Source organism: Pseudomonas sp. C11, assembly GCF_034683865.1.
Classification (GTDB): Bacteria; Pseudomonadota; Gammaproteobacteria; order Pseudomonadales; family Pseudomonadaceae; genus Aquipseudomonas.
The window spans coordinates 179,129-236,109 of the sequence record NZ_JAWIIP010000004.1; the positions used below are offsets into that span (position 1 = coordinate 179,129).

The 56,981-nt window shown below is 62.6% G+C and carries 50 protein-coding genes, 1 tRNA gene and 3 pseudogenes (1 of these 54 cut by a window edge); 19 read left to right on the forward strand and 35 right to left on the reverse strand.

The genetic code is table 11. The features are described 5' to 3' along the window. The first annotated feature begins 208 nt into the window (after positions 1-208). The 6 genes from VC352_RS08775 to VC352_RS08800 all read left to right on the forward strand — a co-directional run bounded on the left by VC352_RS08775 (position 209) and on the right by VC352_RS08800 (position 5,093). Positions 209-757 (forward strand): cytochrome b, encoded by a 549-nt coding sequence (locus VC352_RS08775; protein WP_106733877.1) that lies wholly within the window; start codon positions 209-211, stop codon positions 755-757. A gap of 97 nt (positions 758-854) precedes the next feature. Then, complete coding sequence (rimO, locus tag VC352_RS08780; protein ID WP_322979194.1) at positions 855-2,177, forward strand: 30S ribosomal protein S12 methylthiotransferase RimO; 1,323 nt, start codon at positions 855-857, stop codon at positions 2,175-2,177. Between the two features lie 247 nt (positions 2,178-2,424). Next, positions 2,425-3,135 carry an RNA pseudouridine synthase gene (locus tag VC352_RS08785; RefSeq protein ID WP_322979195.1) on the forward strand — a complete coding sequence of 237 codons (711 nt, stop codon included), beginning with the start codon at positions 2,425-2,427 and terminating at the stop codon, positions 3,133-3,135. 116 nt (positions 3,136-3,251) lie between these two features. After that, on the forward strand, positions 3,252-3,458 hold the full coding sequence (locus VC352_RS08790; protein WP_322979196.1) for a hypothetical protein: 207 nt from the start codon (positions 3,252-3,254) through the stop codon (positions 3,456-3,458). 10 nt (positions 3,459-3,468) lie between these two features. Then, complete coding sequence (gene tsaA, locus VC352_RS08795) at positions 3,469-4,170, forward strand: tRNA (N6-threonylcarbamoyladenosine(37)-N6)-methyltransferase TrmO (RefSeq protein ID WP_322979197.1); 702 nt, start codon at positions 3,469-3,471, stop codon at positions 4,168-4,170. 149 nt (positions 4,171-4,319) lie between these two features. Continuing rightward, positions 4,320-5,093, forward strand: a complete 774-nt coding sequence (locus tag VC352_RS08800; RefSeq protein WP_322979198.1) for an SDR family oxidoreductase — start codon at positions 4,320-4,322, stop codon at positions 5,091-5,093. Positions 5,094-5,096: 3 nt separating this feature from the next. Here the strand turns inward: VC352_RS08800 and VC352_RS25370 are convergent, their stop codons facing one another. The 9 genes and pseudogenes from VC352_RS25370 to VC352_RS08840 all read right to left on the reverse strand — a co-directional run bounded on the left by VC352_RS25370 (position 5,097) and on the right by VC352_RS08840 (position 14,273). Further along, a complete protein-coding gene (locus VC352_RS25370; protein WP_416340128.1) occupies positions 5,097-5,969 on the reverse strand; it encodes a methyl-accepting chemotaxis protein in 873 nt (290 codons plus the stop codon). Continuing rightward, a pseudogene (locus VC352_RS25375) lies at positions 5,955-7,052 on the reverse strand (HAMP domain-containing protein); the annotation flags it as partial. The pseudogene VC352_RS25375 and the gene VC352_RS25370, both read right to left, overlap by 15 nt. A 354-nt stretch (positions 7,053-7,406) precedes the next feature. Beyond that, the gene (locus VC352_RS08810) at positions 7,407-8,867 is read right to left on the reverse strand and encodes a sodium-dependent transporter (protein ID WP_322979200.1); all 1,461 of its coding nucleotides are present in this window, start codon (positions 8,865-8,867) and stop codon (positions 7,407-7,409) included. A 90-nt stretch (positions 8,868-8,957) separates the two neighbouring features. Beyond that, entirely contained in the window at positions 8,958-9,608 is a 651-nt protein-coding gene (maiA, locus tag VC352_RS08815; protein WP_322979201.1) for a maleylacetoacetate isomerase, read from the reverse strand. A gap of 66 nt (positions 9,609-9,674) precedes the next feature. Then, a complete protein-coding gene (locus VC352_RS08820; protein WP_322979202.1) occupies positions 9,675-10,655 on the reverse strand; it encodes a fumarylacetoacetate hydrolase family protein in 981 nt (326 codons plus the stop codon). Positions 10,656-10,751: 96 nt separating this feature from the next. Further along, positions 10,752-11,891, reverse strand: coding sequence for a homogentisate 1,2-dioxygenase (locus tag VC352_RS08825; protein ID WP_322979203.1), 1,140 nt, complete (start codon positions 11,889-11,891; stop codon positions 10,752-10,754). A 4-nt stretch (positions 11,892-11,895) separates the two neighbouring features. Continuing rightward, positions 11,896-12,978, reverse strand: coding sequence for a 4-hydroxyphenylpyruvate dioxygenase (hppD, locus tag VC352_RS08830; RefSeq protein ID WP_322979204.1), 1,083 nt, complete (start codon positions 12,976-12,978; stop codon positions 11,896-11,898). A 234-nt stretch (positions 12,979-13,212) separates the two neighbouring features. Beyond that, positions 13,213-13,539 (reverse strand): antibiotic biosynthesis monooxygenase, encoded by a 327-nt coding sequence (locus VC352_RS08835; protein ID WP_322979205.1) that lies wholly within the window; start codon positions 13,537-13,539, stop codon positions 13,213-13,215. Continuing rightward, positions 13,536-14,273 carry a CTP synthase gene (locus VC352_RS08840; RefSeq protein ID WP_322979206.1) on the reverse strand — a complete coding sequence of 246 codons (738 nt, stop codon included), beginning with the start codon at positions 14,271-14,273 and terminating at the stop codon, positions 13,536-13,538. The genes VC352_RS08835 and VC352_RS08840 overlap by 4 nt, the downstream gene beginning before the upstream one ends. A gap of 93 nt (positions 14,274-14,366) precedes the next feature. Here VC352_RS08840 and VC352_RS08845 point away from each other — a divergent pair, with 93 nt between their 5' ends. After that, entirely contained in the window at positions 14,367-15,230 is an 864-nt protein-coding gene (locus VC352_RS08845) for a LysR family transcriptional regulator (RefSeq protein ID WP_322979207.1), read from the forward strand. A 321-nt stretch (positions 15,231-15,551) separates the two neighbouring features. Here the strand turns inward: VC352_RS08845 and VC352_RS08850 are convergent, their stop codons facing one another. The 5 genes from VC352_RS08850 to VC352_RS08870 all read right to left on the reverse strand — a co-directional run bounded on the left by VC352_RS08850 (position 15,552) and on the right by VC352_RS08870 (position 19,842). Then, on the reverse strand, positions 15,552-17,333 hold the full coding sequence (locus VC352_RS08850; protein WP_322979208.1) for an ABC transporter ATP-binding protein: 1,782 nt from the start codon (positions 17,331-17,333) through the stop codon (positions 15,552-15,554). Continuing rightward, a complete protein-coding gene (locus VC352_RS08855; RefSeq protein ID WP_322979209.1) occupies positions 17,326-17,958 on the reverse strand; it encodes a DsbA family protein in 633 nt (210 codons plus the stop codon). The genes VC352_RS08850 and VC352_RS08855 overlap by 8 nt, the downstream gene beginning before the upstream one ends. A gap of 2 nt (positions 17,959-17,960) precedes the next feature. Next, positions 17,961-18,899, reverse strand: a complete 939-nt coding sequence (locus VC352_RS08860; RefSeq protein ID WP_322979210.1) for a rhodanese-related sulfurtransferase — start codon at positions 18,897-18,899, stop codon at positions 17,961-17,963. A gap of 205 nt (positions 18,900-19,104) precedes the next feature. Further along, on the reverse strand, positions 19,105-19,398 hold the full coding sequence (locus VC352_RS08865; RefSeq protein ID WP_322979211.1) for a BolA family protein: 294 nt from the start codon (positions 19,396-19,398) through the stop codon (positions 19,105-19,107). Between the two features lie 3 nt (positions 19,399-19,401). Then, the gene (locus tag VC352_RS08870) at positions 19,402-19,842 is read right to left on the reverse strand and encodes a DUF2059 domain-containing protein (RefSeq protein WP_416340129.1); all 441 of its coding nucleotides are present in this window, start codon (positions 19,840-19,842) and stop codon (positions 19,402-19,404) included. Positions 19,843-20,162: 320 nt separating this feature from the next. On the opposite strand from VC352_RS08870, the gene VC352_RS08875 reads away from it, so the two are divergent. The 3 genes from VC352_RS08875 to VC352_RS08885 all read left to right on the forward strand — a co-directional run bounded on the left by VC352_RS08875 (position 20,163) and on the right by VC352_RS08885 (position 23,262). Beyond that, positions 20,163-21,173, forward strand: a complete 1,011-nt coding sequence (locus VC352_RS08875) for a DUF2804 domain-containing protein (protein WP_322979213.1) — start codon at positions 20,163-20,165, stop codon at positions 21,171-21,173. A gap of 84 nt (positions 21,174-21,257) precedes the next feature. Then, the gene (locus VC352_RS08880; RefSeq protein ID WP_322979214.1) at positions 21,258-22,652 is read left to right on the forward strand and encodes a class II fumarate hydratase; all 1,395 of its coding nucleotides are present in this window, start codon (positions 21,258-21,260) and stop codon (positions 22,650-22,652) included. Then, entirely contained in the window at positions 22,645-23,262 is a 618-nt protein-coding gene (locus VC352_RS08885; protein ID WP_322979215.1) for an NAD(P)H-dependent oxidoreductase, read from the forward strand. The genes VC352_RS08880 and VC352_RS08885 overlap by 8 nt, the downstream gene beginning before the upstream one ends. A 173-nt stretch (positions 23,263-23,435) precedes the next feature. Here the strand turns inward: VC352_RS08885 and VC352_RS08890 are convergent, their stop codons facing one another. Further along, positions 23,436-24,404: a DMT family transporter gene (locus tag VC352_RS08890; RefSeq protein ID WP_322979216.1), complete on the reverse strand. Its 969-nt coding sequence runs from the start codon at positions 24,402-24,404 to the stop codon at positions 23,436-23,438. 279 nt (positions 24,405-24,683) lie between these two features. Here VC352_RS08890 and VC352_RS08895 point away from each other — a divergent pair. Next, a pseudogene (locus tag VC352_RS08895) lies at positions 24,684-24,872 on the forward strand (DUF6316 family protein); the annotation flags it as partial. An 82-nt stretch (positions 24,873-24,954) separates the two neighbouring features. On the opposite strand, the gene VC352_RS08900 reads toward VC352_RS08895, so the two are convergent. Both VC352_RS08900 and metE read right to left on the reverse strand, forming a co-directional pair. Beyond that, positions 24,955-25,947, reverse strand: a complete 993-nt coding sequence (locus VC352_RS08900) for an alpha/beta hydrolase (protein WP_322979217.1) — start codon at positions 25,945-25,947, stop codon at positions 24,955-24,957. Positions 25,948-26,114: 167 nt separating this feature from the next. Then, the gene (gene metE / locus VC352_RS08905) at positions 26,115-28,427 is read right to left on the reverse strand and encodes a 5-methyltetrahydropteroyltriglutamate--homocysteine S-methyltransferase (protein WP_322979218.1); all 2,313 of its coding nucleotides are present in this window, start codon (positions 28,425-28,427) and stop codon (positions 26,115-26,117) included. Positions 28,428-28,594: 167 nt separating this feature from the next. Between metE and metR the strand changes: the two genes are divergently transcribed. The 4 genes and pseudogenes from metR (at position 28,595) to VC352_RS25385 (ending at position 33,202) form a co-directional block, all read left to right on the forward strand. Continuing rightward, a complete protein-coding gene (metR, locus tag VC352_RS08910; RefSeq protein WP_322979219.1) occupies positions 28,595-29,512 on the forward strand; it encodes a transcriptional regulator MetR in 918 nt (305 codons plus the stop codon). Between the two features lie 455 nt (positions 29,513-29,967). Further along, the gene (locus VC352_RS08915) at positions 29,968-30,825 is read left to right on the forward strand and encodes a hypothetical protein (RefSeq protein ID WP_322979220.1); all 858 of its coding nucleotides are present in this window, start codon (positions 29,968-29,970) and stop codon (positions 30,823-30,825) included. 538 nt (positions 30,826-31,363) lie between these two features. Next, a pseudogene (locus VC352_RS25380) lies at positions 31,364-32,347 on the forward strand (cache domain-containing protein); the annotation flags it as partial. Positions 32,348-32,434: 87 nt separating this feature from the next. After that, on the forward strand, positions 32,435-33,202 hold the full coding sequence (locus VC352_RS25385; protein WP_416340130.1) for a methyl-accepting chemotaxis protein: 768 nt from the start codon (positions 32,435-32,437) through the stop codon (positions 33,200-33,202). 376 nt (positions 33,203-33,578) lie between these two features. Here the strand turns inward: VC352_RS25385 and VC352_RS08925 are convergent, their stop codons facing one another. The 5 genes from VC352_RS08925 to dapA form a co-directional block, all read right to left on the reverse strand. Next, on the reverse strand, positions 33,579-33,947 hold the full coding sequence (locus tag VC352_RS08925; protein WP_322979222.1) for a hypothetical protein: 369 nt from the start codon (positions 33,945-33,947) through the stop codon (positions 33,579-33,581). A 107-nt stretch (positions 33,948-34,054) separates the two neighbouring features. Then, positions 34,055-34,144 (reverse strand) — tRNA-Ser (locus tag VC352_RS08930). Positions 34,145-34,271: 127 nt separating this feature from the next. Then, positions 34,272-35,141, reverse strand: a complete 870-nt coding sequence (locus VC352_RS08935; RefSeq protein WP_322979223.1) for a phosphoribosylaminoimidazolesuccinocarboxamide synthase — start codon at positions 35,139-35,141, stop codon at positions 34,272-34,274. 83 nt (positions 35,142-35,224) lie between these two features. Then, positions 35,225-36,343, reverse strand: coding sequence for an outer membrane protein assembly factor BamC (bamC, locus tag VC352_RS08940; RefSeq protein WP_322979224.1), 1,119 nt, complete (start codon positions 36,341-36,343; stop codon positions 35,225-35,227). A 16-nt stretch (positions 36,344-36,359) separates the two neighbouring features. Continuing rightward, the gene (dapA, locus tag VC352_RS08945; RefSeq protein WP_322979225.1) at positions 36,360-37,238 is read right to left on the reverse strand and encodes a 4-hydroxy-tetrahydrodipicolinate synthase; all 879 of its coding nucleotides are present in this window, start codon (positions 37,236-37,238) and stop codon (positions 36,360-36,362) included. A gap of 203 nt (positions 37,239-37,441) precedes the next feature. On the opposite strand from dapA, the gene VC352_RS08950 reads away from it, so the two are divergent. Next, on the forward strand, positions 37,442-37,999 hold the full coding sequence (locus VC352_RS08950; RefSeq protein ID WP_322979226.1) for a glycine cleavage system protein R: 558 nt from the start codon (positions 37,442-37,444) through the stop codon (positions 37,997-37,999). Positions 38,000-38,021: 22 nt separating this feature from the next. Further along, positions 38,022-38,495 carry a peroxiredoxin gene (locus VC352_RS08955; protein ID WP_322979227.1) on the forward strand — a complete coding sequence of 158 codons (474 nt, stop codon included), beginning with the start codon at positions 38,022-38,024 and terminating at the stop codon, positions 38,493-38,495. A 99-nt stretch (positions 38,496-38,594) separates the two neighbouring features. Here VC352_RS08955 and VC352_RS08960 read toward each other — a convergent pair whose 3' ends face one another. Together VC352_RS08960 and VC352_RS08965 are read right to left on the reverse strand one after the other, a co-directional pair. Next, on the reverse strand, positions 38,595-39,659 hold the full coding sequence (locus VC352_RS08960; RefSeq protein WP_322979228.1) for an AI-2E family transporter: 1,065 nt from the start codon (positions 39,657-39,659) through the stop codon (positions 38,595-38,597). A gap of 47 nt (positions 39,660-39,706) precedes the next feature. Beyond that, positions 39,707-39,946, reverse strand: coding sequence for a sulfurtransferase TusA family protein (locus VC352_RS08965; protein WP_322979229.1), 240 nt, complete (start codon positions 39,944-39,946; stop codon positions 39,707-39,709). 108 nt (positions 39,947-40,054) lie between these two features. Here VC352_RS08965 and VC352_RS08970 point away from each other — a divergent pair, with 108 nt between their 5' ends. Then, entirely contained in the window at positions 40,055-41,488 is a 1,434-nt protein-coding gene (locus VC352_RS08970) for a M48 family metalloprotease (RefSeq protein WP_322979230.1), read from the forward strand. Positions 41,489-41,670: 182 nt separating this feature from the next. On the opposite strand, the gene VC352_RS08975 is transcribed toward VC352_RS08970, so the two are convergent. From VC352_RS08975 to VC352_RS09020, 10 genes are all read right to left on the reverse strand, one after another. Next, on the reverse strand, positions 41,671-44,049 hold the full coding sequence (locus VC352_RS08975) for an RND family transporter (protein ID WP_322979231.1): 2,379 nt from the start codon (positions 44,047-44,049) through the stop codon (positions 41,671-41,673). 16 nt (positions 44,050-44,065) lie between these two features. Continuing rightward, complete coding sequence (locus VC352_RS08980) at positions 44,066-45,157, reverse strand: WD40/YVTN/BNR-like repeat-containing protein (protein ID WP_322979232.1); 1,092 nt, start codon at positions 45,155-45,157, stop codon at positions 44,066-44,068. Between the two features lie 195 nt (positions 45,158-45,352). Next, on the reverse strand, positions 45,353-46,723 hold the full coding sequence (locus tag VC352_RS08985; protein WP_322979233.1) for a DUF1329 domain-containing protein: 1,371 nt from the start codon (positions 46,721-46,723) through the stop codon (positions 45,353-45,355). A gap of 66 nt (positions 46,724-46,789) precedes the next feature. Next, the gene (locus VC352_RS08990; RefSeq protein ID WP_322979234.1) at positions 46,790-48,760 is read right to left on the reverse strand and encodes a DUF1302 domain-containing protein; all 1,971 of its coding nucleotides are present in this window, start codon (positions 48,758-48,760) and stop codon (positions 46,790-46,792) included. Between the two features lie 491 nt (positions 48,761-49,251). Next, positions 49,252-51,924: an aminopeptidase N gene (gene pepN / locus VC352_RS08995; RefSeq protein ID WP_322979235.1), complete on the reverse strand. Its 2,673-nt coding sequence runs from the start codon at positions 51,922-51,924 to the stop codon at positions 49,252-49,254. 55 nt (positions 51,925-51,979) lie between these two features. Continuing rightward, positions 51,980-52,816, reverse strand: a complete 837-nt coding sequence (locus VC352_RS09000; RefSeq protein ID WP_322979236.1) for a DUF2797 domain-containing protein — start codon at positions 52,814-52,816, stop codon at positions 51,980-51,982. Next, a complete protein-coding gene (locus VC352_RS09005; RefSeq protein ID WP_125880259.1) occupies positions 52,816-53,079 on the reverse strand; it encodes a YeaC family protein in 264 nt (87 codons plus the stop codon). The genes VC352_RS09000 and VC352_RS09005 overlap by 1 nt, the downstream gene beginning before the upstream one ends. 89 nt (positions 53,080-53,168) lie before the next feature. Next, a complete protein-coding gene (locus VC352_RS09010; RefSeq protein WP_322979237.1) occupies positions 53,169-54,029 on the reverse strand; it encodes a rhomboid family intramembrane serine protease in 861 nt (286 codons plus the stop codon). Further along, on the reverse strand, positions 54,026-55,000 hold the full coding sequence (locus tag VC352_RS09015; RefSeq protein ID WP_322979238.1) for a metallophosphoesterase: 975 nt from the start codon (positions 54,998-55,000) through the stop codon (positions 54,026-54,028). The genes VC352_RS09010 and VC352_RS09015 overlap by 4 nt, the downstream gene beginning before the upstream one ends. Beyond that, positions 55,001-55,888 carry an NAD(+) kinase gene (locus VC352_RS09020; RefSeq protein ID WP_106735531.1) on the reverse strand — a complete coding sequence of 296 codons (888 nt, stop codon included), beginning with the start codon at positions 55,886-55,888 and terminating at the stop codon, positions 55,001-55,003. Between the two features lie 85 nt (positions 55,889-55,973). Between VC352_RS09020 and VC352_RS09025 the strand changes: the two genes are divergently transcribed. Next, positions 55,974-56,900, forward strand: coding sequence for a DUF1853 family protein (locus VC352_RS09025; RefSeq protein WP_322979239.1), 927 nt, complete (start codon positions 55,974-55,976; stop codon positions 56,898-56,900). Between the two features lie 6 nt (positions 56,901-56,906). On the opposite strand, the gene VC352_RS09030 is transcribed toward VC352_RS09025, so the two are convergent. Continuing rightward, positions 56,907-56,981, reverse strand: the 3' portion of a protein-coding gene (locus VC352_RS09030) for a cyclic nucleotide-binding domain-containing protein (protein WP_322979240.1). The gene runs 1,032 nt beyond the window's last position; 75 of the gene's 1,107 nt are visible here — the last part of the coding sequence; its start codon lies off the right edge, out of view — the gene reads right to left on this strand; the stop codon is at positions 56,907-56,909.

Consider the following 56,981-nt stretch of genomic DNA (forward strand, 5'->3'; position numbering starts at 1 on the left):
GATGGAGCAGTCTGGTAGCTCGTCGGGCTCATAACCCGAAGGTCGTAGGTTCAAATCCTGCTCCCGCAACCACCTTCAGATAAAGGCCACTCAATCGAGTGGCCTTTTTCGTTTCCGGCTATTGATCTTCCTCAGCTTCGCTTAAGCCAGACCGGCCTATCCTTGGAGTACCTGCCGCAGATGCAGGACATTGACCGAGGAAGCCTGTATGAACTGGAAGAACACCCCACCACGCTATGGAAGCCTGTCCATTGGCCTGCACTGGCTGATGCTGATCCTGATCGCCGCCGTTTACGCCTGCATCGAACTCAAGGGCAATTTCCCCAAGGGCAGCGACACCCGTGAGCTGCTCAAGCAATGGCACTTCATGCTTGGCCTGAGCGTATTCGCTCTGGTCTGGCTGCGTTTGCTGGCACGCGCCCTCAGCCCTACTCCGGCCATCGAGCCCGCACCACCGAGCTGGCAGCACCTGATCGCCAAGCTGATGCACCTGGCGCTGTACGCCCTGATGATTGGCGCGCCACTGGCCGGCTGGCTGATCCTCAGCGCCGCCGGCAAGCCCATCCCCTTCTTCGGCCTGGAGCTGCCGGCGCTGATCGGCCCGGACAAGGCACTGGCCGGACAAATCAAGGAACTGCACGAGCTGGCGGGCAGCGCCGGCTACTGGCTGATCGGCCTGCACGCGGTCGCCGGGCTGTATCACCATTACGTCGTACGCGATAACACCCTGACGCGCATGCTGCCCGGGCGTAATTGAGGTGAAAGCGCCTCTGGTCAAGTGCCCGATCCGCCGCTAGAATTGCGCACTTTTTGATCAGAGGCGCCCACAAGGCGCCCGTTAGAGGTTAGCCCGCATGTCCACCGCCACCCCGAAAGTCGGCTTCGTCTCGCTCGGATGCCCGAAAGCGACCGTCGACTCCGAACGCATCCTGACCCAACTGCGCATGGAAGGTTACGAGATCGTACCGACCTACCAGGATGCCGACGTGGTGGTGGTCAACACCTGTGGCTTCATCGACAGCGCCAAGGCCGAGTCGCTGGACGCCATCGGCGAAGCCCTGGCGGAAAACGGCAAGGTGATCGTCACCGGCTGCATGGGCGTGGCCGAAGACAGCATCCGCGACGTGCACCCGAGCGTGCTGGCCGTCACCGGCCCGCAGCAGTACGAGCAAGTGGTCAATGCGGTGCACGAGGTCATCCCGCCTAAGACCGAGCACAACCCGCTGATCGATCTGGTGCCGCCGCAGGGCATCAAGCTCACGCCGCGTCACTACGCTTATTTGAAGATTTCCGAAGGCTGCAACCATACCTGCAGCTTCTGCATCATCCCGTCCATGCGCGGCAAGCTGGTCAGCCGCCCGGTGGGCGATGTGCTCAGCGAAGCCGAGCGTCTGGTCAAGGCCGGCGTGAAAGAACTGCTGGTGATTAGCCAGGACACCAGCGCCTATGGCGTCGATCTCAAGTACAAGCTGGACTTCTGGAACGGCCAGCCGGTGAAGACGCGCATGCTCGAACTGTGCGAAGCGCTGTCCTCCATGGGCGTGTGGGTGCGCCTGCACTACGTCTACCCGTACCCCAACGTCGACGACGTGATCCCGCTGATGGCGGCTGGCAAGCTGCTGCCGTATCTGGACATTCCCTTCCAGCACGCCAGCCCGAAAGTGCTCAAGTCGATGAAGCGCCCAGCCTTCGAAGATAAGACCCTGGCACGCATCAAGAAGTGGCGCGAGATCTGCCCGGAGCTGACCATTCGCTCCACCTTCATCGTCGGCTTCCCCGGCGAGACCGAAGAAGACTTCCAGTACCTGCTGGACTGGCTGACCGAAGCGCAGCTCGACCGCGTTGGCTGCTTCCAGTACTCGCCAGTAGAAGGCGCCCCCGCCAATGACCTGGGCCTGGACGTGGTGCCTGACGACGTCAAGCAGGAGCGTTGGGAGCGCTTCATGGCGCACCAGCAGGCGATCAGCTCCGCGCGCCTGCAGGCCAAGATCGGCCTGGAGATGGACGTGCTGATCGACGAAGTGGACGGCGAAGGCGCCGTGGCTCGCTCCTGGGCCGACGCCCCGGAGATTGACGGCAGCGTGTTCATCGACTCCACCAACGTCAAGCCGGGCGACAAGGTGCGCGTGCGCATCGTCGATGCCGACGAGTACGATATGTGGGGCGAGCTGGTCTGATCCAACGCCCGCCTGAAGAGCCCCGCCGCACCAGACTGTGTGAAAACTACTGCGCTCGGCCATGCTGCGTTAAAAAACGGCTCAAAATGCTCATTTACAGCTCGTAAACTGCGCTTTTTCGCCGCTTTTTGCCTTGCCTGACCTTCGCTCGCTACGTTTTCACACGGTCTGTGTACGCGGGGCTTTTTCTTTCCGGCCACCCCGGCGCCTTGCCGGTACAATGCCCTTCTTTTTATCGAGCACCACCATGAGCGAACCCACCCGCCTGTCCAAACGCGTCATCGAACTCTTCGGCTGCTCGCGCCGCGAGGCCGATCTGTACATCACTGGCGGCTGGGTGACGGTGGACGGCCAGGTAGTCGAGGCGCCGCAGTTCAAGGTCGAGGATCAGCGTGTCGAGCTGCACCCCGATGCCACGCTTGAAGCGGTAGAGCCCGTGACGCTGCTGGTGCACTGCCCGGCGGGCACCAGCGCCGCACAGTTGCAGCATCTGCTGATGCGCGAGCACCACTGGGAAGAAGACCCGCACGCGCAGCGCATCCTGCATGGCCATTTCCTGCGCCAGGAGCAGAGCCTGCCGCTGCAGAACGGCGCCAGCGGCCTGGTGATCCTCAGCCAGGACTGGCGCGCCCAGCGCAAGCTGCGCGAGGACGGCACCAAGCTGGAGCAGGAGTATCTGGTCGATGTCACCGGCGAGCTGCCGGCCAGCATCTTCGAACGGCTGAAGAAGGGCCTGATCCACAAGGGCACGCAGTTTCCGCCGTGCAAGGCCAGTTGGCAGAGCGAGCAGCGCCTGCGCTTCGCCCTGAAGAACCCCGCTCCCGATCTGCTGCAACAGCTCTGCAAGGCGCTGGGCCTGCACATCAAGGCGATGAGGCGCATCCGTGTCGGCGGCGTGCCGATGGCCAAACTGCCAGCCGGACAGTGGCGCTACCTGGGCGAGAAGGAACGCTTCTGAAGCAGGGCTGTAGTAGGCTAAGCCTCTAAATGCCTTAGCCGTAGGGCGGGTGCAACCCGCCATAGCCTATCCGCCGGGTTGTACCCGCCCTACACGCTATCCGCACAGGAGCCCCCATGCGTACGCTGTTACTCACTGCCCTGCTCGCGCTCAGCCTGCCCGGCTTCGCTGCGCCTGCGCCCTTCTTTCTCTGGCAGAGCAAGATCGATGGCCACCTGACCTGCGCCCAGACCAGCCCAGGCGACGGCTGGGAGCGTTTTACCGGTCCCTTCCGCGACGCCGGCTGCCGGGAAGCGTACGACGCTCCGGTCAACCGTCGCTAAGCAGGTCAGCATGCAGCATCAGGTTTCCCCAGTCGGTATCGTCCGTTCCTGCTTCAAGGAAAAATTCGCCATCCCCCGTCAGCCACACCTGGCTCCCGCCGCACGCGGCGTGCTGGAACTGCTGCCGCCGTTCGATCAGGGCGAAGCCGTGCAGGGCCTGGAACAGGTCAGCCACGTCTGGTTGCTGTTCCTTTTCCACCAGGCACTGGAAGACAAGCCACGCCTGAAGGTGCGCCCGCCGCGTCTGGGCGGTAACCAATCCGTCGGCGTATTCAGCACCCGTGCCACCCATCGTCCCAACGGCATCGGCCAGTCGGTGGTACGCCTGGAACGCGTGGAACCAGGCCGTCTGCATCTGTCGGGCATCGACCTGCTCGATGGCACCCCGGTGCTCGACATCAAGCCCTACGTGCCTTACGCCGACAGCGTGGCGGATGCGCACAACGGCATGGCTGACGCACCGCCGCCGCTTATTCCGGTGGACTGGCAGGACGACGCCCTGGCAGCCGCTCGACGCCACGGACAGCGTCTGGGTGAACCCCTGGTGGCGCTGATCGAACAGTGTCTGGCGCAGGATCCGCGCCCGGCTTATCAGCAACCACAACCCGAACGGCGCTATGGCGCGCGCTTCTGGGATCTCGACGTGCACTGGCATTACCCGGAGCCGGGGTGTATTCGCGTGCTGGATGTGCAGATGGCGGGTCGCGGCTGAAGCCCCTCCCACAGAGTTCTGATTGCGTGGGAGGGGCTTCAGCCGCGACCAGAAAAACGCATGAGGTGTCATTTCGGCCGGCAATGATGCCTGCTTTCCCGACAGCCAGCCTCTAGGGTGAAGGCCTCATCACTCAACGAGGCCATTGCATGCATCCCTACTTTTCCCTTGCCGGGCGCATCGCCCTGGTCACCGGTGGCACCCGTGGCATCGGCCTGATGATCGCCAAGGCCTTCGTCGAAGCCGGCGCCCACGTCTATGTCTGCGCCCGTGATGGCGAAGCCTGCGCGCAGACTGCCGCCGAACTATCAGCCCTGGGCCAGTGCACCGGGATGGCCGCCAACCTCTCCAGCGAGGAAGGCGTACAGGCACTGGCTGCCGAACTGAACAGACGCATCGACAAGCTGGATATTCTGGTCAACAACGCCGGCACCACCTGGGGTGCGCCGCTGGAAAGTTACCCGGCCAAGGGCTTCGAAAAAGTCATGCAGCTCAACGTCACCTCGGTGTTCGGTTGCATCCAGCAACTGCTGCCGCTGCTGCGCAAGGCTGGTTCGGCGGACTGCCCGGCGCGAGTGATCAACATCGGTTCGGTGGCCGGCATCAGCGCCATGGGCGAACAGGCCTACGCCTATGGCCCGAGCAAAGCCGCGCTGCACCAGCTGTCACGCATGCTGGCCAAGGAGCTGGTGGGTGAGCACATCAACGTCAACGTGATCGCGCCAGGGCGCTTCCCGAGCAAGATGACCCGCTTCATCGCCGAGGATGAAGCCGCGCTGGCCGCCGATACGGCGGTGATCCCGATGAAGCGCTGGGGCCGTGAAGAGGAAATGGCCGCACTGGCGCTGAGCCTGGCGGGCAGCGCCGGTGCCTACATGACCGGCGCCATCATCCCCATCGACGGGGGCTTCCACCTGGGCTGAGGATCAGGTGCGGAACTGCCGCACCAGGCCCTGCAACTCGCCACCCAGACGGGCCAGTTCGGCGCTGGACGCCGCCGTCTGCTGGCTGGCCGCTGCGCTCTGCTCACCGATGTCGCGCACGCGTGTCACGCTCTCGTTGATCGCCTCGGCCACCGCACTCTGCTCCTCGGCAGCCGCAGCGATCTGCTGGTTCATCTGCTCGATGGTGCTGACGGCCTGGGTGATACGGCCCAGCGCATCCCCCGCCTGCCCGGCCAGCTCGACGGTACGCCGGGTCAGCTCGCGGCTGCTGTCCATCTGCTGCACCGCGCCTTTGGCCATGCGCTGCAAGCCCGCGATCAGGCCCTCGATTTCTTCGGTGCTGTCCTGGGCACGCTTGGCCAGTGCCCGCACCTCATCGGCGACGACGGCGAAACCACGCCCCTGCTCGCCGGCTCGCGCCGCTTCGATGGCGGCATTGAGGGCGAGCAGGTTGGTCTGTTCGGCGACGCCGCGAATCACCTCCAACACACTGCTGATGCGACCACTCTCGCGATCCAGCGCGGCAATGGCTTCGGCTGACTGCTCCACCTCGGCCGCCAGACTGTCGACCTGATCCACCGCCTGCTGCACGACGCGATTGCCCTGCTGCGCCTCACGGTCGGCATCCTGCGCGGCGTGCGAGGCCATCTCGGCGTTCTGCGCCACCTCCTGCACGGTGGCGGCCATCTGGTGCATGGCGGTGGCGGTCTGCTCGGTTTCCAGTTTCTGCGTCTGCACCCCGGCACTGGTCTGCGCAGTGATGGTGGACAGCTGCTCGGCGGCGGCGGCGATCTGCCCAACACCACCGCCGATACGCCCGACCAGCGTACGCAGGCTGCTGGTCATGCCCTGCATGGCAGCGAGCAATTGCCCCAGCTCATCGCGGCGGTTCTGCGGAATGTCCTGGCTGAGGTCGCCGGCGGCGATGCGCTCGGCAAAACCCACGGTCTGGCGCAAGGGCACGACGATCAGGCGGGTGATCAGCAGCGCCGCGCAGAGGCCGAGCACGATAGCCGCCGCGCCCATTACCCCGAGCATCAGTTGCGCGCGGTGACTATCGGCGATCATGGCCTCATCGGCGCTGGTCTGAGCGGCCTTGGCCAGGCTGATGACCGAACGCGCACGCTCGATCATGGCGCTTTCCGTCGATTTGTTCTGCTCACGCAACTGCTGGTAGTACTGGAAGGAGCGCTGATAGACCGTCAGTGCCTGCAAGGCTTTTTCGATCGAGGCTTTCTGTTCGTCGTTCAGCCAGACCATCAGGCTGCGCGCCACGGTCTGCAGGTCTTCGCTGATGTAGTTCCACTCTTCCAGGGCCTCGGCCGAGCCATCGATGATGTACAGGTTCTCCTGGCTGCGCAGGTCGAGCATGCGCTTGCTCAGGCCGGATGCGGTCTCGGCCAGGGTGAGCGGATCGCTGCCACGCAGTCGGTCGCCCTGCAGGCGCAGCTCGCGGACGGCGTCGTACATGTCCAGTTCGATCACCTCGAATTGATCGCGCGTTTCCCCCGCTGCGGTGCTCATGTCCTGACGGGCCGAACGCGCCTTGTCCTGCAGGTCGACATAGCTGTCGAACTGCTTCATGTACTCAGCAACGGCCTGCTGCATGGTACGGATGCGCTCGCCATCGGCCAGGCCGGCGGCCTGCCCGAATTGCTCCAGGGAGGCCAGCACCTTGTTCAGGCTTTCGCGCACTCGCGCCGCGCTCTCAGGGGTCTGCTCGATGGCGAAGTTGCGCTCCAGACGGCGAGCCTGAAGCACCTCCATATTGATCTCGGCCAACTCCCCTACCTGTTTATGACCGAGGAGGACGGCTTGCACGGCGAGAAAACCGATACCCGTCATCGCCGCTGTCAGCAGCAACACCAGGCCAAAGCCACAGATCAGTTTCTTGCCAACGGAAAGGTTGGCCAACAGGCGTCCGGCAGATTCGAACATAAGGCACTCCAGGATTCTTCTTATTCGAACGCGCTCTTGGGCGCGACTTGACCGGTAAACAAGGCAACCCCTGTGCCAGGCCCAGGCTGGCCAGAACAGGTGCTCCTCGCAGCTGCGCTGGCCTTGCCAGCGATAGCCTGGCTACGTGAAGGCTATCGGCAGCGAAGCCCCAGTGCTTGATGCAGGCATTTGGCCAGAGAGGTTCAGGAACTATAGACCGTATCGGGCGCTCGCCCAGAAGCAACGGCAATAATCCGCTCAAACCGGGCGCCGCACTGGCGGTTTGCCGCCAGCTCCTCATCAAACGCAAAAGGCGCAGCCGAAGCTGCGCCTTGAGCGGACATGCATTACGGCTCAGCGACTGACCAGAACGCTCACCACGCGTGGCCGCGCCAGCTCACCGACAATTGCCAGCAGGCCCATGGCGCCGGCTATCCAGTACCACTGCGCCACCGGGTCGAACATCAGCCAGCCCAGCGCATGGAGGAACACCACCAGGATCAGCACCGGGCTGACATAACGCACCATGAACAGCCACAGGGCATAGCCGGCCGGCGGCAGGTTCAGTTCTTCGCGCAGGATGTCGCAGCGCAGTGCATACCCAGCCAGCACCACCATGAAGATGCCCCCGAGCGGCATCATCCAGCGCGAGGTCAGGTAATCGAGCCAGTCGAAGAAGTTCTTGCCCAGCGGCGTCCAGCCCGCCAGCAGGTTGAACGACAGCATGGCCAGCAGGCTGATCACCAGCAGCACCGCGCCAGCACCGATTGCCGCGCGCAAACGGCTGATGCCGTGCTTCTCGTTCAGGTAGGCCACGGTGGCTTCGATCATGGAGATCGCCGAGGTCAGCGCGGCGATGGATACCATGGCGAAGAACAGCACGCCGAACACCGTGCCGAACGGCATCTGCTGGAAGGCCAATGGCAGGCTCATGAAGATCAGCCCCGGCCCGGCACTCGGGCTCATGCCGTTGGCGAAGATGATCGGGAAGATCGCCAGGCCGGCGAGCAGCGCCACCAGGGTGTCGCAGATGGCGACCATGAAGGTGGTGCGGGCGATGGACTGGCCATCCGGCAGGTAGGAGCCGTAGGTGAGAATGGCGCCCGAGGCCAGGCTCAGGGTGAAGAAGGCGTGACCCAGTGCCGCCAACAGTGCTTCGCCGGTGATCTTCGAGGCATCGAAGTGGAAGAGGAAACCGAAGCCTGCACTGAAACTACCGCTGGTGAAGGCATAGCCGACCAGCGCGACAAGCATCAGGGCCAGGCCCGGCATCATCCAGCGCACTGCGTTCTCGATGCCCTGCTGCACACCCTTGGCCACGATCCACAAGGTCAGCAACGCCACCAGCACGCTCCAGCCGCCCAGTTGCCAGGGGTTGGCGTTGTGCGCCTCGAACACTCCACCGAGCGCTTCGACGCTGGTGGCGGCCAGCGAGCCGTCGAGCATCTTCCACGTATAGGCGAAGGCCCAACCGGCAACGACCACGTAGAAGCACAGGATCATGAAACCGGCGAGCATGGCCATCCCGCCGACCGCCTTCCACAGCGGGTTGCCGCCATTCTCGCGCACCACCCGGCCGATGGCATCGATGGGACTGCCACGGCCACGGCGGCCGATGGCGATCTCGGTCATCATCACCGGAATACCGATGGCCAGGATGCACGCCAGGTACATCAGCACGAAGGCGCCGCCGCCGTACTCGCCGGTGATGTAGGGGAATTTCCAGATATTGCCCAGGCCGACGGCCGAGCCGGTTGCAGCGAGGATGAAACCCCAGCGCGAGAGCCAGAGGTTCTTGGGTTTTTCACGGGTCATGCGTCACCTGTTTGTTTTTATCTGTGACGGAATCGAACCCGCCGCACTTGTGGCGCAGCGGAATGCAAGGCTTGGATGAAGCCGAAGGTGTCACTGAGCGTCGGCTTGTACCTCCGGTGCGGCCAGTCGGAAGGCCTCCAGGGGTTCACAGCGCGCCGCCATGGCGACAATGCGTGGGTACGCGGCAAGGTCACAGTTAAAACGGCGCGCATTATACAGCTGCGGGATCAGGCAGGCCTCCAGATATCCAGGCCGCTCGCCAAGAGAGAGACGCCCGTCGAATACGGCCAAGCCCTCCTCCACGGCGGTCAGACCGAGCGCGACCCAGTGCCGGTACCAGGCGTTCTTCGCCTCGTCGGAGACGCCCAGTTCAGAGGACAGGTACTGCAGCACGCGCAGGTTGTTCAACGGGTGCACGTCGCAGGCGATATGCAGCGCCAGCGCCCGCACCTGCGCACGCTCGGCCGGATCACCCGGCAACAGCGCCGGCACCGGGAAGATTTCTTCGAGGTATTCGATGATCGCCAGTGACTGGGCGATGCGTACGCCGCCGTTTTCCTCGTCCACCAGCAGCGGCAGCAGGCCCTGCGGGTTCAGCGAGCGGTAGTCGGCGCCGTACTGCTGGCCGCCATCCTTGACCAGATGCACCGGCACCTGCTGGTAAGCCAGGCCCTTGAGGTTGAGGGCGATACGCACACGATAGGCGGCGCTGGAGCGCCAGTATCCGTAGAGCTTCAGCATCGATCATCCCCCGTAGCCCGGATGCAATCCGGGGCTGGCCTGGAAATTTCCCGGATTTCATCCGGGCTACTCATATTTCTCCACCACCTGGTCGATGGCACCGAAGATGCTCTGGCCAGACGCATCGAACATCTCGATGCGCACCCGGTCGCCGAACTTGAGGAACGGCGTCTTCGCCTCGCCCGACTCGACGATCTCCAGCATGCGTTTCTCTGCCAGGCAGCTGGAGCCGGCGCTACGGTCGTAGTTGGAGACCGTGCCCGAACCGATGATGGTGCCGGCGCCCAGCAGCCGGGTCTTGGCCGCGTGGGCCACCAGGGTCGGGAAGTTGAAAGTCATGTCCACACCGGCATCCGGCTGGCCGAATAGCGCGCCGTTGATCTGCGACACCAGCGGCCGGTGCACCTTGCCGTCCTTCCAGCTCTCGCCCAGTTCGTCCGGGGTGATGGCCACCGGGGAGAAGCTCGACGACGGCTTGCTCTGGTAGAAACCAAAGCCCTTGGCCAACTCGCCAGGGATCAGGTTGCGCAGCGACACGTCGTTGACCAGCATCAGCAGGCGGATATGCCCGGCCGCTTCGGCTGACGTGGCGCCCATCGGCACGTCGTCGGTGATCACCGCCAGCTCGGCTTCCAGATCGATGCCCCAGGCTTCGTCTGCCAGGCGGATCGGACTGTGCGGCGGGATGAAGGCATCGGCGCCGCCCTGGTACATCAGCGGGTCATGCCAGAAGCTTTCCGGCATCTCGGCGCCGCGCGCCTTGCGCACCAGTTCGACGTGGTTGACGTAGGCGCTGCCGTCGGCCCAGTGATAGGCACGTGGTAAGGGGCTGTGACAGGCCGCCTCGTCAAAGACGAAGGCGCCCTCCTCTAGGCCGTCGTTGAGGCGCTGGTAGACCGCCTCCAGTTTCGGCCGTGCGACGGCCCAGTCGTCCAGCGCGGACTGCAGGGTGGCGGCGATTTTCGGCACGCGCACGGCGCGGCTCAGGTCGCGGGAAACGACGATCAGCACGCCATCGCGGCCTTGATTCAGTGATGCGAGTTTCATGGTTCCTACCTATTCGTCTGTTCGCGTGCGGGCTGTTCTCCCCTCTCCCACTTGTGGGAGAGGGGCCGGGGGAGAGGGAACGATTGGTGCCCACCCTTAAGCTTGTGTACCCGGCGCACGCCAGGAATTGACGTACTCGGCAACGTCCACCGCAGCAGCAGCATCGCCCACTTCCAGGGCGCGGCGGGTATCGATCATCACCGCCACCTCGTCAATGAAGGTGGCCGGATCTTCCTGGCTCTTCTTCAGCGCCTTGGGGTGCGGCCCATGGGGGAAACCGCACGGGTGCAGGGTGACCATGCCCTGCTCGATGTTGTCGCGGCTGAAGAAGTTGCCACGGTGGTAGAACAGCACTTCGTCGTAGTCGTCGTTGTTATGGAAGAACGGCACCTTGAGCGCGCCGGGGTCGGACTCCACCGGGCGCGGGGTGAAGGTGCAGATCACGAATCCGTTGGCTACGAAGGTGGTGTGTACCGACGGCGGCAGGTGGTAGCGATGGCTGACCAACGGACGAATGTCACGCCAGTTCAGGCGCACCACGGTGTTGTCGCCATGCCAGCCGACCACATCCAGCGGGTTGTAGGGGTAGGTCACGGTGCTGATCTGGCCGCGCCGCTTGATGCGGATCTGCCAGGTGTTCTCGTCCTGCTGCGCCTTGAAGGCGTCATCGATATGCGGGTGTTCCAGCACCGCCAGGTCGAAGATCGCCTGCGGGCCGAGCAGGCCCCTGTCCGGCAACTGATAAGCGCCGTCGGTGTTCTCGATCAGCAGGAAGTAGCTCGGCGTACTGGCCTCGATACGCCAGGCGGTGCCGCGGGGGATCAGCAGGTAGTCGCCGTCGCGGTATTCCAGATGGCCGAAGTCGCAATAGAAATGCCCGCTGCCTTCATGCACGAACAGCAGCTCGTCGCCATCGGCATTGCGCATCAGATGGCGCATGGCGCCGTGAGTGCGCCATACGCGCAGCTTGACGTCGGCGTTGTGCAGGGTCAGCGGCGCCGCCAGCGGGCAGTCGCGCTCGCTGGGGATGTCGTTGAAGTTGAAGGCATGCGGGCGCAGCGGGCCTTCCCAGTCGATCCAGCCGGTGGGCGGATGCTTGTGGTGAAGATGCGCGGTGGGGCCGAAGAAGCCCTCACGGCCCATCTCGCGCTCGTAGGTGCCCTGCGGCAGATCGCAGTGCGCCTGACGCGAGCACTCGCCTTCACGTAGGGGAAAGCGGATCCATTGACGGCTCATGGCATCACTCCTCGGAGATCACACCGCGACGCAGTTGGTCTTCTTCGATCGACTCGAACAGGGCCTTGAAGTTGCCCTCGCCAAAACCCTGATTGCCCTTGCGCTGGATGATCTCGAAGAAGATCGGGCCAATTACCGTGTTGGTGAAGATCTGCAGCAGGATGCCGTCATCGCCAGGCGCGCCATCGATCAGGATGTTCAGTTCGCGCAGCACATCGGTCGGCTCGCCATGCCCAGCGACGCGGCTATCGACCTTCTCGTAGTAGGTGTCCGGGGTGGTCATGAAGTCCACGCCGTTGGCGCGCAACTGGCGCACGGTGGCGTAGATGTCGTCGGTGGACAAGGCAATATGCTGGATGCCTTCACCGTGGTACTCGCGGATGAATTCCTCGATCTGCGACTTGTCATCGGCCGACTCGTTGATCGGAATGCGGATCTTGCCGCACGGCGCGGTCATTGCGCGGGAGAACAGCCCGGTGAGCTTGCCTTCGATATCGAAGTAGCGAATCTCGCGGAAGTTGGCGATGCGCTCGTAGAAGCCTGACCAGACGTCCATCTGCCCACGGCGCACGTTGTGGGTCAGGTGGTCGATGCATTGCAGGCCGACGGAGTTGTCATTAGCGCTGCGGCCTGCGATGTACTCGAAGTCGACGTCATAGATGCTCTTGTCACCATAGCGGTCGACCAGATACAGCAGCGAGCCGCCGATGCCCTCGACGCAGGGAATGTTCAGCTCGCCAAAGTTGGCATGGCTGCCCACCAGCGTGGCGCCCTGCTGCTCGACGTAGGCGGCTGCCTGGGCGGCATTCTTGACCCGGAAGGCCATGGCGCAGGCGCTGGGCCCATGCTTCTCGCCGAAGGCGCGCACATGGCCGGTAGGGCTGCCGTTGAGCACGATGTTGATGTCGTTCTGCTGGAACAGCCACACCTCTTTGGAGCGGTGCTTGGCGGTTTCGGTGAAGCCCATGGCGGTGAACAACTGGCGCAGTTGCTCGATACCTTCGGCACTCGGTGCGGTGAATTCGACGAACTCGAAACCGTCGGTTCCGATGGGGTTGTGCTGCTCGATCTTGGCCACGGCGGTCATCTCGCCTCCTGATTGTCATTGTTATGGCAGCCGCACGAATGCGTTGCGGACAACCTCATGACAACCGAGCGCAGAAGCACACTCAAGATGGCTTGCGACACCCTGCCACAGCCGCCGAGGCCAGCAGTGGCAATTTTTATTTACACCCACCGGTAAGCTACTGGTTGGTGATGACTAATCCGACCAACCGTAAAATTTTCCTTACATCATGGTTGATCGACTTACCACACTCCCTCACGCCGGGCGTTCGAAACCGTAAGCCCGCTCGACCTTGGCAACCCGGGTGGTGAAAGCGGCATACCAGTCGGCGCGCCCCTGTTCGCGAACGGCACTGTGCACGGCATGCTCGCGCCAGGCGCGAATGGCCTCCTCGCTCTGCCAATAGGACAGGGTGATGCCCAGGCCATCACTGCGCGCCGACTCCACGCCGAGAAAGCCCGGCTGCCGCGCGGCCAGCTCCAGCATGCGCTGCGCCGCCTCGGCGTAGCCGGCATCGACCTCGGTGCGTACCGAGGTGAACATCACCACGTAATAAGGTGGCTTGGGCGTTGCGGCAATCACGCCACCGCTTCCTGCTGCGCTTCATGCACCGATTGCACCGCGCAGGCACCGACCAGGCCGGCGACCACCGGCGGCAGGCGCCCTTCCAGCGCAGCGCGCTCGGGCTGGAACAGAGTGGCGATGAAGAAGGGATGGTCGTCCAGCTCGATGGCACGCACGGCACCCGCCTCGTCATGCCCGGAAGCCTTCAGCGCCTGGGCCATCAGCGGCTCGACGAAGGCATCGTCGAGGCCATAGCGGCACAGGTACTGCTCGCTGATCTCGCGTACCCCGTACAGCTCGGCGATACGCGAGCCCGATACCAGGTGCACGCGCTCGCTGACATCCTGCAGGGCACAGGCCAGCGGCGCGATCAGCGGCGTTTGCGCCTGAGGCGACAGCTCGGCATGTTCGGCATCCGTCCACCCCAGCTGATTGCGGGCGTATTCCAGCAGCGCATGCTGGAAGCCACCACAGGTGCCCAGAAAGGGAACGCCCTGCTCGCGGGCAAAACGGATCGCGCGCAGCGCACCCTCGGTGGCGACGTAGGGGCTGCCCGGCACGCACCAGATACCGTCATAGGCCAGCAAGGTCGCGTCATCGAGAATGCGCTCCGTGGCCAGCCAGTCGTATTCGACCGCGACCCCCAGCGCTTCCCCAGCCAGGCGCAGCGCCTCGGGAATGGCACGGTGTGCGGTGATGGCTGCACTGTAGTCGCCCACCAGGGCGACCTTGACTCGACACTTGCTGTACATGATTTTGCCCCTCTTGCATGGCGGTCTGCCTGGCACTATAAGATGGCGCTCGCGCAATAATAATTGGCGTACTGACAAGCAGAGATTGCAGCCGTGCAATATCAGATCGATCACACCGACCTTTCCCTGGTACTCGCCCTGGTGCGCGGCCGCTCACTGGCACGGGCGGCCGAGCTGCTCCAGGTAGACGTTTCCACGGTATTTCGCGCCGTGCGCCGCCTCGAAGCCGCCCTGGGCGTGGCGCTGTTCGAGAAAAGCCGGCGCGGCTACGAGCCGAGTGAAACGGCGCGGGCCCTGGCCGAACAGGCCGAACGCGCCGAACAGGCGCTGGATGCCGCACGCGTGGCGCTGGAACAAGGCAAGCAGGTGGTCAGCGGCACGGTGCGCCTGACCTGCACCGACGCGGTGCTGAGCAGCCTGCTGCTGCCGGCGCTGGCGCGCTTCATGCCCAACTATCCGGCGTTGTCGCTGGAAGTGGTCACCTCCAACGACTTCGCCAACCTCAGCCGGCGTGACGCCGACCTGGCCCTGCGCCTGACCAACCAGCCGCCGGAGCATCTGGTCGGCCGCCGCCTGGCCAAGGTGTCCTACGTGGTGTGCGCGCGTGACGATGGCCAGGATCGCAGCGACCTGGCGCGACAGAGCTGGATCGCCCCGGATGAGTCAATGCCGGATCACGCCACGGTGCTCTGGCGTCTGCATGATCTGCCGGGGGTCATGCCCAGCTACCGCTGCAGCAGCATGTACGCCGTGGCGCAACTGACCCGCGCTGGGCTCGGCGTGGCCGCCCTGCCCGACTTCATCCTGCGCAGCCAGCCGGACCTACGTGCGCTGAGCGCCCCCTTGCCCGGCTGCGACACCGAACTCTGGCTGCTGACCCGCCCCGACTGCCGCCCCCTGCGCTCGGTGCAGACCCTGTTCGAGGAATTGAGCGAAGCCTTGATGAGCAACGGCTGAGGCAAAGCGTTGCCCACGAATCCGTAGAGCGGATGCAACCCGTCACTCATTTATGGCGGGTTGCACCCGCCCTACACTGAACTCCCACAGGCGCGGAGCAACCTGTCATGCCGCGTAGGGGGGCTTTAGCCGCGACAGGCCAGAAGGTTCTGTAGCCCGGATGCAATCCGGGGGCATGGGTTGCGCAAAAGCGCATAGCGCTCCTAACGGGCAGGGGCGTAGAACCGTAGGGCGGGTGCAACCCGCCACCCATTTGTGGCGGGTTGCACCCGCCCTACAACACTGCGCGGCATTCCGCTTCAGCCGCGATGAATAGGCACGTCACACCTGCTGCAAATGCCCATACAGCTTGGCGTACAGGCCGCCCTCGGCGATCAGTTGCTGGTGGTCGCCATCCTCTGCCACGCTGCCGCCATCGAACACCAGCACACGGTCGGCCTGTTTCACCGCGCTCAGGCGGTGGGCGATGATCAGCGTGGTGCGCCCTTCGAGGAACTGCGCCAGCGCCTGATGCAGGGCGTATTCGGTGGCCGCATCCAGCGCCGACGTCGCTTCGTCGAGAATCACCACCTTGGGCTCGGCCAGCACCATGCGGGCGATGGCCAGGCGCTGACGCTGGCCGCCAGACAGGCGCACGCCGCTGCGCCCGACCACGCTGTCCAGCCCGTGCGGCAGCGAAGCGATGGTGTCGTACAGCTGGGCGATGCGCAGCGCCTGCCAGCAGGCTTCATCGCTGCGCTCACGGCCCATGGTCAGGTTGGCGCGCACCGTGTCGTTGAACAGCGCCGGATGCTGCAACACCACCGCGACGTTGTCGCGCACGCCATCCAGGCCGATTTCCTCCAGGCTGCTGCCACCGAAGCGGATGGTGCCGGCCTGCGCCGTGTACAGCCCCAACAGCAATTGCACCAGGGTGCTCTTGCCGCCGCCGGAGGCACCGACGATGGCCACCTTCTCGCCCGGCGCGATGGACAGGTCGAGGCGATCGAGCACCGGCTCGTCGCCATAGGCGAAGGTCAGCCCCTGGATCTCGATGCCAACCGTATCGCGCCCCTTGAACGGATCGACACGGCCGTCGTACTGCGGCTCGTCGCGCCGCGCCAGCAACTCGTTGATGCGCGTCAGCGCGCCACCGGCGGCATAGAAGGCGTACTGCAGATTAAGCAACTGCTCCACCGGGCCGATCATGAACCACAGGTAACTGAACACCGCGAGCATCTGGCCGATGGACAGATCGGAGAACAGTACGGTGAGCATGGCGGCGGCGCGGAACACGTCGATGCCGAACTGGAACAGCAGGCCGCTGGCGCGGTTCGACGCATCGCTCTTCCACTGCGAGGCCACGGCGTAGTCGCGCACCTCCTGCGCACGCGCGCCGAGGCGCCCGAGGAAGTAACCCTGGCGGTTGCCGGCACGCACTTCCTGGATGGCGTCGAGGGTCTCGGTCAGCGCCTGGGTGAAACGCCCGGTGCTGTCGTTCTCCAGCTTTTTAAGGTGCTTGACGCGCTTGCCCAGCTGCACCGTGGCGTAGATCACCAGCGGGTTGAACAGGAGAATCAGCAGCGCCAGCTTCCAGTGCATCCACAGAAGAATGGCCGAGGTGCCCACGAGCGTCAGCATGGCCACCAGGAAGCGGCTCAGGGTGTCGCCGATGAATTTGTCCAGGGTGTCCAGATCGGTGACCAGGTGAGTGGTCACGGTGCCACCGCCGAGGCTTTCGTACTCGCCCAGGGCGATACGCTTGAGCCGCTCGATCAGGCGAATGCGGATACGGTAGACGATGTCCTTCGACAGCCGCGCGAACAGGCGCGCCTGCAGCACGTTGAAGATCAGCGCCGAGCCACGCAGCAACAAAGTCAGCAGCAGCATCAGGCCGATATAACCGGCGGCCGACTGCCAGGCGTCGGGCAGGAAGTGATCCATGACCTTGAGCGCCGAGTCGCCATCGCGCAGCAGCACCTCGTCCACCAGCAGCGGCAACAACAAGGGGATCGGCACACTGCACAAGGTGGCCAGTACGGCGACCAGATTGGCCAGAATCAGTGCCTTGCGATGACGCAGGGCCAGGCGACGGATTTCCGCCCAGCTCAACCGATCAGGCATGCGCCCCCCGCTCCAGCCAGCGCGCCAGCAGCGGCGCCAATACCTCCAGCGGCTGATAGCCGTTGGTCAGCAGGGCCAGTTGACCATCGCGCTCGGCCAGCAAGGTGGGGAAACCGGCGATGCCGAGATCCTGCACCCAGGTGAAATCGGCAGCCGTGGCCTCACGCATGGCCAGGCTGTCGAACGCCTCGGCGAATTCGATACGCGGGATGCCGGCATCCTGCGCCAACTGCGCCAGTTGCGCGCCCTGAGTGACGTCCGCTCCTTCGGTATAGAACGCCTGCTGAATACGCCGGGCCAGCGGCCAGGCGCTCTCGGCATCCAGTTGGCGAGCGGTGACCAGCGCCCGGCAGGCCGGTTCGGTGTCGTAGACCATCCCTTCCGGCAGGCCGCGCTCGAAATCGAAGAATTGCCCGGTGCTGGCATTGACCGCCTGCCAATAGCCCAGATAGCGCACCCGCGCGGCGGCATCGATGGCCACCTGGTCGCGGCGCAGACCGCCAGCCACCAGGTGCATCGGTACGCCGTGGGCAGCCGCCTGCTCGGCCAGCGCCTCCACTACCGGAGCGAACCCCCAGCACCAGGAGCACATCGGATCCATTACATAAAGCAGGCGGCTGGCCATGCTCACACCTCGTTGAGTTGGCGCGGGTTACGGCCGATGGGATGCGGCTGGTTGCGCGCGCGCGCCAGCTCGATCTGCTTCTGCCGCTCACGGGCACCTTCGCGGGTCTTCTCCGGCAGCGAGTCCCAGCAATGCGGGCAGCTCACGCCGGGGCTGTAGAACTCGGACTGACGATCTTCCACGGAAATCGGGTTACGGCAGGCATGACACTGATCGTAGTCGCCTTCGGAGAGGTCATGGCGCACGGTCACGCGGTTGTCGAAGACGAAACAGTCGCCCTGCCACTTGGTCTGTTCCTGCGGCACTTCCTCGAGGTATTTGAGGATGCCGCCCTTGAGGTGATAGACCTCCTCGAAACCCTCGCCCAGCATGTAGCTCGATGCCTTCTCGCAGCGGATACCGCCGGTGCAGAACATCGCCACCTTCTTGTGCTTGCTCGGGTCGAAGTGGGCCTTGATGTACTCGGGGAACTCGCGGAACGACTTGGTCTTGGGATCGATGGCGCCCTCGAAGGTGCCGATGGCCACTTCGTAGTCGTTGCGCGTATCGATCAGCAGCACTTCGGGATCGCTGATCAGCGCGTTCCAGTCCTGCGGCTCGACATAGGTGCCGACGCGCTGGTTGGGATCGACGCCCGGCACGCCGAGGGTGACGATTTCCTTCTTCAGCTTGACCTTGGTGCGATAGAACGGCTGCTCGTCGCAGTAGGATTCCTTGTGGTCGATATCGGCCAGGCGCACGTCCTGACGGAACCAGGCGAGCAGCGCATCGATGCCGGCGCGGGTGCCGGACACGGTGCCATTGATGCCTTCTTCGGCGAGCAGCAGGGTGCCTTTGATGCCGTTATTGATGAGGGCTTGCAGCAGGGGCTCACGCAGCGCCTGGTAGTCCGGCAGGGAGACGAACTTGTACAGCGCCGCGACGACGATCTTGTCAGTCATGAAGATTCTCTCAGTGGTCGCCCACGTAAAGGGCGGACTGTTGGGGGCATGAAAAACGCCGGCTCAGCAGGCCGGCGCGGGGCGATTGTAGCAAAGCGGCCAATCGCCGGGGGTGAGTTGGCGACAAGGCGCGACAGCCTGTCGCGTCGCTTGAATGCATTCCGGAGCTGGGCATCCAATCGCTCCGGATTGCATACGCGCTACATCAATGGCCGCCGCGACAGGTCGGCGAGTCGGGTGCCACACCCTGCGCCGCCCACTCCTCTGGCGTGTAGGTGTGCAGCGCCAGGGCATGGATCTGCCCCATCAGCTCACCCACGGTGGCATAGACCTTCTGGTGCCGCTTGACCGCATTCAGGCCGGCGAACACCGGGCTGACGATCACCGCCTTGTAGTGAGTCTCCAGGCCACGGCTGTGCATGTGGCTCTCGTCCAACACCTGCAGGTGTTCAGGTTGCAGGGCGCTCAGGGACTGTTCGATCAGGGCTTGCTTGGACATCCGTCACTCCGCGGATTGCTTGATACCGAGTTCTTTGCTCATGTCCGCCAGCAGCTTGTTGACCTCGGGCACCGCCGTTTCCAGCTTGCCCTGGGTGATCTGCGCGGACTGCGCCGTGAGCATCGGCATCTTCTGCAGCACTTTCTGACCCAGCGGCGACTGGTAGAAGGCGATCAGATCCTTGAGCTCCTGCTCACTGAAGTTGCTGGTGTATAGCTTGACCATGTCCGGCTTCAGCTTGTCCCAGCCGACGGCCTTGTCCAGCGCGGCGTTGGCCTTGGCCTGGTAGCTCTCGAGCACCGCCTGCTTGCCATTCGGCGCCTGGGCAAAACGCTGGGCGAACATCTGCTGCACCTGGCCGTACACCGGTACGGTCAGCTTGTCGGCATGCGCCAGCTTGAGGAAGCGCTCAGCGTCAGCGGCATGGCTGGCTGCATCGGCCATGGCGAAGGAAGCGGACGTACCGAGCAGGATCGCGGCGCACAACTGGTGGAAACGGGGCATGGAGGATTCCGACTGTGATGAATGAGTCTGGGTAGACTGCGGTGGCGGCATTTTGTGCCCAATGCGGCTTTCTCTCAAGCGATGTGCGCCAGCGCACAGGTTCTGCGCCTACTGGCGCACTCCATTGATCGGTTGCCAAACTGCCAGCACTTGCCCATGCTGAGCAGCCATCGGCATGCTGTGCGACATTGCGCCGCGAACTCGCAACAGACTCCGATACCGGAGCGACTCGCCGACCGGCACACACATGGACGTGCTCGATGAACAGTTTCACCTCTCCCCTCGCCTTCACGCCGCAGCCGCTGTGCGACAGCAAGGGTCGACTGCTGCCCGAAGCCATTGGTCTGTCGCCTCGCCCGCAGATCGACTGCGCCCTGCATGGTCATGCCGGGCGGCGCAAACGCTGGAACCACTGGTGCATCACCAGCCCACAATGGATGCTCTCGCTGACCCTCGCCGACCTCGACTACGTCGGTTATGGCGCCGCCTACTTTCTCGATCTGGAAAGCGGCGAGGCGATGGCGCACACGCAGGTACGCCCGTTCGGGATGGGTTGCAGCCTGCCGGACAGCCCACTCGACAGCCATGCGTTCCTGCATCCGCGCCTGCAACTGCGCATCGACGAACACCCTGGCCGTCTGCGCCTGACCGCTGCCGCACCGGACATCGGCGGCCAGCCCTTGCAGGTGGCGCTGGACATTCAGCGCCCGGTTCATCTGGACTCGCTCAATCTAGTAGCACCGCTCGCCCATGGAGGCTTCCACGCCTGCAGCCGGCAGGTTGGGCTACCGGCCGTCGGCAGCGTGCAACTGGGGCTGCGCCGCTACGACTGCACGCCGGGGCAGAGCTTCGCCGCGCTCGACTTCGGCCGTGGCGTCTGGCCATTTCACAGCCACTGGCAACGCGCCGTATTCGCCGCGCCTGGCGGTATCGCCGGCAATTTTGGTTCCGGCTGGCTGGAATACAGCGGCCTGTCGGAAAACACCCTGTGGTTTGGTGGCAGCCTATCGCCGCTGGCCAGCCCGCTGCATATCGAACAATCGGCACTCACCGGCCTCGCACCCTGGCACCTGCACAGCGAGGATGAACGAGTGGCGCTCACCTTCACGCCGCGCCAGTTGCATCGCGCGCATCCCAAGTTCGGCCCCTTCCATGCCGATACCCGGCAGTGGTTCGGTCACTACTCGGGCGTGCTCAAAGGCCCCGAAGGCGAACGCGTGCCGGTGGACGGTGCGCTGGGCTGGCTGGGTGAGACGCACGCGCGCTGGTAATCGCCGCGATAGAGAAGTTGCGGAACCAGTCCAGCGTGGAGCGACCTAAACTGCCAGCCATCCTGCCATTGCCTGGAGAACGCCATGAGCCGCACCGAGACCGACAGCATCGGCCCCATCGAAGTCCCGAATGACGCCTACTGGGGCGCGCAGACCCAGCGCTCGCTGATCAACTTCGCCATCGGTACCGAGCGCATGCCGCTGGCGGTGCTGCATGCCCTGGCGCTGATCAAGAAGGCTGCTGCGCGGGTCAATAGCCGCAGCGGCGAGCTGCCGGCGGACGTCGCCCGCCTGATCGAACAGGCCGCCGACGAGGTGCTCGATGGCCAGCATGACAGCCAGTTCCCCCTGGTGGTCTGGCAGACCGGCAGCGGCACGCAGAGCAACATGAACGTCAACGAGGTGATCGCCGGGCGTGCCAACGAGCTGGCCGGCGGCCAGCGCGGCGGCAAGAGCCCGGTGCACCCCAACGACCACGTCAACCGCGCGCAAAGCTCCAACGACTGCTTCCCCACCGCCATGCACATCGCCGCCGCGCAGGCCGTCAAGCACTGCCTGCTGCCGGCCCTGGCCGAGCTGCGCGATGGCCTGCAGGAGCAGGCGCAGCGCCATGCCAATCTGGTCAAGACCGGCCGCACGCACATGATGGACGCTACCCCCATCACCTTCGGTCAGGAGCTATCCGCCTTCGTCGCCCAGCTCGGCCATGCCGAGGCGGCGATTCGCGCCGCCCTGCCCGCTGTCTGCGAGCTGGCCCAGGGCGGTACGGCCGTCGGCACCGGCCTCAACGCCCCAGCCGGCTTTGCCGAAGCCATCGCCGCCGAGCTGGCCGCCCTCACCGGCCTGCCCTTGACCAGCGCGCCGAACAAGTTCGCCGCACTGTCTGGCCATGAGCCGCTGGTGCAACTTTCCGGCGCGCTGAAGACCCTGGCCGTGGCGCTGATGAAGCTGGCCAACGACCTGCGCCTGCTCGGCTCCGGCCCACGCGCCGGCTTCGCCGAAGTGCGCCTGCCGGCCAACGAGCCAGGCAGCTCGATCATGCCCGGCAAGGTCAACCCGACCCAGTGCGAAGCGCTGTCGATGCTCGCCTGCCAGGTGCTCGGCAACGACGCGACCATCAGCTTCGCCGCCAGCCAGGGTCACTTGCAGCTCAACGTGTTCAAGCCGGTGATCATCCATAACCTGCTGCAATCGATCCGCCTGCTGGGCGACGGCTGCCGCAACTTCCAGCAGCACTGCATCGCCGATCTGCAACCGGATGCCAGGCAAATGGCCGCGCATCTGGAGAACGGCCTGATGCTGGTCACCGCACTCAACCCGCACATCGGCTACGACAAGGCCGCCGAAATCGCCAAGAAGGCCTATGCCGAAGGCAGCACCCTGCGCCAGGCAGCGCTGCAGCTTGGCTACCTGACCGAAGAGGAATTCGACCAATGGGTACGACCGCAAGACATGCTCGGAAGCGGGCGGCATGACTGAGGGCAAGAGCGGCGCCACGCCGCTGGAAGGCGACGGCAAGCGCATCCTGCTGGTGCTCGGCACGCCGAAAAAGGACAGCCTCTGCCACGCCCTGGCCGACGCCTACAGCCATGGGGCCCGCGACAAGGGCCATGTGGTACGCCAACTGAAGCTGGGGGAGCTGCAGTTCGATCCGGTGCTGCGCGACGGCTACGACCAGAGCCAGAACCTGGAGCCGGATCTGCTCGAAGCGCAGCGCCTGATTCACTGGGCCGAACATCTGGTGTTCGTCTATCCGGTCTGGTGGGGCGGCGTGCCGGCGCTGCTCAAGGGCTTCTTCGACCGCGTTTTCCTGCCGGGCTTCGCCTTCAAGTACCGCGGCCGCTCGCAACTCTGGGACAAGCTGCTCAGCGGCCGCAGCGCCGACCTTCTGGTGACCCTGGATACCCCGCTTTGGTACTTCCGTTGGATCTATGGCGCGCCGGCCCATCGGCAGATGGTGCGCACCATTCTCGGCTTCTGCGGGATTCGCACACGCCGCCTGAGCGAATTCGCCCCCGTGCGCCCCTCCAGCGAGGAGCAACGTCAGGCCTGGCTACGCAAGGCAGAGAAACTGGGCAGCAGCGTCTAGCAGGCCGTTGAAAAACGTAGGCGAGGCAGGCAAGACAATACCAATGGCGGCCCCGCAAAAACGACCGAAAAACGCTCGGAGTCGCGCTCGACTTTACGTGTTGTAAATGAGCATTTTGAGGGCGTTTTTAACGCAGTATTGCCAACGCAGGTAGTTTTCAGCGGCCTGCCTGCTCACGTCGACTCGCATAGCACACGCCTGGCCCGGCGAGCCCTCAGGCTCGCCAACAGCGAAGGCCCCAGCGCCGTCAGCGCCGAGCCCAGTACCACCAGCAGCGCGCCACCGTAGGCGATCCAGTTGACCTGCTCGGGCTGCACGTGATCCGGCCACCAACTCGCCGCCAGAGCCACCGATACGAAGGTCACCAACGGCGTCAAGGCCAGGGTCGCACTGACCCGCGACGCCTCCCAGTGCGCCAGCGCCTCGGCAAAGGCGCCATAGGCCACCAGGGTATTGAGGCAGCAGGCCAGCAGCAGCCAGCCCTGTATCGGGCTCAGTTGCTGGGCCTGCAACGGCTGCGCCCAGGGTGTCAGCAGCAGCGCGCAGGCGAGGTAGATCACCATCATCACCTGCACCGAATTCCACGCGGTCAGCAGTTGCTTCTGCGCCAGCCCGTAGAACGTCCAGACGAAGGCCGCCGCCAGCACGGTCAGCACCCCAGCCGTATAGGCGGTCAGCGAGGTGAGCAACTCGTCCAGACGCTGATTGAAGAACAAGGCGAACCCCACCAGCATCACGGCCAAACCCAGCCCCTGGCCGACGCTGAAGCGCTCGCGGAACACCCACACGCTGCTGATCAACAACAGAATGGGCGCGACCTGGATGACCAACTGCGTGGTACCCGGGCTGAGCAGGTTGAGCCCCATCAGGTAGAGCACGTAATTGGCGGTCAGTCCGCCGATGGCCAAGGCCAGCAACCAGCGGCCCTTGCTGCCGAGCAAGCTGAAACGCGGCAGACGACGGGAGGCAGCGAGATAGGCCAGCAGCAGTGAGCCTGCGACGGCTAGGCGATACCAGGTGACGGTGATTGGGTCCATCACCTGCAGGACTTCTTTCAACTTGATCGGCAGGATGCCCCACAGCAGCGAGGTGGTCAGGGCAAGCGACAGGCCGTAGAGCCAACGGCCAGAGGAGATGTGCATGGAGACCTCGAACAGACGGTCGAGCCTGATGCCGCGACCGCAAGGCACCATTCTAGGGCACGCATGGAGGCCGACACAGTAACAGTTGCCCCTGGCACTCGATCTAAACTGTACCGCTCACCGCGTCACGACTGCCATTTTGCCGGCGTCATTTTTCAGAAAAACCAGTAAAAACAGGCGTTTGAGGGCCATTTTCAACCGTCTGTCGTCTCGCCTGGCAGGCGTAGCGCCGCCCAGTAGACTCAAATCAACACACCTTCCTATAGCGTGGTGCTCATCATGATCGGCCAACGCAGCGTCGACCCGCAGCCAGGCACCTATTACCGCAGCTCTCGCGTCAGCTCGGTCAACGGTCAGTATTTCTTCTCGACCCGCGAAGGCACGCTGGAAGGCCCCTACCGCTCCCGCTACGAAGCGGAGCGCAGCATCGCCACCTACATCGAGCGCGTCTGCATGTCCGAGCGGCTGCTCAAGCACAGCAACGAGCACATCGACAGCCTGTACCGGAGCGCTCGGAGCAAACCGGAGCTAAGCGACTGAGGCTCTCGTCTCACAGATGCGCCAGCGGCGCGTCGTCACCCCGATGTACCGCCAGGTAAGGCAGCACCGCTTCGAGCAGCGGCTCCTTGAAGGCGTCCTGGAATCGATGCGCCAGCCCCGGAATCAACTTCAACTGCGAGCCCCGGATATGAGCGGCCACGTGCACACCGTGCATCACCGGCAGCAAGGGATCGGCCGTACCGTGCACGACCAGGGTCGGCACCTGCAGGCGGTTGAGCAGATCCACCCGGCTCGGCTCGGCAAGAATCGCCAATAACTGGCGCTGCACACCTTCCGGATTGAACGCCCGGTCATAGGCCACCTGCGCCTGCGCCAGCAGTGCCTGGCGATCATCCCGCACCTCCGGGCTACCCAGCGCCGCCAGCAGATCTGCCTGCTGCTCCAGCGCCTGCTCGCGGCTACTGGCCTCGCGCCGCGCCAGCAGTTGCAACAAGGCATCGCTCGGGGCTGGCAACCCCTGCGCGCCGGAGCTGGTCATCACCAGCGTCAGGCTGAGCACACGCTGCGGCGCCATATCGGCCAGGTGCTGGGCGATCATGCCGCCCATGCTCGCGCCCAGTACGTGAAAGTCGCCGATGCCCAACGCGTCCATCAGACCCAGCGCATCGCCGGCCATATCACGCAGGTGATAAGGCGCGCCCAGCGACAAGCCCAGGCGATAACGCACCACTTCGTAGCCCAGATTGATGCTCGGCACCGGCTTGCGCCAACTGCTCAGGCCCACGTCGCGATTGTCGAAGCGAATCACGCGAAAGCCCTGCTGGCACAGGCGCTCGACCACCTCGTCCGGCCAGTGAATCAATTGACCGCCCAGGCCCATGATCAGCAGCAGCGCCGGATCCCCCGCACTGCCGACGCTCTGGTAAGCCAGGCGCACGTCGCCGACATCCGCGTAACGGGTCGGCTCGGACAGGCCGCAACGATTGGCCGCAAAGGACGGCAGGCCGCACAGCAGCGCGGCGATGAAAATGAATGCACGCATGAAAAACACCAGAAACGCAGAACCCCACTGAAACGCGATTCTGGTGAAAGTCGTTCGATGGCGCTGCCACACACGCATGACAGTTTGATGAAGGAGGACGAGCGGTCACTGTCGCGGTGACGAGAGGTCGGCGGCAGAACATCTCGCCGCCTCTCGATAACGGAAGATCAGGCCAGTTCGGCACGCAACTGCCGGGCGGCGGCCACCATGTTCACCAGCGCGGCCTCGGTCTCCGGCCAGGCGCGGGTCTTCAGCCCACAATCAGGGTTGACCCACAGGCGCTGCACGGGAATGCACCGCGCCGCCTCGCGCAGCAAGGCTGCCATCTCCGCCGTGTCGGGCATGCGCGGCGAGTGGATGTCATACACGCCAGGGCCGATCTCGTTGGGATAGGCGAAGCGCTCGAACGCCTGCAACAGCGCCATGTCCGAACGCGAGGTCTCGATGGTGATGACATCGGCGTCCATCGCCGCGATCGACTCGATCACGTCGTTGAACTCGCTGTAGCACATGTGGGTGTGAATCTGCGTTTCGTCGCGCACGCCGCTGGCGGCCAGGCGAAAGGCCTCGGTGGCCCAGTCCAGATAGCCCTGCCAGGCGCTCTGGCGCAGGGGCAGGCCCTCACGGAATGCTGCCTCGTCGATCTGGATGATCCGGATACCAGCGGCTTCGAGATCCACCACTTCATCGCGAATCGCCAGGGCCAACTGGCGCGCCTGCACCTCGCGGGGCAAGTCCTCGCGCGGAAACGACCACATCAGCATGGTCACCGGGCCGGTCAGCATGCCCTTGACCACCTTGTCGGTCAGGCTCTGGGCGTAGCGGATCCACTCCACGGTCATCGCCTGCGGGCGACTCAGATCGCCAACGATCACCGCTGGTTTGACGCAGCGTGAACCGTAACTCTGCACCCAGCCGAAACGCGTGAAGGCATAACCGTCGAGCTGCTCGGCGAAGTACTCGACCATGTCGTTACGCTCGGCCTCGCCATGCACCAGCACATCCAGCCCGAGGCGCTCTTGAATCTCCACGGCATGGCGGATCTCGCCCTTCATGGCCTCGTTGTAATCGGCAGTGCTCAGCCTGCCCTGCCTGAAAGCCTGCCGCGCCTGGCGGATCGCCGAGGTCTGCGGGAAGGAACCGATGGTGGTGGTCGGCAAGAGCGGCAACTTCAGACGCTCGCGCTGCCGCTCGATACGCGTGGCGAACGGCGACTGACGCTGCGCCTGCTGCGGACGAATCGCCGCCAAGCGCGCCTGCACCTCGGGCTTGTGGATGCGCGAAGACGCGGCCCGCGCCGCCTGGATCGCACGGCTCTGCGCCAGCGCCGCCTGCACCTCGGCCGATTCGGGCGCTGCCAACGCGCGCGTCAGCAGCGCCACCTCCTCGCACTTCTGCACGGCAAAGGCCAGCCAGCTTTTCAGCTCAGCATCGAGCTGATCTTCGCCAGCCACATCCACCGGGCTGTGCAGCAGCGAGCAGGACGGCGCCACCCATAGCCGCTCGCCCAGGCGCTCGTGGGCATGCCGCAGCACGCCGAGCACCTTCTCCAGATCGCAGCGCCAGACGTTGCGGCCGTTGACCACGCCCAACGACAACACTTTATAGGCAGGCAGACGGTCGAGGATGGTCGGGTACTGCTCGGGCGCGCGCACCAGGTCGATATGCAGGCCATCGACCGGCAGGTTGGCGGCCAGGCCGAGGTTGTCCTGCAGCCCGCCAAAATAGGTGGCGATCAGCTTCTTGCAGGGCTCACGCTGGATCAGGTTGTAGGCACGCTCGAAGGCGTTCTTCCAGCCCTGCGGCAAATCCAGCACCAGAATCGGCTCGTCGATCTGCACCCACTCCACGCCCTGCTCCGCCAGGCGCCGGAATATCTCGCCATACACCGGCAGCAGGCGTTCGAGCAGCTCCAGCTTGTCGAAGTCACCGCCCTTGACCTTGCCCAGCCACAGATAAGTCAGCGGGCCGATCACAACCGGCTTCACCCGATGCCCCAGAGCGTGCGCCTGCTCCACTTCCTCGAACAGTTGCTCCCAGCTCAGGGCGAACGCTTGATCAGCCGAGAACTCCGGCACCAGATAGTGATAGTTGGTATCGAACCACTTGGTCAGCTCCTGCGCGACCAAGGGCTGATCATGCGCCCCGCCACAGCAGGCACTCGCACTTCTGCCGGCGCCACGCGCCATGGCAAACAGGGTCTCCAAGGTCGGCTTGCCCGAGGCCGGACGAAAACGCTCAGGGATCACGCCAAACGTCAGGGAATGAGTCAGCACCTGGTCGTACCAGGCAAAATCGCCGACCGGCAGCAGGTCGATACCGGCCTCTTTCTGCACCTGCCAATGCTCGGCACGCAGGCGCTCACCGACAGCGCGCAACCCGGCTTCATCCAGTTCGCCCTGCCAGTAGGCTTCTAGGGCTTTCTTCAGTTCGCGGTCACGACCGATACGGGGAAAACCGAGGGAATGAGACAGGGACATGGCTTGGCGCTCCAGAATGAATCGAGATGGCGTCATTCTCCGCAGGGCGTTTGATTGAGACAAACTCAAGATTTTCGTCTTGATATACAAATTTACTCATGTAGGCTGTATGAACAGCCTTCATCCAAACAAGCGAAGCGGATGAATCAAACCTGAACGAGACCGACATGCTTGAGCTACGCCACCTGAAGACCCTGCACGCCCTGCGCGAAACCGACAGCCTGGTCGAAGCCGCCGACCGCCTGCACCTCACCCAGTCCGCCCTCTCCCACCAGTTCAAGGAACTGGAAGAGCGCCTGGGGCTGCAGCTCTTCGTGCGCAAGACCAAGCCGGTGCGCTTCACCAGCGCCGGCCTGCGCCTGCTGCAACTGGCCGACGCCGTGCTGCCTCTGCTACGCGGCACCGAGCGCGACCTGGCGCGCCTGGCTGGCGGTACCGCCGGCCGGCTGCACATGGCCATCGAGTGCCATAGCTGCTTCCAGTGGCTGATGCCGACCATCGACCAGTTCCGCGACGCCTGGCCGGAAGTCGAGCTGGATCTGGCCTCCGGCTTCTCCTTCGCCCCGCTGCCCGCGCTGGCACGCGGCGACCTCGACCTGGTGGTGACCTCCGACCCCATCGAACTGGCCGGCATCACCTACGTGCCACTGTTTACCTACGAAGCCATGCTCGCCGTGGCTAACCAGCACCGCCTGGCGCACAAGGCCTTTATCCAGCCGCAGGATCTGGCCACGGAAACCCTGATCACCTACCCCGTCGAACGCGACCGCCTGGACATCTTCACCCGCTTTCTGGAGCCCGCCGACATCGAGCCCGCCCAGGTACGCACCTCGGAACTCACGGTAATGATGATGCAACTGGTGGCCAGCGGCCGCGGCGTATGTGGCCTACCCAACTGGGCGCTGCACGAATACAGCTCGCGTGGCTATGTCAGCGCCAAGCGGCTCGGGGAAAAGGGTCTGTACGCCACGCTCTATGCCGGCATCCGCAGCGACATGCTCGACGCGCCTTTCATGCGCGACTTTTTGCTCACCGCCAAGGACACCTCATTCGCCAGCCTCGAAGGCGTCAGCGTCGCCCGCTGAACAAAAGCCTTCCGCCAGACACACAAAAGCCCTCGCAAAGAGGGCTTTTGTGTGTCTGGCATACCGGCAGGCAGGCCAGGTGAATTAGTACCGAGCTAACGAAGTGCATGGGGTCGGCATCCTGCCTGTTGGCCACTTTGTTAGCTCGGTGACCGGAGAGTATTGCATCGTATGTCCATGTGCCAAGCCTAAATTTTCCGGATTGTGGGATGGCTGGTGAAGGCGGAGTACCACGTCGAGACAACGAGGGGCATAGAGGTTTGAACCAGTTTTTACAGGTGCCTATTGATGCCCTTCCCTGCACAACGCTAGGAAAATCAGGGCTTTCGCCTCATGCCTTCTGCCCATTGCGGCACTCTGTCGCCCGTTGATTTCGACACTTTTTCGACACACCAACTAGACATCCTAAAGGGCGATGGGTAGCGTCTAGCCATCACTCAAGGTTAGGTGTACTTATGCCAAAAAAATCACCACCCACTTCAGAAATTACACCCAAACGAAAACTTCCAAACTGGATAACAGACCACTTCGAAGAGTCACTTAACTCACACGATCAGCTGATGCAAATAATACATATCAGCGAACGTGGAATTGGCGTGCTTCGTGGGATTCCTCAAATAGTAAAGGTTCTAGCCGATAACAAGACAACAGACTCATCAGCAGCGAAAGAGCGCCTCGAACGAGCAGAGAAAGAAGCTGCACTAGCAGTTACAGAAATAGAGAAAGACTTCCCTGTCCTTCATGGACTTGCAGTTGTTGCTCTCTGGAGCTGGCTTGAGCACTTTATCAAAGGCCTCGTAGCTCTTTGGATCCTAAACAAACGAGACGCAAAAAATGTTCCTGCCGCACAAAAGCTACGAGTCAAACTAGGTGACTACCTTCAGTTACAAAAGTCAGAGCAAGCACAATTTCTTGTAGAGCTTTTAGAGCAAGAACTAGCAGCTCCATTAAAGCGTGGCACAAAGCGATTTGAGTCCTTACTCGAACCATTCGGTATTTCTAGCGCACTGCCAGAAGGCTGCGCCAAACAACTATTTGAATTACAGCAAATTCGCAATGCAATTGCACATCGAAACGGCCGCGCAGACCGTAGACTAAGATCTGAATGCCCCTGGCTTAAGCTCAAACAAAATCAACAAATTCAAGTTTCCAGAAAAATGCTGCATGGATATTCAGAGGCATCAGTACAGCTACTAATTGCAATCCTGTATAGCATTGGCGACTTATATAAAATTGATTTACGAGCACAAACAGCAGAAAGAAGAGCGACCGAAACAAACAACGGTGAAGCCGCTGAAAATTACCCCACCTAAAACCAAGTCAAACAGTCTCAGCAAAAGGGGGCAGATTTATTTATCACACCCTTATAATCAGAAACCAATCCATCGATTCCTGATCACTGCCGTTCCTGACAACTGGTGCCGCCCAGACTACTCCAGCAACCCAATAAAAAATAAACCTGTCATCATTTAATTCTATTCTTTAGCCAGTCGCTTTAACCAAGCAAGAACGCTTGCTCTTGGCTGCACACCACCGACGCGACAAATTAAGCGCCCCTGCCAAAATACTGGCAACAGCCATAGTGCACGCCAGGATTTCGTCAAACGCACCCTACTGTCTATATACCCTCGACAATCTATCCAAAAACAGAGACTTATTGCCCTTCAATTTCCCGAATGACTGCCGATAACAAAGCACTGCCCGTCAGATATTTGCTTTGCGCCCAACACCCATGAGATGGATCTTTCTATGAAAATAAAAACCAAGCTGGTACTGGCCTTCGTGCTGGTGGCTTTTATCCCGGTAAGCCTGGTTGGCCTGATCTCGGTGATGAATACGCGTTCCGAGGCGATGGACAATTTCATCGACAGCAGCACGCGTGAAATCCGCCAGATCGATGGCAGCATGCGCCAATTCTTCGATGCCACCGTGCAGAACGTCGAGCAGATGGCCAAGGATGAGACCTACACGTCCATCACCACCCTCAAGAACTACACCGCAGCCGACGCTGCCAGTCAGCCGATGCCGGCCAGCACCAGCGCCATCATCGATGCCTTGGCGCGCTATGGCACCAGCCACCCTACTGCTGCCATCCTCTCCATCGGACTGGAAGACGGCACTTACGCGAAGTGGCCAGACGATCCTCAACTGGCCAACTACGATCCACGCGCACGCCCCTGGTACAAGGCCGCCATAGCCACGCCCGGCAAAGCGGTGCGCACACCGGCTTACTACTACGAAAAAGACGACCTGGCGCTGGTCGGCGTAGCTAGAACCATGGCAGACGCCAGCGGCAAGCCCAAGGGCGTGTTCGTCGTCAGTGTCTCGCTGAAGAACCTCACGGAGCTGGTCAAGACCATCAAGCTCGGCAACAGCGGTTACGTCATGCTGGTGGAGAACGGCATCGTGCTGGTTGACCCGCGCAACGCCGATCACGGCTTCAAGCCACTCAAGGAGCTCGGCGCTGCGTACGCCCAGCTCGCCTCCACCGAACAGGGCTCGGCTGAGGTCGAGATCGACGGCGTGAAGTACATGGCCAACGTATGGACATCGCCGGAACTGGGCTGGCGCTTCATCGGCCTGATCGAGCGCAGCGAGGTAATGGCTTCGGCGACTCGCATGACTATGCTGACCACGGTCATCGTTGTGTTGCTGGCCGTGCTGTTCGCCGGCGTGGCAATGGCCTTCTCGCGGGTCATCGTCAAACCGATCAGCCAGGTCACCACCGGCCTGCAGCAGATCGCTCAGGGCGAAGGCGACCTGCGCCGCGACCTGGTGATCCAGGGCCGCGACGAAACGGCCGAACTGGCCGGCTGGTTCAACAAGTTCCTCGCCGCCATCCGCCAGTTGGTTCACAACATCGGCGCGGCATCGAGCAACCTCAACGACGCCTCCAGCTCGAACAGCCAGTTGGCCAGCGACATGAACCAGGCAGCCGGTCGCCAACGCGAGGCAGTGGAGCTGGTCTCCACCGCGTTCAACGAGATGGTTGCCACCGCCAACGAAGTGGCCCGCTCCTGCAGCAGTGCAGCCGGCGCTGCGGAAGATGGCTATCGCCGGGTAGCCGAAGGCAAGCAACAAATCGAAGTCACCACCGGCAAGGTCAACCGCCTCGGCAGCCGCTTGAGCGAATCGTCCCAGGCGATGGTCGAGCTGGAAACCGGCAGCCGCAACATCAACCAGATCCTCGGCACCATCCGCGCGATTGCCGAGCAGACCAACCTGCTCGCGCTCAACGCCGCCATCGAGGCCGCCCGCGCGGGCGACCAGGGCCGTGGTTTCGCGGTCGTGGCGGATGAGGTGCGCGCCCTGGCCAAGCGTACGTCTGACTCCACCGGCGAGATCGACCAACTGCTCAGCACCCTGAGTGAAAAGACCCAGGAAGTGTCGCAGAAGATGGAAAGCTGCCTGAATCTATCCCAGGAAAGCGTGTCGTCCATCGAGCAGGCCAAGGACAGCTTCGAAGGCATCGAAACCTCGGTCAACGAGATCCGCGATCAGAACCTGCAGATTTCGGCTGCGGCCGAAGAGCAACACAGCGTCGCCGAGGAGATCAACCGGCATATCCAGCAGATCTACGACGAAGCCCGCCAGGTTGAAGGCCTGGCCATCTCGGCACAGGAAGACTCTGGCAGGCTTTCCCAGCTCTCCCAGGAGCTCAATGGCCTGGTGGGCCGCTTCAAGTCCTGACAAGGTCAGCGGTGAGGGTCAGCATCTGCGCCCTCGCCGGGCATGGCGCACATAACTGGGCAAGCGTGTTCGATGGCAGGTGCGTTTCTGTGCAGAGAGCCCTGCCAGCCTCTGCATCAGTTGCAGTGACGAATGGATTGAAAAGATGACGAGCAATGACCAAAGAAGCCGCATGCAAACTGAAGCGCGCCCCCTACCTTCACAGCAGCAGCAAACCAAAGAGCATGCTGAGTTCGTGCAACAAAAGGTCGCTGCCGCCAGGGCATCGGTAGAAACGGGGCGTGGCCGAACCAACGCTGAAGTCGAAGCTGAATTCGCCGCTCGCCGTGAGTACCTAGCCAGGGTTCACTCACCGATCCAGGGATAGCGCGTAGCTTCAACTCTTACGCGCTGATGCGCCGGTACAAGCTATACACGCCAGCAAATAGCAAAGCACCCCAGTGCTAATGCAGCGCATCCAGTTGATGAGCGCAACCTTGAGTTCGAGGTCTCTGCTGGCATAGCTAAGAGAGGTATTTTCCAGAAGCTGATTTCTGAGTTCATTTGCCTTCGCTTCCACATCACCGCTGCGATATAGACTCTGGATCTCGGCCAGATAGCGCTGGACTTCAGGAGTTGAGGCTAGGTGCTTACGAGATGCGTCGTGAATGGCCTTATCTGCACCGACACTGAGCAAGACCATAAAGTAGATGCCTGCAGCAACGAACAGCTTTCTCCAGCTTGGCTTCAGCGCTTTCAGGAACATCCTTGCCTCCCTCGCGTTTGGCGTCGATTCTCGACACTTCTTCGACACCTTGCGTGCCGCAGATAGCAAAAGCCCCGAACTGCAAAGCAGTTCGGGGCTTTTCTGTATGGCGGGAAGATAGGGATTTGAACCCTAGGTGCCATTGCTGACACAACGGATTTCGAATCCGTCCCGTTCGACCACTCCGGCATCTTCCCAAGCGGCGCGCATGATAACAGCTCAATGCGCTTTGGCGAAGCTTATTTTGAAAAAATTTCTTGTTCTATCAGTCGCTTGTGAAAGGCCGAGGATTGTTCGGCCTTTCCTTGGCTCGCTTCAGCGCTTTCAGGCGGTGAGGCGGGTCAGGGCTTCGCGGTATTTGTCGGCGGTTTTCTGCGCGACATCTGCCGGTACGGCCGGGGCCGGGGGCTGCTTGTTCCAGCCGGTGGATTCCAGCCAGTCACGCACGAACTGCTTGTCGAAGCTCGGCGGGTTGCTGCCTTCAGCGTAGCTGTCGGCCGGCCAGAAGCGGCTGGAGTCCGGGGTCAGCACTTCGTCCATCAGGGTCAGGGTGCCGTCTTCGTCCAGGCCGAATTCGAACTTGGTGTCTGCGATGATGATGCCGCGCGTGGCGGCGTATTCGACCGCTGCGCTGTACAGGGCGATGGCGGTGTCACGCACTTTGGCAGCCAGTTCAGCGCCGATGATGGCCTCGCACTGCCCGAAGCTGATGTTCTCGTCGTGGTCGCCTACGGCGGCCTTGGTCGAGGGGGTGAAGATCGGTTGCGGCAGCTTGGCCGCTTCCTTCAGGCCGGCCGGCAGGGCGATGCCGCAGACGGTGCCGCTCTTCTGGTACTCCTTCCAGCCGGAGCCAACGATGTAGCCGCGCACGATGGCTTCCACGGCGACCGGCTTGAGGCGCTTGGCAACGACTGCACGGCCTTCGACCAGCGGCAGCTCGGCTGCCGAGACCACGTCTTCGACCTTGTCGCCGGTGAAGTGATTGGGCACCACGCCGGCCAGCTTGTCGAACCAGAAGTTGGAGATGGCGGTAAGGATCTTGCCCTTCTCCGGGATCGGTTGCTCGAGGATCACGTCGAATGCCGACAGACGATCGGTCGCCACCATCAGCATGCGCTTGTCGTCGATTTCGTAGAGGTCGCGAACCTTGCCCGAGTAGATCTTCTTCAGGCTCAGGGTGGTAGGTGTGCTCATGTCGGCATTTCCGTTTCTGAGAAACAAAACAGGCGAAACCCTGTACGGGTTTCGCCTATCGCTGATCGGCTGGCCTGGGCCTGTTAGCCGAGGTTGTCCTGAAGCAGGTTCAGGATGCGGCGCGCGGTGTCGGACGGCGCCACGGTGTTGAGGTCTTTGTCCACGGTCACCTGAACGCTGTCGCCGACGGTGGTCAGGCGTACCTGATAACGCTCGGCGCGGGCCTCGATCTCTTCCTTGCTCGGCTCGCTGCCAAACAGACGACCGAAGAAGCCGGGCTTCTCGTCACGCTTCTGGGCACCCTCCGCCAGGTTGATGTAGTACACACCCAGGCTACGGTTGAGGTCGTCGACGCGAATGTCGGCCAACTCCAGCGCACGCCCGACGCCCGACCAGGCGCGGTCGAAATCGGCGCCCAGGTTGAGTACCGGGTTGCCGTTGCCGTCTGCGCTCAGGCTGACACGGCTCGGCGCGTCATAGTCGCGAGCGGCGAGCAGGGAGACCGAACCGCCCTGCTCTACGCTGCGCGCCATGCTGACGAGCATTTCGTCGAGCAGAGCCCCTTCAAGGCTGGCATTACCGCCAGCGGTGAAGGCGATGTCGGCGCTGCTGCCAGCCGGACGCTGCACACTGCTGACGAACACTTCACTGGTGTTGCGCTGCACACCCGGCTCGATACGGACGCGCACACGGGTCTCGGCGTCTGCATCGACGCCGGTCACGCGACTGCTCAGGCGACGAGCCATGTTCGCGGAAAGGTCATCGAAGCGCTGCCAGGTGGTGGTGAACTCGCCGACCTGCGGACGCTCTTCGGCGATACGGAAGCCGTTGTCCTCGAAGAACTGACGCACCAGCGGCCAGACTTCGGCCGGTACACGCTGAGCCACGACCCAGCGCGAATCACCACTGCGCTGCAGGCTGAACTCGCGCTCATCGGCGCGCACCTGCAGGGCCATTGGGCGCGGCACCTCGAACTCGCCAGAGGTCTGAGTGTCGCTGGGCACCTGCGCCGGAACCGGCAGCAGCGGGTCAAGGCGTTTGGCATTGACGTCGGCAGGCAGCTTCATGGGCGCGGTTTGACGCGCCTCCAGGTAGTCGCTGCCACGATCACGGAAATAGCCATTTTCACCCCAGAGCCAGCCACAACCGCTGGTGCTGGAGATGATCAGAGCAAGGGCGGAGAATCCGGCCAGTCGCTTCATGCGTAGAATCCTTAGGTTAAGCCAGTACACCGCACTGGCGCATGGCCTGGCGCAGCGGTTCGTGACAACGCGGGCTGAGCCAGGTCAGCGGCAGGCGGATGCCATCGCCCATCATGCCCATTTCGTGCAGCGCCCATTTGACCGGAATCGGGTTGGATTCGAGGAACAGGGCCTTGTGCAGCGGCATCAGACGATCATTGATGGCACGTGCGATGGCGGCTTCGCCACGCATGGCAGCGGCGCAGAGATCGCTCATGGCGCGCGGGGCGACGTTGGCGGTCACCGAGATATTGCCCTTGCCGCCGAGCAGCATCAGCTCGACTGCAGTGGCGTCGTCACCGGAGTAGACGAGGAAGTCCTTGCCCACACGATCGAGTACGTCCTGGGCACGCTGCAGGTCGCCGGTGGCTTCCTTGATGCCGATGATGTTGTCGATCTTGGCCAGACGCTCGACAGTCTCCGGCAGCATGTCGCACACGGTGCGGCCCGGCACGTTGTAGAGGATCTGCGGGATGGCCACGGCCTCGGCGATGTGGCGGAAGTGCTGGTACAGGCCTTCCTGGGTCGGCTTGTTGTAGTAAGGCGTCACCAGCAGGCAGGCATCGGCGCCGACTTCCTGGGCTGCGCGGGTCAGTTCGACCGATTCACGGGTGGAATTGCCACCGGTGCCGGCGATCACCGGAATGCGCCCGGCAACCTGTTTGACCACGCGCTTGATCACTTCGATGTGTTCACCCACGTCCAGCGTGGCGGACTCACCCGTGGTGCCGACCGCGACGATGGCATTGGTGCCCTCCTGCAGGTGGAAATCCACCAGTTTGCTCAGGGCGTCCCAGTCCAGATCCCCCTGCGCATCCATGGGCGTGACCAGTGCCACCATACTGCCCGCAATCATGCAACCGCTCCTGCCGGAAAAATTGAGCCGTAATGGTACTGGCGCCTCTTGTCCGGCACAAGCAAGTAACACGGCCTCGGTCTGTCCGTTTGCCGAGCCCGCTCGGCGCACTCGGCATTCCCCTAGGCGGCGCTTTTCGCTACCCTTCTGCCTTTGGTTCGTCGCCTTGGTGCCCGGGCCCTTTATCGCTTTAGGAAGGCTGCATGTCCCCCCCCCCCGTTCGCGAACAGTTCCTGCTCATCAGCGCACTTGGCTCCGACGCCATGGGCCTGACCAACCTGCTCAGCCGCACCGCCCACGAGAATCGTTGCGCGGTCATCAGTACCCGCCTCAGCCGCCATGGCGAATACAGCGCACTGGTGCTGCAGGTATCCGGCAGTTGGGATGCCCTGGCCCGTCTGGAGTCCGGTATGCCGGCACTGGCCAAGAAGCACGATTTCTCGGTGAATATGATTCGCAGTGGCGCGGCGGAAACGCGTCCACAGGCGCTGCCTTACGTGGCTTATGTCAGCGCGGTCTATCGCCCGGACATCCTCAACGAGCTGTGCCAGTTCTTCCTCGACCATCGCGTCGAGCTGGAAAGCCTGACCTGCGACACCTACCAGGCACCGCAGACCGGCGGCACCATGCTCAACGCCACACTGACCGTGACGCTGCCAGCCGGCACGCAGATCAGTTGGCTGCGTGATCAGTTCCTCGATTTCGCCGATGCTCTGAATCTGGATGCACTGATCGAACCCTGGCGCCCCCAGAATCCCTGATAGCCGTACGCAAGGAGTTTTTATGTCCGTAGCGCTCGACAAAGCCGCTGCCGATTTCCAGGCCGCCGCCACCAGTGGCCAGCAGATCAAGCTGTCCGAACTGAAAGGCCAGCAAGTGGTGCTGTACTTCTATCCCAAGGACGCAACCCCAGGCTGCACCACCGAGGGCATGGACTTCAGCGCCCGCTTCGAACAGTTCAAAGCCGCCAATACGCTGATCTTCGGCGTATCCATGGACAGCCTGAAAAAGCACGAGAGCTTCAAGTGCAAGCAGGCCTTCCCCTTCGAACTGATCAGTGATGAAGAGCACCAGCTCTGCGACCTGTTCGGCGTGTATCAGTTGAAGAAGAACTACGGCAAGGAATACATGGGCATCGTGCGCAGCACCTTCCTCATCGACAAGGACGGCGTGCTGCGCGAAGCGTGGCGCAACGTCAAGGTCGCCGGGCACGTCGACAAGGTGCTCGCGGCTGCCGAGGCGCTGAACCAGGCCTGAGCCCCAGCAAATGAAAAACGCCGCGATACCCGTGAGGATCGCGGCGTTTTTGTTTCTGGGGTATGTGCACGGCTATCGCATTTTCGCGGCTGAAGCCATTCACTGGGCAGATACCGGCTCGCTCCTTGGCCAGGCGTTGATCACTGCCTTGAACAGGGTCGCCAGAGGAATGGCGAAGAATACGCCCCAGAAGCCCCACAAGCCGCCGAACAGCAGCACCGCGCAGATGATCGCCACCGGGTGCAGGTTGACCGCCTCGGAGAACAGCAACGGCACCAGCACGTTGCCATCGAGCGCCTGGATGATGCCGTAGATCACCATCAGGTAGATGAACTGGTCGCTCCAGCCCCACTGGAACAGGCCGATCAGCGCGACCGGCACCGTGACGACCACCGCGCCGATATAGGGCACCACCACCGACAGGCCCACCAGCAGCGCCAGCAGCGCGGCATAGTTGAGCCCCATATAGGCGAAGGCGATATAGGTGACCACACCACAGATGATGATTTCGATGAACTTGCCACGAATGTAGTTGGCAATCTGCTGGTTCATCTCCTGCGCAACCTGGCTGATCAGGGTGCGCTCGCGTGGCAGATAGCCGCGGAACCAGCGACCGATCAGCTCACGATCCTTGAGGAAGAAGAACACCAGGATCGGCACCAGCACCAGATAGATCATCAGGCTGACCAACATCGGCAGGCTGGAGAGGGAAAACGACAGAGCCCATTGGCCGAACTTGCCCACTTCGCCGCGCATGCTGTCGATCAGCTGCACCACCTGGGCATCGGTGATCAGGTTCGGATAGCGCTCCGGCAACAGCATGAACACGGCCTGCCACTCGGTCGCCATACGCGGCAACTCGTTGAAAAGGGTACTGAGCTGTTTCCACAGCAGCGGCATCAACACCAGCATGAAGACCAGCAGGCCGCTCATGAACAAGGCGAACACCAGCCAGACGGCCAGCGTTTGGGGCATTTTCAGACGCTCCAGCGCATTGACCAGCCCCTGCAGCAAAAACGCCAGCACCAAGCCCGTCAACACCGGTGCCAGCATGCCGCCAAACGTCAGCACCACAGCGAAACCCAGTACCAGCAGCACCGCCAGTACCACCGCCTGTTCATCGGAAAAATAGCGGTAAACCCAATCCTGCAGAACCTTGACCATCAGAAATCCTTTAAAAATCGCTCGCGCTTCGGCGCGAGCCTTGGCCATCAGGCCTTGCGCAACCAGTAGCGATAGACACCCTCTTGCGTCTCTTCATGCAGCAGCTCATGCCCGGCCAGGGTCGCGAAAGCACGAAAATCGCGCTGTGAACCCGCATCGGTAGCGATGACCTTGAGCACGGCACCACTGGCCAGGCGATTGAGTTCGAGCTTGGCCTTGAGCAAAGGCAAGGGGCAATTGAGCCCGGAGGCATCGAGTTCGGCATCGAAAGCCGTTGTGTCTGTCATCGTCTACTCCAATAAAGGGGCTAGGATACCGAACGCTTCCGATCCCTGGCCAGCACAGCACCCAGCCGGCTACAGTAAGCGCTTTCGTCAGACAAGAGCCTCAGTTGCATGACTTTTCTGCGCCCTACCCTGTTGACGCTCGCCTGCATGTTCGCCGCCCACGCCGGTGCCGATGACCTGCCCTCGCTCGGCGACGCCAGTTCATCCATCGTTTCGCCGCAGCAGGAACACCTGCTCGGCCGTGCCTGGCTGGCCCTGCTGCGCGGCCAGGTTCCCCAGCTCGATGACCCACAACTCAAGGAATTCGTCGAAAACAGCGTCTATCGCCTGGCCGAGACCAGCCAGGTACAGGATCGGCGCCTGGAATTCATTCTGCTCAACAGCAACCAGCTCAACGCCTTCGCCGCCCCCGGCGGAATCATCGGCGTCAACGGCGGCCTGTTCCTCTATGCCCAGACCGAAGCCGAATACGCCTCGGTTCTGGCACACGAACTGGCGCACTTGTCGCAGCGCCACTTCGCGCGCGGGGTCGAAGCCCAGCAGCGCATGCAGCTACCGCTGATGGCCGCGATGCTCGCCGGTATCGTCGCTGCTGCGGCCGGCGCTGGCGATGCCGGCATGGCCACGATCTTCTCCGCCCAGGCGGCAGCCATTCAGGAGCAGCGGCGCTTCTCCCGCCAGAACGAGCAGGAGGCGGATCGCATCGGCCTGGTCAATCTGGAGCGAGCCGGCTACGACCCGCGCGCCATGCCGAGCATGTTCGAACGCCTGATGCGTCAATACCGCTACGACGCCAAGCCGCCGGAGTTCCTGCTCACCCACCCGGTGTCCGAATCGCGTATCGCCGACACCCGCAACCGCGCCGAGCAGTATCCGGCCAAAGGCGTGGAAGACAGCCTGCGCTACCAGTTGATGCGCGCGCGCGTGCAACTCACCTACGAGGAAACACCCGGCGTGGCGGCCAAGCGCTTTCGCGCGATGCTCGACGAGAACCCCAAGCTCGATGCGGCACGCTACGGCCTGGCACTGGCACAAATGAAGAATGGCCAGTTGAGCGAGGCCCAGCAAAGCCTGCAGCCGCTGCTCAAAGGTACGCCCGACGACCTGACCTACAACCTGGCGCAGCTCGAGCTGGACATGGCGCAGAACCATCTGGACGACGCCCAGCGCCGCCTGAATCATCTGCTGCCCCTCTACCCTGGCAGTTATTCGCTGCAGCAATCGCGCATCGACCTGCTGCTCAAGCAACGTCGCATCCAGGATGCCGAGCGCGCCCTGGATGAGCTGCTGAAGTCTCGCGACAAGGATCCGGACGTTTGGTACCAGGTCGCCGAGGTACGTGGCCTGAGCGGCAACACCATCGGCCTGCACCAGGCCCGCGCCGAATACTTCGCCCTGGTGGGCGATTACAAACAGGCGCTGGAGCAACTGGACTTCGCCAAGCGCCGCGCCGCCAACAACTTCCAGCTCGCGTCGCGCATCGATGCTCGCCAGCGCGAACTGGAAGACGAGAAGCGCATGGTCGATCAGATGCTGCGCTGATTCGCGCTAGCCGTTCACGGCGAGGGCGCAGCGGCATGCTGCGCCCTTTTCGTTTGCGCCTGGGCATCCCAAGCGCGTCCGGTAAAGCCGTAGCCGTCTGAATCTCAAAGGCCGCAATGAAAAACGCCGTGCCCATGGGCACGGCGTTTTGCTGAGCCATCCGCGCCAATGGCGCGGGATGATCAGTGAGCCAGCAGCGAACCGCCCTTCTTGCCCGCCAGTTTCTCGGGCTTGATCAGGAAGCGCGCCAGCGCCGGCAGCAGGAGCATGGCGCCGAACATGTTGACGATGAACATGAAGGTCAGCATCAGCCCCATGTCGGCCTGGAACTTGATCGCCGAGAACATCCAGGTCGCCACGCCGATGGCTAGGCACAGACCGGTGAACAGCACCGCCTTGCCGGTCGATTTCAGCGTCTGGTAGTAGGCTTCCTGCAACGGCAGCCCGGCACGCAGGAAGCTCTCCAGGCGGCTGTAGATGTAGATGCCGTAGTCCACACCGATACCCACGCCGAGTGCGATCACCGGCAGGGTCGCGACCTTCATGCCGATGCCGAGCCAGGCCATCAGTGCGTTGCCGAGGATCGAGGTGAGGATCAGCGGCAACACGATGCAGATCATCGCCGGGATCGAGCGGAAGGTGATCAGGCACATCACCGCCACCCACAGATAAACCAGCGACAGCATCAGCAACTCGGAGGTAGAGATCACCTCATTGGTCGCTGCCTCGATACCGGCGTTGCCCGCAGCCAGGAGGAACTCCAGGCCATCGCGATTGTGCTCATCGGCGAATGCCTGTACTGCCGCCACTGCGCGCTTGAGGGTCTGCGCCTTGTGGTCTTCGAGGAACAGCAGCACCGGTGCCAGCGAGCAATCGGCGTTGTACAGACCATCGGCACGGGCGATGGAGTTGTTCAGCACGTCCTGGTTACGCGACAGGGTTTCCCACTTCAGGTTGCCCTCGTTCATGCCCTTGATCAGCTGTTTGGACACCGTGACCATGGAAATGGCGGATTGCACGCCGGGCGTGTTCTCCATTCTCCACATCAGCTCATCCATCGCCGACAGCGCATCGTAGCGCGAGCAGCCTTCGCGGTTGGTCTTGACCATCACCACCAGCACGTCGGAGCTGGTCGAGTAGTTCTGGATGATGAAGTCGTTGTCCAGGTTGTAGCGCGAATCCGGCCGCAACTCCGGCGCCCCCTGGTCGAGGTCGCCAACCTGCAGATTCGCCTTCTGGTAAAGGAAGCAACCGACACCCGCCACCAGCGCAATGACCACCATGAACGGCGCCACGGTTGGATGGGCGGCATTCGACAGCAGGCGCCACATGGGTTTTTCCAGTGTTTCTTCACGCTTGCTGCGGGCGACGGCCCTCTTGCTGATACCGAGGTAGGAAATCGCCACCGGCAGCAGAATCAGGTTGGTGAAGACAATGACCAGAACACCGATGGAGGCGCCAATGGCCAGCTCGTGGATCACGCCGATATCGATGACCAGCAGTGCGATGAAGCCCACCGCGTCCGCCAGGATGGCGATCATGCCTGGCAGGAACAGTTGCCGGAACGTCAGCCGTGCAGCCATCAGCGAGTTTTCCGCGCCACTGGACTGCAAGGCGATCCCGTTGATCTTCTGCACGCCATGGGACACGCCGATGGCGAAGATCAGGAACGGCACCAGCATGGAATACGGGTCGATACCGAAACCGATCAGATGAATCAGCCCCAGTTGCCAGACCACGGCGATCAGGGTGGTCACCAGCACGCCGATGGTGCTGCGGATGCACCAGCTGAACCAGTACAGCAGAGCGAGCGTGATCAGCAGGACGACGGCGAAGAAGCCCACGACCATGATCAGGCCATCGATCAGATCACCGACCTTCTTGGCGAAACCGACGATATGCACCTGCACGTTCGGGTTGAGCGTCTGGTACTTGTCGCGGATCTTCTCTTCCAGCTCATGGGAAAACTGCTGGTAGTCGAGCTTGATCAGCTTGCCCTGGTCGTTCGGATCCGGATAGGACTCCAGCAGCGGCACGTCGACGATGCTGGACTTGAAGTTGTTGGCGACCAGGCGACCGATCTGGCCGGACTTGAGCACGTTGCTGCGCAGCTCGTCCAGGCTCTCGGCACTGCCGTCATAGGTCTGCGGAATCACCTCGCCACCGGCGAAGCCTTCTTCGGTCACTTCGGTCCAGCGCACGCTGGGGCTCCACAGCGACTTCAGGTTGGAGCGATCCACACCATTGATGTAGAAGACCTCGTCGTGGATCTGGCGCAGCGTCTCCATGTATTCCTTGGAGAAAATGTCGCCGTTCTTGGCCTCCACCGAAATACGCACGGTGTTGCCCAGGTTCGCCAGGTCGTTACGGTGCTCCATCATGTTCTGGATGAAGGGGTGCGACAGCGGAATCATCTTCTCGAAACTGGTCGAGGGACGGATCTGCATTGCCTGGTAGAACAGGAAGATGGTGGTCAACAAGCAGAGCAGGATAACCGCCGGCCGATTGTTGAAGATCAGGCGTTCCAGAAAGGTCGCCTTGTTCATTTGATGGTCGGACATCGAACGCTACCCCTTGTTATTGTGCGGCCAGATCGGCACCCGCTGCGGTAGCCAGGCGTACACCGCCCTGCCCCACCAGCACCAACTGACCCTTGTCACCGGCTGCCACGGCGGCCAGGGACTGACGATCCGGACGATTGAACAGACTGAAGCTGCGTCCACCATCGTCGCTGCGCAGCACGCTGCCGCCATTGCCGACGATCACCAGTGAGCCATCGGCCAGGCGCGCACCGCCGGACAGGCCGAACTCCAGCGGGCCGTTACCGGCTCTTTGCAGGGGAATCTGCTGCCAGCTATCACCGAAATCGGTGGAGCGGAACAGGTGACCACGCAGGCCATAAGCCAGCAAGGTAGCCGGCTGATCAGTGCCCATGACACCGAACAGCGATCCCTCGTAGGGTGGCTCCTCGATGCGTTCCCAGGTCTCTCCCCAGTCAGCCGAGCGGAACATCACGCCCATCTCGCCGACCACGAACAACCCACTGTCCTTGACCGCCGCGATGGCGTTGAGATGGTAAGCGTCCTCGTTGTCCAGGCGATCACTGATGTCTTCCCAGCTCTTGCCGCCGTCGAGGGTTTGCAAAAGCGCACCATAGGCGCCGACCGCGAAGCCGGTCTGCAGATCCTTGAACCAGACGTCGAGTAATGGCGCTTCGCGCTCCAGATCCTCGAATTGCTTGGTCCAGGTTTGACCACCATCGGTGGTCGCAAGAATCTGCGCATCGTGACCGACGGCCCAGCCGTGCTGATCATCGACGAAGTACAGGGCGGTGAGCATCTGCCGGGTCGGCACCTTGGCCTGAACCCAGTTCTGCCCCAGATCATCCGAATAGAGGATATGGCCACGGTCGCCAACAGCGACGAGCCGTTTGCCGGTGTTGACCACATCGAGCAGCAGGCTGTGCAGCGCCTTGGGCGACTCGATGGCGAATACGGAAGGTGCAGCGGAGGTTTCTGCGTGCAACGGCATGGCACCAAGGGCCAGCAAGGACATCACACCGCACAGCGAGAGCGCTCGGGTCAGCGGCGAATGAAAACGGAGCGTCAGCTGGCGTTCCTGATTGGACGCACGGCTGCATGGGGTGCGCCGCATGACGGGCTCACTCATAGATTTCCCCCTTTTTGTTATAGGCGGTACTGTCAGTTGACAGACAGCCCATCCTAGCGAGCTTCGGAAAGCCCTGACAATCGGTGCGACGTTATGTTTTGTTAAGGCAAACCCGCGTGATTGAGCGCTATTCGTCAGGCTGATACGAAAAGGCCGCTACTACTGTAGCGGCCTTTTCCTTTAACTACATCGCAATCAGCGTGTACCACGGCGACGCAGGGCGGCCGGTTTGAAGTAACCGTCGTCCGGAATCGGCTGGCTGAAGTCGATGGTGCTGTTCTCCTCGTTGTCGAGGTTCTGCACGTGGTAGCGACGCGCCTGCAGATCGTGGAACACGTCGAGCGCCGTCCAGGTGGTCGGCAGGTCGTAGTAGTTCTTCAGGTAGGCGATGGATACGCGCCACAGCTCACCACGGCCGTCGTACTGATCGACCACAGCGGCTTGCCAGCTGTCCTCGTCGAGGAACAGGGTGCGCTTGGAGTAGATGTGGCGAGCGCCGGATTTCAGCGTGCCCTCGACGACCCAGACGCGGTGCAGTTCGTTGCGGGTGTATGCCGGGTTGATATGGCCAACCTGCAGCAGATCCTTGTACTTAACCTCGGGGCTGGTGACCTTGTAGTTGTTGTACGGGATGTAGATTTCTTTCTTGCCCACCAACTTCCAGTCATAACGATCCGGCGCGCCGTTGAACATGTCGGTGTCGTCGGCGGTACGCAGGCCGTCGGCGGCAGCGATCGGGGTGTCGTAGGCCAGGTTCGGGGCACGACGTACGCGGCGCTGACCGGCGTTGTAACCCCAGGCCTGACGCGGCTCCTTGACCTGATCCAGGGTCTCGTGCACCAGCACCGCACCACCGGCCAGACGTGCCGGGCTGGTGGTGAAGGACAGGTAGTAGAACATGATGTTGTTCAGGCCAGCGAACGAGCCGTTCTGCACGTAGTACTTGAACAGCGCTTCCTGCTGCGAGGTCACCAGGGTGTAGGCACCATTGCGCTGTACCGCGACTTCCGAAGCGCGACGCACCACGTAGGTACCACGGTAACGCGCGATGTGGTTCCACAGCGCCTCGACACCGCTCTGCGGGATCGGGAACGGGATGCCGCCATAGGCATCGGTGAAGCCGTTGCCACCATCGACCAGCTTGGCCGTGGTCGCGTTCTTGATGGTGTTGTCATAGACCCACTGCGGCGCGGAACCGGAGCGACGGGTCTGGTAGACCGGCATCTGGTAGGTGTCCGGATAGGCCTTGAACAGGGCGATCTGGCCCGGAGTCAGGTTGGCCTCGTACTGGCTCAGGTTGGCCGCGGTGATGGTGAACAGCGGCTTGTCTTGCGGGAACGGGTCGACATGGTGATGACCCGAACCTTGATAGCCAGCCGGGGCCTGGGTGATACCGCCAGTCCATTCCGGGATGGTGCCAGCGGCATTGCCGGCTTTTTCGGCACCGAAAGGAGTCAGGGTAGTGCCGAGTTTGGCCGCATCCTGAGAGGAAACGGCAGCCATTGCGCTACCGGCAGAAAATGCCAGGGCAACGGCTACAGCCATGAGCCTGCGCTTGATCAGCATGGTATTTCTCCGTGAGGGATTGCAGCCGGGCGCACCTGGCGCCCGGCCCTTTTCTGTTTATAGGGCTTAGAAGGAGTACTTGACGTTGACGCCGATGTTGTCGCGGTCACGCATCGCGTTGTTCTGGCCGGCGCCATAGAACTCGGTGTACTGAATCTCGGCTTCCAGGCTGCTCAGGTAGCTGGCACGCAGGCCCAGGGTGTAGGCCTTGCGGCCTTCGACGAAGTTGCCGGTCTGATGCGAGTTACCCTCGAAGTCATGCTTGAACACGGCAAACGGCGACAGATTGACCCCAGCGTATACGTCGTTCCAGGTACCCGACATCATCAGGGTGTAGCCGTAGGCGTTCTTGTTGACCTGATCGTCGCGATCGTAGCCAGAGATGTAGGAGCCATTACCACGACCAGCGAAGTAGCGGTTACCGGTCGGCGAGCTGTACTGCAGGCTGTCGCCGCGCAGGTGCTCGGAGGCCAGTTCGGCAATACCGAACAACGAGTCGAAGCTCATGGTCGGGCCAAAGTTGTAGATGGTACCCAGCGAGGTATTGAAGGCCTCTACACGCTTGTAGTTATGGATCTGGTCGCCCAGCTGCACCTGCTGACCACCGATATTGACGACCTGGCCGTTTGCCAGCTGCGGAGCCTGGGTCAACAGATCACCCAGCAGGTCGTTGGTAGCTGCGATGCCGATCGGCAGATTGGGGCGATAGGACAGCTCACCGAATACCGAGGCATTGCCCACGGTGGTGTTGAAGCTCATACCGTACATGCGGATGTCTTCGGCGTACTCGCGGCGAGCGTTGACTTGGCTGGCTACGTCGACGGTGGCAGCACCATTGACGAGTGCAAGCGCGTCAGCTGTTCCAGGAACGCCACCATTGGCAGCGGCAACAAGGTTGGCATAGCTGCTTATCGCCCCCGAAGTAGCCGCTGTAGCAATCGCGTCCAGATCCAAGCCATCGAAACCCTCAAGATCCGCATAAATGCTGGGCTCTTTGGCATGATAGTTCACGAAATAAAAGCCGAACTCGGTGGAGTTCAGCTCTTCGGCGATGTAGCGAAACGCAACACCGAACTGGCCATCATTCTTGGCGTTGAGATCCGATCCAATATTCGCCACTTTGAACACGCCATTGCTATCCAAGTAACTGGTGCCTTGAAGGCCGCCAATGCGCCCAGCACTCAGCCCAGCGTAATTGGTACGGAAGGCCGTGCTACCCAGCCTAGGGTTGGTGCTATATGCCGTATTGCCACCATCGGCAAACAGATCCGTCTCCGAAAAATAAGTGCCAGACGGATCGATAGCCGACTCCTTCCAGTTGAACTGGTAGAAAGTCTCCATCGACAGGTTGTCGGTCAGGCCGATGTTGAAGCTCAGCGCCTCAACCGGCACCAGCACTTCCTTCACTTCCGAGCCCGGCAGGCGGAACTTGGCGGCGTCCACCGGGTTGGTGGTGTTGACGCCACCGCGATAGAACAGGCCTTCACCCCAGTTGAACACCTGACGACCCAGGCGACCAGTGACCGGCATCTCGGCGACATCCCAGTTGCCGTAAACATAGGCATCGAGAATCTGCGCGTCACGACCTGCCTTGTGGCGGGTTTCATAGGTGAAGCTGCTATCGCGCGGGTAACTCTGGCTCGGCTGGGCCGGGGAGTTTGCATCATAGTAGTCGTTGCGCTTGTCCATGATCTGGGTGTCATAGAACGCCGTGCCACGAACGAACATGCCGTAGTTCTGGTAGGACATTTCCAGATCGGAAGTCACCTTGAACACTTCGGAAACCAGGCCGGTATCGAAGTTACGGTTACCGTCATTGGTGTTGATGTCGTCGTTGGTCTTGTCCTGGCCCTGGACGCGCCACAGCTGGCCGTAGGAAACCGTGGTATCGATGGAGCCGGTCACTTCGTTGTCGGCGAAGCTGAATTCCACAGCCTGCGCCTGGACGGCCACCAACAGCGGCAGCACACCAGCGAAAGCGAAGCCGGCCTTGGCCGGCGCGAAACGCAAAATGGGTTTACGGGTGGTGATTTCCATCGAGACATTACTCCGCGGGTAGTTCTTTTTGTGGGCCCATGATCAGTGGGCGCTTTGGACCGCACTGCGGCGGCTTGATCGATCCGATTCATTGTTATTTGTCCGTCAGCCCTCGAAGGCCACTCGAACCAAGCGTCGCTGACGCTGCAACCATGATGCCAAATCAAACGTTCGTATTAGCGCCAGGACGCATGCCAGAGCCTGTCCGCATCAACGACAGGTGTGACTGATCATTCACTGACCAATCAGCCAGTTTTTTCTGTCGAGACGCCGATTATTGTCCGACGATCCGACAGCCTTTCCCCTCCTCATCATGCTTTAGCGCGATTCGCAGTCACGAGAAGCGGCGTTGGTCAAGCGCCAGCCCCCAACCTTAAGCGAGCAGGACGTATTTCGCCCGTGAGCTTATTCGATTAGGTAACAAAAAAGTGTTACCAGCTAGAGACCGGTAACACTTTTTCGAATTGCAGCGCGGGGTAGCGGCTGACAAATCAGGCGAGGCTCTTGCTCACCACTTCGTAGACATCGCTGGACAGCTCACCAGAGGCGAGGATGCGCTCCAGCTCGGCCTTCATCAGTGCCTGGCGAGCCGGTGCATACTTGCGCCAGCGCGTCAGCGGCGCCAGCAGGCGCGAAGCGATCTGCGGATTGAGCGCGTTGAGGGTGATCACCTGGTCAGCCAGGAAGCGATAGCCCGATCCATCGGCCTGATGGAAGTTGATCAGGTTCTGGTTGGCGAAGGCGCCGATCAGCGCGCGCACCTTGTTCGGGTTCTTCAGGGTGAAGGCTTCATGCTGCATCAGCGCCTGTACGCGGGCCAGGCCGCCCGACAGGGTGCTGGACGCCTGCACGCTGAACCACTGATCCATGACCAGCGCGTTGTCCTTGAAGAACTCGGCGAAGCTCGCCAGCGCCTGGCTGCGCTCGACCTCGAACGGTGAGTTAACCAGCACCGCCAGCGCGGTCAGACGCTCGGTCATGTTGTCAGCGCTATCGAACTGCTCGACGCAGGCCGCCAGCACTTCAGGCTTCTCGCTGAGCATCAGGTAGGACAGTGCGATGTTCTGCAAACTGCGACGGGCGAAGTGCGCAGCCTCGGCCACATATGGCGTGGTTTTGGAGATTTCGCGGTTGGCCTGATAACGCTTGAGCAACTGTGCATAGAGCGCATCCGCCAGTTGCAGGCGGGCGAACTCGCGCGCGGCGTGGATGGCCTCTACATCGGCCACTTCGCTGATTTCGGTGAGATAGGCTTCGCCCGGCAGCGACAGCATCTCGGCGACCATCGCCTGATCCAGCGAATCGTCTTCCAGCAGGGTGCGTAGCGCGGTGACCAGGCGCTGATCGAGCACCATCTCCTCACCACGCTGGTACTGGCCGATCAGTTCCTGCAATACCTGCACGGACAACTGCTGGCCGGCCTCCCAGCGGTTGAAACCGTCGCTGTCGTGCTGCATGAGGAACATCAGCTGATCGCGGCTGTAGGGGAAGCTCAGCTTGACCGGCGCGCTGAAGCCGCGCAGCAGCGACGGCAGCGGTTGTGCGGCGATGCCTTCGAAGGTGAAGGTCTGCTCGGCTTCGGTGACCGACAGTACGCGGCTGGTACCTTGCGCATCGCTCTCGCCTTGCAGGCGCAGCGGCAGCTCATTGCCCTGAGTATCGAGCAGGCCGAGCGATACCGGGATCACGAACGGCAGCTTCTCGCTCTGCCCTGGCGTCGCCGGGCAGCTCTGGCGGAAGGTCAGGCTGTAGGTCTGCGCAGCGGCATCATAAGCATCGCTGACCACCAGGCGCGGCGTGCCAGCCTGGGTGTACCAACGCTTGAACTGGGTCAGATCGATGCCACTGGCATCCTCCATGGCCTTGACGAAGTCATCGCAGGTCACGGCCTGGCCGTCGTGGCGCTCGAAGTACAGATCCGAGCCCTTGCGGAACAGCTCCGGGCCAAGCAGGGTGTGAATCATGCGCAGCACTTCGGCACCCTTCTCGTAGATGGTCAGGGTGTAGAAGTTGGAGATTTCCATGTACGCATCCGGGCGCACCGGGTGGGCCATGGGGCCGGCATCCTCGGCGAACTGGTGAGTGCGCAGGTAGGCCACGTCCTCGATGCGTTTGACCGTGCGCGAGTGGGTATCGGCGGAGAACTCGCTGTCACGGAATACGGTGAAGCCTTCCTTGAGCGACAGCTGGAACCAGTCACGGCAGGTCACGCGGTTGCCCGACCAGTTGTGGAAGTACTCGTGCGCCACCACCGCTTCGACGCGCTGATGGGCGGCGTCAGTAGCCGTCTCGGCCTTGGCCAGCACGCAACTGGAGTTGAAGATGTTGAGGCCCTTGTTCTCCATGGCGCCCATGTTGAAGTCGTTGACCGCAACGATCATGAAGATGTCCAGGTCATACTCGCGGCCGTAAACCTCCTCGTCCCACTTCATCGAACGTTTGAGGCTATCCATGGCGTGCTGCACCTTGTCGATGTTCTCCGGCTCGACGTAGATGCGCAGCGCCACTTCGCGATTGCTCATAGTGGTGAAGCTGTCCTCGACGCACCAGAGATCGCCAGCGACCAGGGCGAACAGATAGGCCGGCTTCTTGAACGGGTCTTCCCAGGTCGCCCAATGACGACCGCCCTCTTCGCTGCCGCTGGCAATCGGGTTGCCGTTGGACAAGAGCACCGGGTAGGCATGCTGCTCGGCGCTGACCGTGGTGGTGAACTTGCTCATCACGTCCGGGCGGTCAAGGTAGAAAGTGATCTTGCGGAAGCCCTCGGCCTCGCACTGGGTGCAGAACATGCCGCTGGACTTGTACAGCCCCTCCAGTGCGGTGTTGCTCTCCGGGTGGATGCGTACCGTGCTGTCGACTACAAAGCTGTCTTGCGTCGGCTGCAGGGTCAGGTGGCTGTCCGTCAGGCTGTAATCACCCTCACCCAGCTCGCGGTCGTCGAGCTTGAGGTGCAACAGCTCGAGCTGTTGGCCATCGAGCACCAGCGGCGGCATGCGGGCTTCCGACAGACCGGCGCCGGCTTCCGGGTTGCGGCGCATGACGAGCTGCGCATGCACCAGACTGTGATCCTCGAACAGCTCGAAGGTCAGGTGGGTTTCGTCGATCAGGTAATCGGGAACCTGATAGTCCTTCAGGTAGATGGTCTTGGATTGTTCGGTGCGCATGGCGAAGCCTCTTCGAGGCAGCTGCAAGCTTCAAGCCGCAAGCTGCAAGTGGTGGTCAGGCGGCGATCTCGTGGATGGCCAACTGGTAGGCGGTGTACTTGCGGATATTGATCACGCCGGTGTCGAACATCAGGTACTGGCCCTTGATACCGAGCAGAGTACCTTCGGCCAGGGGCTGTTTGTCCAGATTGAAGCTGGTGATCTTGGCCGGGTAGCCCTCGATGGGGTAGCGGATTTCCAGCACCTCGGCGGCGGAAAGCGGCTGAATGGCCTGCAGACCGAAGCGCTGCTGCAGCTCGCTGATGCCCGCGCCGCAGCTATCGAACAACTGCTCGCGAATCGCCAGCAGGTCGACCGGCGCGGCATCGCCCTTGAGCAACGCACGCCAGTTGGTCTTGTCCGCCACCTGAGTGCGCAGCAGATCCTCGACGAAGCCGGACTGCTGCCGGTTAGCCACACGTAGGATGGGCAGGGCCTGGGTCGCGCCCTGATCGATCCAGCGCGTCGGCACCTGAGTGGCGCGGGTGATGCCGACCTTCACGCCACTGGAATTGGCCAGGTAGACGATATGGTCGGTCATGCAGAACTGCTCGCCCCAGTTCGGTTCGCGGCAGGTGCCGGCGTCGTAGTGACACTTCTCCGGGCTCATGATGCAGACGTCGCATTGCGCCAGCTTCTGCATGCAGGGGTAGCAGTAGCCCTGGCTGAAACTGGTCTTGGTCTTGCGCCCGCAATGGCTGCAGTGAATGGCGCCGAGGTATTCCAGGCGCAGGCTCTTGCCCACCAGCGGATTGACCGGCACCTCTTCGTCGCCCAGGCGGAAGGCGTACTGTACCGGCGCCTCCAAGCGCGCCGCCATCTTGCTCAGCGAGCCACGTCCTAACTCGATCATCAGTGCAGGGTGTCCGAAGAGCTGAACAGCAGGTTGGGTACCGGCTCGGACTTGGACTTGCACGCTTGCTCGCCCATGTAGCCAGTGCGCTCTTCCTCGGGCAGGTTCTGCATTTCCCAGGCGATCATCGCTTGCAGGCTCAGCTCCTTCTGCTCCTGCGTCAGCTTGCGGCCATCGGGCCATTTGCCGATTTCCACGGCCAGCTTGAGGCTCTCGTAGATTTCCGGGGTGATGTTTTCAATCGCATCGAGAAAGGACGACATACAGGTCTCCAGATAAATCGTGGGGCGGGTGAAACCCGCCGAAACACCGAGCTGGCGGGTTGCACCCGCCCTACAGGTCTAAAGTCGGATCAAGCGCTACGTCGGGCCAGCATACCGCCAAGCAGGCCGGTCAGGCAGCCGGTGAGCAACCCGCCGACATGCGCGCCGTTGGCAATGGCACCCACACCCAGCGTTTCGAAGATGCCAGTCATGCAGACCACCAGCCAGATCAGCATCATCACCAGCACGCCGGGCGGCAGACGATACGCAGCGTTAGGCGCCAGGCGCTGGTAGATCCAGCAATGCCCGAGCAGGCCGTAGAGCACGCCAGACAGGCCACCGAACAACGACGGGCCAGCCCACCAGTACTGGGCGAAGTTCGACGCCAGGCCGAACAGCAGGGTCAGCCCCAGAAGGCCAACGGCGCCCTGGCGAAACTCGATACGCCGGCCCAGTTCCCAGTACCACAGACTGTTCATCGCCAGGTGCAGCCAGCCAAAATGGATCAGCATCGGCGTGATCAGGCGCCACCACTGGCCGCTTTGCAGCGTGGCATCCAGGTAATTGAGGTAGATGTTGCCGCCATCGATACGGTAGTCGACGAAGCTGAGCCAACGAATGGCAGCGTGGTTTTCGCCGGCCAGGGTCACGGCGAAGACGATAAAAGTCGCCAGTAGCACCAACGCCGTGACAGGACTGCGACGCAATTGGGTGAAAAAGCCCTCCCGCGCAGGTGCAAGATTTACCGGCACTTCTGCACCCGCGTCGCCCTGCGGGTGACGGGCATAGAGTTCGCGCACCTGCACGGCGAGCTCTTCGCCGGGCACCCACAACACTTGCTCGCCGCTCTCTTCCGCCACCCGATGCGGCACACGCAAACGCTGCAGCAGCGCGACGAATCCACTCAGATCGGTATCCAGCGGTGCCCGTAGTACAACCACAGCCGTCATCGCGGCGCCTCCTGCGGGTCGACGTCGACCCAGACGAATTTAGCCGCATCCAGGCGCGTTTCCTGATCCAGGCGGTAAGCCACCAGCCTGCCGCCGATCACCGCGCTGTAGTCCAGACAGGCCAGATTGGGGCGAATCGGCGCGGGTTTACCACGGCGCCAGTAGTGACCGACGAACAGCAGCGGCTCGTGTGCGCCATAGCGCAGCAACTCGTCCTTCTGCAGTTCGGTGAGCGGCGTCTGCGCGGCAAGCTCCGGCAGAGCATCGGGCTGGAAGACGATATCGCCATAGGTCTGCGGATCTTCTTCCCAGAACTTGGTGCGGAAATAGGAACGGGTGAAACCGTCACCACTGGTCAGGGTCAGGCCGTGCGGCAGGCGCATGTCGGTGCCGCGCAGCAGGCGATCCAGCGCCATGTTGGCAAAGCTGCCGGGCACGGCGGAGGCCTGCAGGAAATGCTCGTCGATGCAGCCATCGGGGAATTGCGCCTGCAACGGCCGGATCAACTCGGCATCCCAGCAGGCATGCACGACGCGGAAGCGCCCGGCATCGAGGAACAGCGGCATCTCGTAAAACCAGCGCAGGAATTCGCGCCACTCCTGCGGATAAGCCTCGAACTGCGCCAATGTCTCGCGCATCAGGCGCTGGTGGCGTGGGCTGTGATCGCGCACGTATTGGCGCCCGCTACCTGGCGGCGCCGGCGTGCTCCAGCCGAGGGCGTTGAATTCGTGGTTGCCCATGATGCACAGCGCCTGGCCGGCGCTGACCATATCGTGCACTAGGTGCAGGGATTCGCGAATGCCGGGGCCGCGGTCGACCAGGTCACCGAGGAAGATCACCATGCGCGTCGGATGGCGCCATACTCCGCTCTGCCGGCTGTAACCCAGGCGTTCGAGCAGGCGTTCGAGGGTGCGCGCACAACCGTGGATATCACCGATCAGGTCATAGCCACGATGGGGGTCGAGGGACATTCAGTCCTGCCCTCCCAGGCGGCTGCCCCAACCCAGCTTGGTGCGGCAGACCTCGTAGTAGTTGTGATCCAGCGGATGGATCAGGCGCAACTTCTGCGCCTTCTTGGCCACGTGCAGGGTGTCGCCCGGCGCGCAGGTGAAATGGTTCTGACCATCGCAGGACACCTGCGGGTAGATGGTCATGTCCGCCGACACCACCACCTTCAGCTCGCTGTTGCCGTCGACCACGATGGGCCGGCTGGACAGAGTGTGCGGGTACATCGGCACCACCACGATGGCATCGAGCTTGGGATGCATGATCGGCCCGCCAGCGGACAGCGCGTAGGCGGTCGAGCCGGTGGGCGTGGCGACGATCAGGCCGTCGGCCTTCTGGCTGCAGACGAACTGGCCATCGATGTACAGCTCGAACTCGATCATCCGCGTCGACTTGCCGGGGTGCAGGACTACATCATTGAGCGCATCGCCCTGGCCGATGGCCTCGCCCTGGCGGCGCACTTCGGCCTCGAGCAGGAAGCGATTTTCGGTCAGGTATTGCCCTTCGAGCACCTGCGCTACCTTGAGTTCAAGCTCGTCGGGGCGGATGTCGGTGAGAAAGCCCAGGCTGCCACGGTTGATCCCCAGCACCGGCACCTTGTGCCGCGCCAGAGCGCGCGCTGCACCGAGCATGCTGCCATCGCCACCGACGACGATCACCAAATCGCAGACCTCGCCGAGCATCTTGCGCGACGAAGTCTGCAGGCCGTGGCCGGGCAGCAGGTCGGCGATGGTGTCTTCGAGGATCACATGCAGATGGCGGTCGATCAGAAAGCGCTTGAGCCGCCGCACGGTTTCCAGCACCCGCGTGCTACCCAGGCGCCCGATGATGCCGACATTGCGAAATTGCTCCATGGGACTCCCGCCAGACAGATAAGAAACGAACAGGGATTATCGGCCAAAGCTCTGGGCCGCAGCAAACCGCGCTATGCTCGGGCCCATGATAGCCACCTCCTTGTTGCAAGCGCTGCACACGCCTGCCGTGCGCGATCTGGCCTGGACGCTGCTGTCGCCGCCCTTGCTGGGCCAGACTGCCAGACCGCAGCGCCATCCACTGCAGGCCAGCCGCTGGCACCGTGAGCCCGAACGCCTGCTCGACTGGCTGCACAAGCAAGATCGCGCGCCCGACGAGCTGCTGGCCTGGCTGGCGCACAAGCCGGTGCATCGCCTCGGCCTGTATTACGAGCGGCTCTGGCAATTCGCCCTGCACGCCGCGCCCGACGTAGACGTCGTTGCCGCCAACCTGCCGATTCGCCAGAACGGGCAGACGCTGGGCGAGCTGGATCTGTTGCTGCGCGATGACGAAGGCGAGCACCACCTGGAGCTGGCGGTGAAGTTCTACCTCGGCCCCAGCGATGGCAACGGTGGCGATGCAGCGCGCTGGCTCGGCCCCGGTAGCCACGACCGTCTCGATCTCAAGCTCACTCACCTGGCCCAGCACCAGCTTCCGCTGTCCTCACGGCGCGAGGCGCGCAGCGTTTTGCACGATGTGCAGATGAACGCAACGACAGCGGCCTTCTGGCTGGGTGGCTACCTGTTCCAACCCTGGCCGCAAGGCTGCACACCGCCGCACGGCGCCAATCCCGAGCACCTGCGCGGCCAGTGGCTGCATCGGCGCAATTGGGCCACCTTCACGGCGCATCATCCTGATGCCTGCTGGCAACCGCTACCCAGGCTGGCCTGGCTGGCGCCTGCACGGGTGAACGCCAGCGAGCGCTGGTCAGGCGAGACTTTTCAGCCATGGCTGGACACGCTACCGGCACAGGCCGGCGCGCACCTGCTGGTGCGCCTGGAAGAGGATCAGGCAGGCGCCTGGCAGGAGATGGAACGGGTATTTCTGCTCAGCGATAACTGGCCAGCGGCCTGATCCAGCTTAGCGGCTGCGCTCGGTACGCCCACCGGAGCGCGCCAGATAGCCCGCGCCACTCTCGCAGAGCAGCGCATCGCG

Excerpts from the sequence above, each read along its gene's own strand:
- VC352_RS08775 (WP_106733877.1), top strand. The coding sequence starts at position 209 with ATGAACTGGAAGAACACCCCACCACGCTATGGAAGCCTGTCCATTGGC.
- rimO (WP_322979194.1), top strand. The coding sequence starts at position 855 with ATGTCCACCGCCACCCCGAAAGTCGGCTTCGTCTCGCTCGGATGCCCG.
- VC352_RS08785 (WP_322979195.1), top strand. The coding sequence starts at position 2,425 with ATGAGCGAACCCACCCGCCTGTCCAAACGCGTCATCGAACTCTTCGGC.
- VC352_RS08790 (WP_322979196.1), top strand. The coding sequence starts at position 3,252 with ATGCGTACGCTGTTACTCACTGCCCTGCTCGCGCTCAGCCTGCCCGGC.
- tsaA (WP_322979197.1), top strand. The coding sequence starts at position 3,469 with ATGCAGCATCAGGTTTCCCCAGTCGGTATCGTCCGTTCCTGCTTCAAG.
- VC352_RS08800 (WP_322979198.1), top strand. The coding sequence starts at position 4,320 with ATGCATCCCTACTTTTCCCTTGCCGGGCGCATCGCCCTGGTCACCGGT.
- VC352_RS25370 (WP_416340128.1), bottom strand. The coding sequence starts at position 5,969 with ATGCAGGGCATGACCAGCAGCCTGCGTACGCTGGTCGGGCGTATCGGC.
- VC352_RS08810 (WP_322979200.1), bottom strand. The coding sequence starts at position 8,867 with ATGACCCGTGAAAAACCCAAGAACCTCTGGCTCTCGCGCTGGGGTTTC.
- maiA (WP_322979201.1), bottom strand. The coding sequence starts at position 9,608 with ATGCTGAAGCTCTACGGATACTGGCGCTCCAGCGCCGCCTATCGTGTG.
- VC352_RS08820 (WP_322979202.1), bottom strand. The coding sequence starts at position 10,655 with ATGAAACTCGCATCACTGAATCAAGGCCGCGATGGCGTGCTGATCGTC.
- VC352_RS08825 (WP_322979203.1), bottom strand. The coding sequence starts at position 11,891 with ATGAGCCGTCAATGGATCCGCTTTCCCCTACGTGAAGGCGAGTGCTCG.
- hppD (WP_322979204.1), bottom strand. The coding sequence starts at position 12,978 with ATGACCGCCGTGGCCAAGATCGAGCAGCACAACCCCATCGGAACCGAC.
- VC352_RS08840 (WP_322979206.1), bottom strand. The coding sequence starts at position 14,273 with ATGTACAGCAAGTGTCGAGTCAAGGTCGCCCTGGTGGGCGACTACAGT.
- VC352_RS08850 (WP_322979208.1), bottom strand. The coding sequence starts at position 17,333 with ATGCCTGATCGGTTGAGCTGGGCGGAAATCCGTCGCCTGGCCCTGCGT.
- VC352_RS08855 (WP_322979209.1), bottom strand. The coding sequence starts at position 17,958 with ATGGCCAGCCGCCTGCTTTATGTAATGGATCCGATGTGCTCCTGGTGC.
- VC352_RS08860 (WP_322979210.1), bottom strand. The coding sequence starts at position 18,899 with ATGACTGACAAGATCGTCGTCGCGGCGCTGTACAAGTTCGTCTCCCTG.
- VC352_RS08865 (WP_322979211.1), bottom strand. The coding sequence starts at position 19,398 with ATGTCCAAGCAAGCCCTGATCGAACAGTCCCTGAGCGCCCTGCAACCT.
- VC352_RS08870 (WP_416340129.1), bottom strand. The coding sequence starts at position 19,842 with ATGGCCGATGCAGCCAGCCATGCCGCTGACGCTGAGCGCTTCCTCAAG.
- VC352_RS08875 (WP_322979213.1), top strand. The coding sequence starts at position 20,163 with ATGAACAGTTTCACCTCTCCCCTCGCCTTCACGCCGCAGCCGCTGTGC.
- VC352_RS08880 (WP_322979214.1), top strand. The coding sequence starts at position 21,258 with ATGAGCCGCACCGAGACCGACAGCATCGGCCCCATCGAAGTCCCGAAT.
- VC352_RS08885 (WP_322979215.1), top strand. The coding sequence starts at position 22,645 with ATGACTGAGGGCAAGAGCGGCGCCACGCCGCTGGAAGGCGACGGCAAG.
- VC352_RS08890 (WP_322979216.1), bottom strand. The coding sequence starts at position 24,404 with ATGCACATCTCCTCTGGCCGTTGGCTCTACGGCCTGTCGCTTGCCCTG.
- VC352_RS08900 (WP_322979217.1), bottom strand. The coding sequence starts at position 25,947 with ATGCGTGCATTCATTTTCATCGCCGCGCTGCTGTGCGGCCTGCCGTCC.
- metE (WP_322979218.1), bottom strand. The coding sequence starts at position 28,427 with ATGTCCCTGTCTCATTCCCTCGGTTTTCCCCGTATCGGTCGTGACCGC.
- metR (WP_322979219.1), top strand. The coding sequence starts at position 28,595 with ATGCTTGAGCTACGCCACCTGAAGACCCTGCACGCCCTGCGCGAAACC.
- VC352_RS08915 (WP_322979220.1), top strand. The coding sequence starts at position 29,968 with ATGCCAAAAAAATCACCACCCACTTCAGAAATTACACCCAAACGAAAA.
- VC352_RS25385 (WP_416340130.1), top strand. The coding sequence starts at position 32,435 with ATGAACCAGGCAGCCGGTCGCCAACGCGAGGCAGTGGAGCTGGTCTCC.
- VC352_RS08925 (WP_322979222.1), bottom strand. The coding sequence starts at position 33,947 with ATGTTCCTGAAAGCGCTGAAGCCAAGCTGGAGAAAGCTGTTCGTTGCT.
- VC352_RS08935 (WP_322979223.1), bottom strand. The coding sequence starts at position 35,141 with ATGAGCACACCTACCACCCTGAGCCTGAAGAAGATCTACTCGGGCAAG.
- bamC (WP_322979224.1), bottom strand. The coding sequence starts at position 36,343 with ATGAAGCGACTGGCCGGATTCTCCGCCCTTGCTCTGATCATCTCCAGC.
- dapA (WP_322979225.1), bottom strand. The coding sequence starts at position 37,238 with ATGATTGCGGGCAGTATGGTGGCACTGGTCACGCCCATGGATGCGCAG.
- VC352_RS08950 (WP_322979226.1), top strand. The coding sequence starts at position 37,442 with ATGTCCCCCCCCCCCGTTCGCGAACAGTTCCTGCTCATCAGCGCACTT.
- VC352_RS08955 (WP_322979227.1), top strand. The coding sequence starts at position 38,022 with ATGTCCGTAGCGCTCGACAAAGCCGCTGCCGATTTCCAGGCCGCCGCC.
- VC352_RS08960 (WP_322979228.1), bottom strand. The coding sequence starts at position 39,659 with ATGGTCAAGGTTCTGCAGGATTGGGTTTACCGCTATTTTTCCGATGAA.
- VC352_RS08965 (WP_322979229.1), bottom strand. The coding sequence starts at position 39,946 with ATGACAGACACAACGGCTTTCGATGCCGAACTCGATGCCTCCGGGCTC.
- VC352_RS08970 (WP_322979230.1), top strand. The coding sequence starts at position 40,055 with ATGACTTTTCTGCGCCCTACCCTGTTGACGCTCGCCTGCATGTTCGCC.
- VC352_RS08975 (WP_322979231.1), bottom strand. The coding sequence starts at position 44,049 with ATGTCCGACCATCAAATGAACAAGGCGACCTTTCTGGAACGCCTGATC.
- VC352_RS08980 (WP_322979232.1), bottom strand. The coding sequence starts at position 45,157 with ATGAGTGAGCCCGTCATGCGGCGCACCCCATGCAGCCGTGCGTCCAAT.
- VC352_RS08985 (WP_322979233.1), bottom strand. The coding sequence starts at position 46,723 with ATGCTGATCAAGCGCAGGCTCATGGCTGTAGCCGTTGCCCTGGCATTT.
- VC352_RS08990 (WP_322979234.1), bottom strand. The coding sequence starts at position 48,760 with ATGGAAATCACCACCCGTAAACCCATTTTGCGTTTCGCGCCGGCCAAG.
- pepN (WP_322979235.1), bottom strand. The coding sequence starts at position 51,924 with ATGCGCACCGAACAATCCAAGACCATCTACCTGAAGGACTATCAGGTT.
- VC352_RS09000 (WP_322979236.1), bottom strand. The coding sequence starts at position 52,816 with ATGATCGAGTTAGGACGTGGCTCGCTGAGCAAGATGGCGGCGCGCTTG.
- VC352_RS09005 (WP_125880259.1), bottom strand. The coding sequence starts at position 53,079 with ATGTCGTCCTTTCTCGATGCGATTGAAAACATCACCCCGGAAATCTAC.
- VC352_RS09010 (WP_322979237.1), bottom strand. The coding sequence starts at position 54,029 with ATGACGGCTGTGGTTGTACTACGGGCACCGCTGGATACCGATCTGAGT.
- VC352_RS09015 (WP_322979238.1), bottom strand. The coding sequence starts at position 55,000 with ATGTCCCTCGACCCCCATCGTGGCTATGACCTGATCGGTGATATCCAC.
- VC352_RS09020 (WP_106735531.1), bottom strand. The coding sequence starts at position 55,888 with ATGGAGCAATTTCGCAATGTCGGCATCATCGGGCGCCTGGGTAGCACG.
- VC352_RS09025 (WP_322979239.1), top strand. The coding sequence starts at position 55,974 with ATGATAGCCACCTCCTTGTTGCAAGCGCTGCACACGCCTGCCGTGCGC.